49 protein-coding genes, 1 tRNA gene, 8 pseudogenes and 1 riboswitch (2 of these 59 cut by a window edge) are annotated in these 56642 nt (G+C 68.1%); of the genes and pseudogenes, 28 read left to right on the top strand and 30 right to left on the bottom strand.

Annotation, left to right across the window (positions count from 1 at the left end; all coding sequences use genetic code 11):
• A protein-coding gene (locus KVT44_RS27980) for a SpoIIE family protein phosphatase (protein ID WP_217569534.1) crosses the window boundary here: on the top strand, positions 1-2134 show its 3' portion. It extends 296 nt beyond the left edge of the window; the window shows 2134 of its 2430 coding nt (coding positions 297-2430); its start codon lies beyond the left edge, outside the window; its stop codon occupies positions 2132-2134.
• 63 nt (positions 2135-2197) lie between these two features.
• On the opposite strand, the gene KVT44_RS27975 is transcribed toward KVT44_RS27980, so the two are convergent.
• Positions 2198-3211 carry a YafY family protein gene (locus KVT44_RS27975; protein WP_217569532.1) on the bottom strand — a complete coding sequence of 338 codons (1014 nt, stop codon included), beginning with the start codon at positions 3209-3211 and terminating at the stop codon, positions 2198-2200.
• Between the two features lie 96 nt (positions 3212-3307).
• Between KVT44_RS27975 and KVT44_RS27970 the strand changes: the two genes are divergently transcribed.
• Positions 3308-3706: a VOC family protein gene (locus tag KVT44_RS27970; protein ID WP_217569530.1), complete on the top strand. Its 399-nt coding sequence runs from the start codon at positions 3308-3310 to the stop codon at positions 3704-3706.
• A gap of 61 nt (positions 3707-3767) precedes the next feature.
• Here KVT44_RS27970 and KVT44_RS27965 read toward each other — a convergent pair whose 3' ends face one another.
• From KVT44_RS27965 to KVT44_RS27950, 4 genes are all read right to left on the bottom strand, one after another.
• Positions 3768-4670 carry a hypothetical protein gene (locus tag KVT44_RS27965; protein ID WP_254650002.1) on the bottom strand — a complete coding sequence of 301 codons (903 nt, stop codon included), beginning with the start codon at positions 4668-4670 and terminating at the stop codon, positions 3768-3770.
• Positions 4671-5005: 335 nt separating this feature from the next.
• A complete protein-coding gene (locus tag KVT44_RS27960; protein ID WP_095851049.1) occupies positions 5006-5758 on the bottom strand; it encodes a CbtA family protein in 753 nt (250 codons plus the stop codon).
• Between the two features lie 23 nt (positions 5759-5781).
• Positions 5782-6003, bottom strand: a complete 222-nt coding sequence (locus KVT44_RS27955) for a CbtB-domain containing protein (RefSeq protein ID WP_054232543.1) — start codon at positions 6001-6003, stop codon at positions 5782-5784.
• A 34-nt stretch (positions 6004-6037) separates the two neighbouring features.
• Positions 6038-6186, bottom strand: a riboswitch (cobalamin riboswitch).
• A gap of 121 nt (positions 6187-6307) precedes the next feature.
• Entirely contained in the window at positions 6308-7618 is a 1311-nt protein-coding gene (locus KVT44_RS27950; RefSeq protein WP_217569526.1) for an MFS transporter, read from the bottom strand.
• Between the two features lie 123 nt (positions 7619-7741).
• Between KVT44_RS27950 and KVT44_RS27945 the strand changes: the two genes are divergently transcribed.
• Positions 7742-8674, top strand: coding sequence for a phytanoyl-CoA dioxygenase family protein (locus KVT44_RS27945; RefSeq protein ID WP_217569523.1), 933 nt, complete (start codon positions 7742-7744; stop codon positions 8672-8674).
• Here the strand turns inward: KVT44_RS27945 and KVT44_RS27940 are convergent.
• From KVT44_RS27940 to KVT44_RS27910, 7 genes are read right to left on the bottom strand one after another with little or no spacing between them, the layout of a single operon-like run.
• The gene (locus tag KVT44_RS27940) at positions 8661-9779 is read right to left on the bottom strand and encodes a GNAT family N-acetyltransferase (protein WP_217569522.1); all 1119 of its coding nucleotides are present in this window, start codon (positions 9777-9779) and stop codon (positions 8661-8663) included. The genes KVT44_RS27945 and KVT44_RS27940 overlap by 14 nt on opposite strands.
• A gap of 18 nt (positions 9780-9797) precedes the next feature.
• Positions 9798-10973 carry a GNAT family N-acetyltransferase gene (locus KVT44_RS27935; RefSeq protein WP_217569517.1) on the bottom strand — a complete coding sequence of 392 codons (1176 nt, stop codon included), beginning with the start codon at positions 10971-10973 and terminating at the stop codon, positions 9798-9800.
• Positions 10974-11030: 57 nt separating this feature from the next.
• Positions 11031-11567: an adenylate kinase gene (locus tag KVT44_RS27930; protein ID WP_143138227.1), complete on the bottom strand. Its 537-nt coding sequence runs from the start codon at positions 11565-11567 to the stop codon at positions 11031-11033.
• On the bottom strand, positions 11555-12370 hold the full coding sequence (locus KVT44_RS60625) for an HAD family hydrolase (RefSeq protein WP_217569516.1): 816 nt from the start codon (positions 12368-12370) through the stop codon (positions 11555-11557). The genes KVT44_RS27930 and KVT44_RS60625 overlap by 13 nt, the downstream gene beginning before the upstream one ends.
• Positions 12371-12375: 5 nt before the next feature.
• Positions 12376-13059: a cyclopropane-fatty-acyl-phospholipid synthase family protein gene (locus KVT44_RS27920; RefSeq protein WP_099919203.1), complete on the bottom strand. Its 684-nt coding sequence runs from the start codon at positions 13057-13059 to the stop codon at positions 12376-12378.
• A 33-nt stretch (positions 13060-13092) separates the two neighbouring features.
• Complete coding sequence (locus KVT44_RS60620) at positions 13093-14943, bottom strand: radical SAM protein (protein ID WP_217569515.1); 1851 nt, start codon at positions 14941-14943, stop codon at positions 13093-13095.
• Positions 14944-14962: 19 nt separating this feature from the next.
• On the bottom strand, positions 14963-15955 hold the full coding sequence (locus KVT44_RS27910) for a thymidylate synthase (RefSeq protein ID WP_217569514.1): 993 nt from the start codon (positions 15953-15955) through the stop codon (positions 14963-14965).
• A 378-nt stretch (positions 15956-16333) separates the two neighbouring features.
• Between KVT44_RS27910 and KVT44_RS27905 the strand changes: the two genes are divergently transcribed.
• The 4 genes from KVT44_RS27905 to KVT44_RS27890 are packed head-to-tail and all read left to right on the top strand — an operon-like array spanning position 16334 to position 19489.
• The gene (locus KVT44_RS27905; RefSeq protein WP_217569512.1) at positions 16334-17029 is read left to right on the top strand and encodes a hypothetical protein; all 696 of its coding nucleotides are present in this window, start codon (positions 16334-16336) and stop codon (positions 17027-17029) included.
• Positions 17030-17034: 5 nt separating this feature from the next.
• Positions 17035-17811 carry an energy-coupling factor transporter transmembrane protein EcfT gene (locus tag KVT44_RS27900; RefSeq protein ID WP_217569510.1) on the top strand — a complete coding sequence of 259 codons (777 nt, stop codon included), beginning with the start codon at positions 17035-17037 and terminating at the stop codon, positions 17809-17811.
• Entirely contained in the window at positions 17808-18677 is an 870-nt protein-coding gene (locus tag KVT44_RS27895; protein WP_217569509.1) for an energy-coupling factor ABC transporter ATP-binding protein, read from the top strand. Before KVT44_RS27900 ends, KVT44_RS27895 begins: the two co-directional genes overlap by 4 nt.
• Positions 18677-19489, top strand: coding sequence for an energy-coupling factor ABC transporter ATP-binding protein (locus tag KVT44_RS27890; RefSeq protein ID WP_217569507.1), 813 nt, complete (start codon positions 18677-18679; stop codon positions 19487-19489). Before KVT44_RS27895 ends, KVT44_RS27890 begins: the two co-directional genes overlap by 1 nt.
• A 262-nt stretch (positions 19490-19751) precedes the next feature.
• Here the strand turns inward: KVT44_RS27890 and KVT44_RS27885 are convergent.
• A pseudogene (locus KVT44_RS27885) lies at positions 19752-20012 on the bottom strand (FAD-binding protein); the annotation flags it as partial.
• Here KVT44_RS27885 and KVT44_RS27880 point away from each other — a divergent pair.
• Together KVT44_RS27880 and KVT44_RS27875 are read left to right on the top strand one after the other, a co-directional pair.
• Positions 20011-20364: pseudogene (locus tag KVT44_RS27880) on the top strand (PadR family transcriptional regulator); the annotation flags it as partial. The pseudogenes KVT44_RS27885 and KVT44_RS27880 overlap by 2 nt on opposite strands.
• A 110-nt stretch (positions 20365-20474) precedes the next feature.
• Positions 20475-21455 (top strand): NADPH:quinone reductase, encoded by a 981-nt coding sequence (locus tag KVT44_RS27875; RefSeq protein ID WP_217569503.1) that lies wholly within the window; start codon positions 20475-20477, stop codon positions 21453-21455.
• Between the two features lie 75 nt (positions 21456-21530).
• On the opposite strand, the gene KVT44_RS27870 is transcribed toward KVT44_RS27875, so the two are convergent.
• The gene (locus KVT44_RS27870; protein WP_099919210.1) at positions 21531-21968 is read right to left on the bottom strand and encodes an Lrp/AsnC family transcriptional regulator; all 438 of its coding nucleotides are present in this window, start codon (positions 21966-21968) and stop codon (positions 21531-21533) included.
• Positions 21969-22047: 79 nt separating this feature from the next.
• Here KVT44_RS27870 and KVT44_RS27865 point away from each other — a divergent pair, with 79 nt between their 5' ends.
• Positions 22048-22815, top strand: a complete 768-nt coding sequence (locus tag KVT44_RS27865) for an AzlC family ABC transporter permease (RefSeq protein WP_217569501.1) — start codon at positions 22048-22050, stop codon at positions 22813-22815.
• Positions 22808-23134, top strand: coding sequence for a branched-chain amino acid transporter permease (locus tag KVT44_RS27860; RefSeq protein ID WP_067360524.1), 327 nt, complete (start codon positions 22808-22810; stop codon positions 23132-23134). The genes KVT44_RS27865 and KVT44_RS27860 overlap by 8 nt, the downstream gene beginning before the upstream one ends.
• Here the strand turns inward: KVT44_RS27860 and KVT44_RS60615 are convergent.
• Positions 23121-23330, bottom strand: coding sequence for a hypothetical protein (locus KVT44_RS60615; protein WP_308314135.1), 210 nt, complete (start codon positions 23328-23330; stop codon positions 23121-23123). The two genes, KVT44_RS27860 and KVT44_RS60615, sit on opposite strands and share 14 nt — an antisense overlap.
• Here KVT44_RS60615 and KVT44_RS27855 point away from each other — a divergent pair.
• Positions 23235-23998 (top strand): annotated as a pseudogene (locus tag KVT44_RS27855) (thioesterase family protein). The gene KVT44_RS60615 and the pseudogene KVT44_RS27855 overlap by 96 nt on opposite strands.
• A 25-nt stretch (positions 23999-24023) precedes the next feature.
• Here KVT44_RS27855 and KVT44_RS27850 read toward each other — a convergent pair.
• The 3 genes from KVT44_RS27850 to KVT44_RS27840 all read right to left on the bottom strand — a co-directional run bounded on the left by KVT44_RS27850 (position 24024) and on the right by KVT44_RS27840 (position 27612).
• On the bottom strand, positions 24024-25403 hold the full coding sequence (locus tag KVT44_RS27850) for a multicopper oxidase family protein (protein ID WP_217569498.1): 1380 nt from the start codon (positions 25401-25403) through the stop codon (positions 24024-24026).
• A 237-nt stretch (positions 25404-25640) separates the two neighbouring features.
• Entirely contained in the window at positions 25641-26399 is a 759-nt protein-coding gene (locus KVT44_RS27845; RefSeq protein ID WP_217569496.1) for a PIG-L deacetylase family protein, read from the bottom strand.
• Positions 26400-26565: 166 nt separating this feature from the next.
• Positions 26566-27612: a LacI family DNA-binding transcriptional regulator gene (locus tag KVT44_RS27840; RefSeq protein WP_217569686.1), complete on the bottom strand. Its 1047-nt coding sequence runs from the start codon at positions 27610-27612 to the stop codon at positions 26566-26568.
• Positions 27613-27720: 108 nt separating this feature from the next.
• Between KVT44_RS27840 and KVT44_RS27835 the strand changes: the two genes are divergently transcribed.
• The 4 genes and pseudogenes from KVT44_RS27835 (at position 27721) to KVT44_RS27825 (ending at position 31202) form a co-directional block, all read left to right on the top strand.
• Positions 27721-28899, top strand: a complete 1179-nt coding sequence (locus tag KVT44_RS27835) for a phytanoyl-CoA dioxygenase family protein (RefSeq protein WP_217569494.1) — start codon at positions 27721-27723, stop codon at positions 28897-28899.
• Positions 28900-28915: 16 nt separating this feature from the next.
• Positions 28916-29008: pseudogene (locus KVT44_RS58380) on the top strand (short-chain dehydrogenase); the annotation flags it as partial.
• 173 nt (positions 29009-29181) lie between these two features.
• Positions 29182-30183 (top strand): Gfo/Idh/MocA family oxidoreductase, encoded by a 1002-nt coding sequence (locus KVT44_RS27830; protein WP_217569492.1) that lies wholly within the window; start codon positions 29182-29184, stop codon positions 30181-30183.
• A complete protein-coding gene (locus tag KVT44_RS27825) occupies positions 30183-31202 on the top strand; it encodes a Gfo/Idh/MocA family protein (protein WP_217569490.1) in 1020 nt (339 codons plus the stop codon). Before KVT44_RS27830 ends, KVT44_RS27825 begins: the two co-directional genes overlap by 1 nt.
• Positions 31203-31321: 119 nt before the next feature.
• On the opposite strand, the gene KVT44_RS27820 is transcribed toward KVT44_RS27825, so the two are convergent.
• Positions 31322-31492 carry a hypothetical protein gene (locus KVT44_RS27820; protein WP_217569489.1) on the bottom strand — a complete coding sequence of 57 codons (171 nt, stop codon included), beginning with the start codon at positions 31490-31492 and terminating at the stop codon, positions 31322-31324.
• 317 nt (positions 31493-31809) lie between these two features.
• On the opposite strand from KVT44_RS27820, the gene KVT44_RS27815 reads away from it, so the two are divergent.
• The 3 genes and pseudogenes from KVT44_RS27815 (at position 31810) to KVT44_RS27800 (ending at position 34198) form a co-directional block, all read left to right on the top strand.
• A complete protein-coding gene (locus KVT44_RS27815) occupies positions 31810-32313 on the top strand; it encodes a hypothetical protein (RefSeq protein ID WP_143687722.1) in 504 nt (167 codons plus the stop codon).
• Between the two features lie 826 nt (positions 32314-33139).
• Positions 33140-33680 (top strand): annotated as a pseudogene (locus KVT44_RS58375) (winged helix-turn-helix domain-containing protein).
• A complete protein-coding gene (locus KVT44_RS27800; protein WP_254649979.1) occupies positions 33677-34198 on the top strand; it encodes a transposase in 522 nt (173 codons plus the stop codon). The pseudogene KVT44_RS58375 and the gene KVT44_RS27800 overlap by 4 nt, the downstream one beginning before the upstream one ends.
• A 16-nt stretch (positions 34199-34214) precedes the next feature.
• Here KVT44_RS27800 and KVT44_RS27795 read toward each other — a convergent pair whose 3' ends face one another.
• The gene (locus KVT44_RS27795) at positions 34215-35108 is read right to left on the bottom strand and encodes a DUF1963 domain-containing protein (protein WP_217569481.1); all 894 of its coding nucleotides are present in this window, start codon (positions 35106-35108) and stop codon (positions 34215-34217) included.
• 491 nt (positions 35109-35599) lie between these two features.
• Positions 35600-35803, bottom strand: coding sequence for a hypothetical protein (locus KVT44_RS27790; RefSeq protein WP_217569479.1), 204 nt, complete (start codon positions 35801-35803; stop codon positions 35600-35602).
• 1083 nt (positions 35804-36886) lie between these two features.
• Here KVT44_RS27790 and KVT44_RS27785 point away from each other — a divergent pair.
• A complete protein-coding gene (locus tag KVT44_RS27785) occupies positions 36887-37201 on the top strand; it encodes a CPCC family cysteine-rich protein (RefSeq protein WP_217569684.1) in 315 nt (104 codons plus the stop codon).
• Between the two features lie 898 nt (positions 37202-38099).
• A tRNA-OTHER gene (locus KVT44_RS27780) sits at positions 38100-38213 on the top strand.
• 133 nt (positions 38214-38346) lie between these two features.
• On the opposite strand, the gene KVT44_RS27775 is transcribed toward KVT44_RS27780, so the two are convergent.
• From KVT44_RS27775 to KVT44_RS27765, 3 genes and pseudogenes are all read right to left on the bottom strand, one after another.
• The gene (locus tag KVT44_RS27775; protein WP_217569477.1) at positions 38347-39219 is read right to left on the bottom strand and encodes a hypothetical protein; all 873 of its coding nucleotides are present in this window, start codon (positions 39217-39219) and stop codon (positions 38347-38349) included.
• Positions 39220-39849: 630 nt separating this feature from the next.
• Positions 39850-40644 (bottom strand): annotated as a pseudogene (locus KVT44_RS27770) (tyrosine-type recombinase/integrase); the annotation flags it as partial.
• 507 nt (positions 40645-41151) lie between these two features.
• A complete protein-coding gene (locus KVT44_RS27765; protein WP_217569473.1) occupies positions 41152-43359 on the bottom strand; it encodes a hypothetical protein in 2208 nt (735 codons plus the stop codon).
• A 441-nt stretch (positions 43360-43800) separates the two neighbouring features.
• Between KVT44_RS27765 and KVT44_RS27760 the strand changes: the two genes are divergently transcribed.
• The 3 genes and pseudogenes from KVT44_RS27760 (at position 43801) to KVT44_RS27750 (ending at position 45636) form a co-directional block, all read left to right on the top strand.
• Complete coding sequence (locus KVT44_RS27760) at positions 43801-44118, top strand: hypothetical protein (protein WP_217569471.1); 318 nt, start codon at positions 43801-43803, stop codon at positions 44116-44118.
• 345 nt (positions 44119-44463) lie between these two features.
• Positions 44464-44667 (top strand): hypothetical protein, encoded by a 204-nt coding sequence (locus KVT44_RS27755; RefSeq protein WP_217569469.1) that lies wholly within the window; start codon positions 44464-44466, stop codon positions 44665-44667.
• A 118-nt stretch (positions 44668-44785) separates the two neighbouring features.
• Positions 44786-45636, top strand: a pseudogene (locus tag KVT44_RS27750) (IS5 family transposase).
• Positions 45637-46408: 772 nt separating this feature from the next.
• Here the strand turns inward: KVT44_RS27750 and KVT44_RS27745 are convergent.
• Positions 46409-47341 (bottom strand): hypothetical protein, encoded by a 933-nt coding sequence (locus KVT44_RS27745; protein WP_217569465.1) that lies wholly within the window; start codon positions 47339-47341, stop codon positions 46409-46411.
• A gap of 511 nt (positions 47342-47852) precedes the next feature.
• Positions 47853-48992 carry a CdaR family transcriptional regulator gene (locus KVT44_RS27740; protein WP_217569463.1) on the bottom strand — a complete coding sequence of 380 codons (1140 nt, stop codon included), beginning with the start codon at positions 48990-48992 and terminating at the stop codon, positions 47853-47855.
• Between the two features lie 87 nt (positions 48993-49079).
• On the opposite strand from KVT44_RS27740, the gene KVT44_RS27735 reads away from it, so the two are divergent.
• On the top strand, positions 49080-50135 hold the full coding sequence (locus KVT44_RS27735) for a ferredoxin reductase (RefSeq protein WP_190174853.1): 1056 nt from the start codon (positions 49080-49082) through the stop codon (positions 50133-50135).
• A gap of 7 nt (positions 50136-50142) precedes the next feature.
• Positions 50143-51261 carry an acyl-CoA desaturase gene (locus KVT44_RS27730; RefSeq protein WP_217569461.1) on the top strand — a complete coding sequence of 373 codons (1119 nt, stop codon included), beginning with the start codon at positions 50143-50145 and terminating at the stop codon, positions 51259-51261.
• Positions 51262-51800: 539 nt separating this feature from the next.
• Here the strand turns inward: KVT44_RS27730 and KVT44_RS27725 are convergent.
• Positions 51801-52518: pseudogene (locus KVT44_RS27725) on the bottom strand (transcriptional regulator); the annotation flags it as partial.
• 232 nt (positions 52519-52750) lie between these two features.
• On the opposite strand from KVT44_RS27725, the gene KVT44_RS27720 reads away from it, so the two are divergent.
• A complete protein-coding gene (locus KVT44_RS27720) occupies positions 52751-53365 on the top strand; it encodes a hypothetical protein (RefSeq protein WP_217569459.1) in 615 nt (204 codons plus the stop codon).
• An 867-nt stretch (positions 53366-54232) separates the two neighbouring features.
• On the opposite strand, the gene KVT44_RS27715 is transcribed toward KVT44_RS27720, so the two are convergent.
• Positions 54233-54772 carry a hypothetical protein gene (locus tag KVT44_RS27715; protein WP_217569457.1) on the bottom strand — a complete coding sequence of 180 codons (540 nt, stop codon included), beginning with the start codon at positions 54770-54772 and terminating at the stop codon, positions 54233-54235.
• Positions 54773-54806: 34 nt separating this feature from the next.
• Entirely contained in the window at positions 54807-55922 is a 1116-nt protein-coding gene (locus KVT44_RS27710) for an integrase core domain-containing protein (protein ID WP_217569455.1), read from the bottom strand.
• 19 nt (positions 55923-55941) lie between these two features.
• Here KVT44_RS27710 and KVT44_RS27705 point away from each other — a divergent pair, with 19 nt between their 5' ends.
• Positions 55942-56247: a hypothetical protein gene (locus KVT44_RS27705; RefSeq protein ID WP_217569453.1), complete on the top strand. Its 306-nt coding sequence runs from the start codon at positions 55942-55944 to the stop codon at positions 56245-56247.
• 4 nt (positions 56248-56251) lie between these two features.
• On the opposite strand, the gene KVT44_RS27700 is transcribed toward KVT44_RS27705, so the two are convergent.
• Positions 56252-56642, bottom strand: the final stretch of a protein-coding gene (locus KVT44_RS27700; protein ID WP_217569451.1) for a CHAT domain-containing protein. 3893 nt of this gene lie beyond the right edge of the window; only the last 391 of its 4284 coding nucleotides appear in the window; its start codon lies off the right edge, out of view; it ends in the stop codon at positions 56252-56254.

Genomic DNA, 56642 nt, shown 5'->3' with positions numbered 1-56642 from the left:
GGACGCGGCGCGCCGGAGGCTCTGGCTCGTGACCGGCGCGGCGCTGACGAACCCTGCCGGACCGTCCGACCCGAACGCGGCCGCGATGTGGGGCCGCACGCTGGCGCAGCTCCCGCTGCCGGTTGCGGTCTACGACCTCGATTCGCGGCTCGTGGCCGCCAACGAGGTCATGACGCGGGTGATGGGCAGGACCGAGGAGGAGATGCGGGGCCTGACGCTGTGGGAGATCGAGCCGAGCTGGCCCTTCGACGAGTACGACCGTCTCCAGCGGGAGGTGCTGCGCACCGGAGAGACGATCTTCCATGAGCAGCACGGCCAGGCTCCCGGCGAGACGCGGGAACATGCGTGGTCGATGTTCTTGTCGCCGTTGAAGGACGAGAACGGCACGGTGGACGGGCTGTCGGCGACCGTGTTCGACACCACCGAGCAGTACTGGGCCCGACAGCGCCTGGCCGTGCTCAACGACGCGAGCCTCCGCATCGGCAGCACGCTGGATGTGACCCGAACGGCCGAAGAGCTGGCCGAGGTGGCTGTGACGGGGTTCGCGGACTTCGTCACCGTGGACCTGCTGGAGTCCGTGGCACAGGGCGAGGAGCCCCGGTCGGTGCCGCCCGGCGAGTCGGTCGCGGTCCGCCGCGCAGCGCAGCGCTCGGTGCTGATGGGATGCCCGGAGTCGGTGGTCGCCTCGGGCGGCACGAGTCTCTACCCGGCGGATTCGCTGCCGGTGCTGGCGCTGGTCAGCGGCCGGGGCACCCGGCACCGGTCGGACGATCCGGTGCTGCGGGCGTGGGTCGAATCATCCCCGGCCCGTGCCGAGACCGTGGGCAAGTACATGATCCACTCGGTGATGATGGTCCCGCTGCGGGCCCGGGGCGTGACCCTGGGCATGGTGCACTTCCTGCGGCACCGGACGCCGGAGTCCTTCGGCGAGGACGACCTGCTGCTCGCGGAGGAGATCGTCGCCAGAGCGGCGGTGAGTGTGGACAACGCCCGCCGCTACACCCATGAACGCCGCACGGCGCTGGCACTCCAACGCAGTCTGCTGCCCGAGCGGCCACCGGCTCTCACGGCGGTGGAGGTCGCCTACCGATACCTCCCGGCCGGTTCCGGAGCCGACATCGGAGGGGACTGGCTCGACGTGATCCAGCTGTCCGGCGCGCGGGTCGCCCTGGTCGTGGGCGATGTGGTGGGCCATGGCATTCAGGCCTCGGCCACGATGGGGCGCCTGCGGACCGCCGTACGGACTCTCGCGGATGTCGACCTCGCACCCGACGAGTTGCTCACCCAGCTCGACGACCTCGTCATCAGGCTCGACCGGGAAGAGGGTCCGGAGGCGCGCGGACGGGCGGAGGAGACGTCGGGTGAGGTCGGGGCCACCTGTCTGTACGCCGTGTACGACCCGGCGTCCCGCCGCTGCACCCTGGCCCGTGCCGGGCATCCGCCGCCCGCCCTGGTCACCGCGGACGGCACCGTGCGGTTTCTGGACCTGCCCGCCGGGCCGCCGCTCGGCCTCGGCGGCCTGCCGTACGAGTCCACCGAGGTGGAGCTCGGCGAGGGAAGCCTGCTCGCTCTCTACACCGACGGCCTGGTCGAGGCCGCCGACCGGGACATCGGCGTCGGGCTCGAACTGCTGCGCCGGGCGCTCAGCAGTGCGGCCGACACGCTGGAGGAGACCTGTGACCAGGTGCTGAGCACCGTACTGACCGGCCGTCCCGCCGACGACATCGTCCTGCTCCTGGCCCGTACCTCCGCGCTCGACGCCCGGCAGATGCGGACCTGGCACCTGCCGCGGGACCCCGCGGCCGTCGCCGGGGCCCGCAAGGTGGCAGTCGAACAGGTGGCCGCGTGGGGGCTGGACGAAACGGCGTTCGCCACCGAGCTGATCGTCAGCGAACTGGTCACCAACGCCATCCGCTACGGCGAGGCGCCGATCCGGCTACGCCTCATCCGCGGCTCCACGCTCATTTGCGAGGTCTCTGACGGCAGCAGCACCGCCCCGCACCTGCGCCGGGCCCGGGTCTTCGACGAGGGCGGGCGTGGGCTGCTGCTGGTTGCCCAGGTCGCCGAGCGCTGGGGCAGTCGTCAGACCCCCACCGGCAAGACCATCTGGGCCGAACAGCCACTGCCCGCCTGACACCGGCACGACCCCGCGCCGCCACCGGCGCCGACCGTGGCGGTGGTGACGGTGGTGGCGGGCTCACGGCACCGGTCGTACGTCGGGCGGGCGCCGCCGGGCGGAGTTCACGAGCCGGTCGGCGAGCGCGACGACGAGATCGCGGAGCTCGTCGGGTCGCTCGATCACGAAGGGCAGATCGAGCGACGCGAGCACCGGAGGCAACCAGTCGAGCCGTTCCGCACGCAACCGGACACGCGACCAGAGTTCGGAATCACCGTCCGCCCGGCGCGCTGCCCGCGGCTCCTCGACGATCGCGACGCTCGCCGGAAGCCGGACACGGATCTGCTCGACGGTCCCCCGGATCCACAGGATCACTTCGTGCCGGTACGGAGCCTCGGCGAACCCCGACACAACGCGCCGCGCCGGATCGAGTCCCGCGGGCGGCTCGAAGGAGCCGGGCAGGGACCTCGCGTCCGCGATGCGGTCGAGCCGGAACGTGCGGTCCTCACCGCTCTCGGGCTCCGCACCGGTTACGTACCACCGGCCCGAGTGGACGACGAGCCCGTACGGGTGCACCGTGCGGGCGCTGTGCCGGCCGTCTCCGGCGGTGTACCGGATCGAGATCGGCCGGCGATGGCGGATCGCGTCGGCGATCGAGAGCAGGACCGCGCTCTGCGGTGCGGCTGTCTCGTCGGGCGGAGCGGTGAAGGCGAGGGAGTCGAGCACGGCGTCGAGCCTTTGGGCGAGGCGCTTGGGCAGGACCCGCCGGATCTTGGCCGTGGCCGTCTCATGGGCGGTGCCCGTGGTCGTCGGCAGCCCGGCTCGGCGACCGGCGATCAGGCCGAGCAGCACGGCCAGCGCTTCGTCGTCGCCGAGCATGAGCGGAGGCATGCGCCGGCCGGGAGCGAGCCGGTACCCGCCGTAGCGGCCGCGCACCGATTCGACGGGCACGTCGAGGTCGACCAGGTGGTCCACGTACCGGCGCACGGTGCGTTCGTCGACGTCGAGTCGCTCGGCGAGTTCGGCGGCTGTCCTGATGCCGCCCGACTGCAGGAGCTCCAGCAGGGTGAGGACGCGAGCTGTGGGCCTGGGCACGCTCAGAAGTATCCCCGCAATACCGGGCGGAATGTGTCCGCTATCCCTCCTAGCCTCCGTGAGTACGCATCCCACCGAACTCACCGGGAGATCATCGTGAACCTCGTCTCGATCCGCGTCATCACGGGCGATGTCGCACGCCTCGTCGACTTCTACGAGCGCGCGACCGGCACCCGGGCGAACTGGTCCCACCAGGACTTCGCCGAACTCAGGACGGCGTCAGCCACTCTCGCGATCGCCGGCATCCGCACCGTGCCGCTGTTCGCGCCTGACGCCGCCCGTCCGTCCGACAACCGGTCCGTGATCATCGAGTTCCTCGTCGACGACGTGGACGGCGTGTACGAGAACCTGACCAGCTTCGTGGAGGACTTCGTCAACAAGCCCACCACCATGCCTTGGGGCAACCGTTCACTGCTGTTCCGCGACCCCGACGGCAACCTCGTCAACTTCTTCACCCCGGTCAGCCCCGACGCCGTCAAGAAGTTCGCTTCCTGACGGCGCCGAGGCGGGGCTGTCAGGTTGGGCTATGCCACGAAGGTGACCCCTCGCGCCGTGGTCATGAGCGGCGTGCGCGGCGGGACGCGTACACCGCCCCGGCACCGAGGGCGACCACCAGGGCCGCGCCGCCCGCGAGGGTGCCGACCGGTGCGCTCGCACCCGTCTCCGCCAGCGGCGGCCCGCTGTCGCTGGGCGACGGCTCGGGGGTGGCGGGCGGCGTCGACGCCAGCGGGGGCACGTCCGGCGTGGTGGGAGGCGTGGTGGAGGGCTTGGGGCTGGTCGGAGGCGGGGTCGTCTCCTCGGCGGGAGGCTGTCCGCCCGCGGGAGTCGTGGGCGTGACCGGGGTGGCGGGAGTGGTCGGGGTCGGCTCCGACGGCGTCGGGGTGGGCGAGTCCGACGGGCCGGGGGTGCACGGCTGTTCGCCCCCGTTCCACGCCGCTATGAGGTGGTAGGGGGTGACGACGTTGTCGGGCTCGTAGGGCACGGGGCCGTGCCCCTCCCCCGTCTTCCCGTCGTAGGTGATGTCATCGCCGTACAGGTCGATCTGGCCGTAGCAGTCCGGCGTCTTCACGGTGAGTTTCTGCCAGGTCCGCTTCGCGTCGTCCGTACCGGCGACGTCGTCGGCGGTGAGGTAGACCGTGGCCTTGTCGACCAGGCTCTGGTGTCCGGAGACGTACCAGTTCGGCCCCTCGGTGGTGTATTCGGCGAGGGACACGGGGTACTTGCAGCCCTCCCCGACCGTCTGGCCCGGAGCCAGCCGGACCTGGACGCTCCCGGGAACGGTGTCCCAGAGATGGAACCCGCCCTGCGAGGTCCAGTCGGCGCCCACGACGTTTCCGTCGGCGCCGACGATGCGGTACTGGACCGTGGCGGACTCGCACGCCCCGGTGGTCGTGGCACTGGCCACCCCCGCACCGAGCAGGGGCACGGCGGTGGTGGCGAATGCGGTTGCGGCGAGCACAGCCAGAGTTCTGGAGTGTTGCGAACGCGACAAGATGAGCCTCTGTGAAATCGAGAGTGTGGGAGGTGATGGCGCGCGAGTGACCGAAGCGGACGGCAGAACTGGATGACCCGACGCAGGAACCGGCGGCAGGCATGCCACCCAAGCCACTCGTGTCGCTTCGCTCACTTCAGACGCGGCGAAGCGAGCTGGATTCTTCCAACTTTTAACAACTCCCGTCAATCCTTCACGGGTTGGCCACTTCCTCCACGGAACACACCCCGGCGGTAGGGGACTTACGACACGAGAAGGCCCCCGGATGGTTCCGGGGGCCCTCACTCGTGTGGCGGTTCGTGTCAGCTGGGGACGGCGACCCGTCCGCTCGCGGCGGCCGTCACCGGCTTGGGATTCAGCAACCGCTCGGCCAACTCGCCGAAGACCAGGCCGAATCCGCCCCACAGGACGGTCTGGATGGCCAGTGCGGAAAGACGGAACCGCCACAGCAGGGTGGCCGGGAAGTCCTTCGGCACCTCGTTGATGACCGGCAGGAACGCGTACGCCAGACCGATCACGACGGCGAAGGCGGCCACCGCGCCAACGGTGGCGTACCAGGTGCCGATCCTGGGTGCCAGACGCTTGCCCAGGATGGTGGCGGCGATCGCGAGGAGCACGCTGAGCACCATCATCAGGAAGTACAGGGTGGTCCGCTTGCCGATGGTGTCGGCGTTGCCGACCGACGGCGGGTTGGCCGGGTACTTCAGGAACGGCACCACGTACACGGCCAGCAACGCGCAGCCGGACAGCAGCAGTGCGGTCGCCCGCGGGCTGAAGCGGCCGACGCGGCCGAGCGCGAAGGAGAAGGCGAGCGCGGCGATGCCGCCGAAGGCGACGCCGTAGACCAGGACGCCGGTGGCGAGACCGGCGGTGGACTGCAGAGAGCGGGAGACGATCTCCATCTCGTGCTCGTGGGAGTGGGCCTCCTCGAAGCTGATCGCGCTGTCGACGTTCGGCTCACCGAGGAAGTAGGCGGCAACCAGGGCGAGCAGGCCGGCACCGAGGCCGGCCAGCATGCCCCGCACGAGCAGATTTCTTACCGTTGCGGAGTTCATGGCAGTGCTGGGGTTCCCCTCGGTCAGTGGCAGGGGAAGCCCAGAAGGTGGCGGGCGTCGTGGACCCACTCGTGGACGTCCGAGCCGGAGACGACGGAGGTGGCGCCCTGTTCGGCACCGACGAAGTACAGCAGGACGAGCATCAGGATGCCGAAGAAGACCGCCCACGGAGCTATCGCCTTGAGCGGCAGCTTGGCGGGGACGACGGGGGTGGTGGTTGTCGGCTGGGCGACGGTCTGCGCCATGGCAGGGCCTCCTCGGGAGTTCGCGTCCCATCTCGGTGGTGCACTGGACGACGGCTACGGGTCTGACTCACGCGAGGCCCCAGCGTGCTGGAGCCTCTCGTTCACAGTGGCGCGACCGTGCCGGTTTCCCACCGGCTTCCGTCTTGCCGTCATCGATATCGCACCGACCGTACCGCGTGTCGGGTGCGGGGCCAAGACCGCCCCACCTGGCGTGATCTTCCTCTCGCACCAGGTGGCCGGTCCCCGGTGAACAGCGGGTCAGCAGTGGCGGAACCCAGCTGAGTTCGGAGCCCCGGCCTCGCTCTCAGACCGAGGGGGACCGGTCCGCGTCCTGGGACTCGGGCGTGTCCGTCGTACGACCGAGCTTCTGTGCCTCCTCCAGCGTGCGAGCCCCGCGGAGGGGGGAGAACGTGAGCCAGAAGGAGACGACGAGGTAGGAGACCCCGACGGCCCACAGGGCCCTGCCGGGTGACAGGACGTCGGCCAGGGCACCGCCGACGACGGCTCCCAGAGGCAGCGTCCCCAGGGCGACAAGGCGATAGCTCGCGGTCACCGCGCCGATCTGGTGCTCCGGCGGAATGGCCTGCCGCAGGCTGACGGCGAACACGTTGAACAGGGCGACACCGAAGCCGTTCACCATCATGGCGACCGACGCGAGCACGGCGACGTACCCGCCGACCTGGCTGACGGCGGGTACGAGCAGCAGACCCACCGCGGCCAGTACCGCACCCAGCGCCAGCACACCGCCGACGGCCCAGCGTCGGGTGAGCCGGGTGGCGCAGAGCGAACCGATCAGGGCCCCCACACTGCCGATGCCGGTGATCACGCCCACGGTGGTGCCGCTCATGTCGAGGTCACGGACGGCGAACACCAGGAAGACGGTCAGAAAGGCCTTCTCGTGCAGGTTCGACAGGCCCGCCTGAACGCACAGGTCCCGGATCGGGCGCAGGGACCACGTGTAGCGCAGCCCGGAGCCGATCGCCCTCAGCGCCGACTCACGAGGCTGTTCGGGGGCCTTGACGCCCCGCAGCAGCAGACCGCTCACGGCGGCACCGGCGGAGCACGCGGCGGCCACCGTCAGGGTCGGCGACACCCCCAACTGGCCGACGAGGAAGCCGGCCGCGGCCGGACCGGCGAGGGTGCTGACCGAATACGTCGCCTGGTGCAGGCCGTTGGCCGCGGCGATGGAGTTCAGCGGCAGGAGCCTGGGCAGCGTGGACTGGTAGGCGACTTCGTAGAAGACGGTGGCGACACCGATCACGGCGGCGGCGACGACAAGTTGGCCGAAGTTCAGCCCGTCGGCCGCCTGGAACGCGGCGAGCACCGCAAGCGCCGCGCCATGGGCGACACTCGCGGTGACGAGGGTGCGCCGCGGCGGATACCGGTCGACCATGACACCGGCGATCAGCGAGAGCACCACGACGGGGACGAACTGCACCGCCGAGACGAGTCCCACGCCCGTGCCGTCGGCATGGAGGTAGGTGACCGCGATCAAGGGTAGGAGAAAACTGGTCAGCTGTCCGCCGAAATGCGCCGAGGTTTCTCCGAGCCAGATGTTGCGGAAGTCTTTGTTGTCCGCGATCAGGATTCGAATATCCTTGTCGAATATGGCCACCGCAACCCCCGGTCAAGTCTTCATGAAAAAAATCACGGCAACGCTAGCATGGCGCACCATGGTCCGCTAGCGTGCGGGTGGATGTCGTTGTTGCACCCCATTCACGGTAACAGGAGTCGCGGAATGTACGACCATTCAGGACTTATCGCCGAGGAAGTCGAACTGCTCCCGTCCGAGGAAGATGTCCGGCTTTATTCGGAGCGTGGCTGGTATTTGTCCGAGAAGCTGCTCACCGACGCCGAAGTGGACGCCCTGACCGACGCGAGCGAGCGCTACTACGCTGGTCAGCACGATCGGGAACTTCCGACACGGCCGGACCGACTGGCCGACTGGACCCCCGCCGACGGAGATGTCCAACGCAACAACGACTACATCCACTACCAGGACGAAACGATGAGGAAAATCCTAAGGAAACCCATCGTCGGGGCGGTGGCCGCCCGCTTGGCACAGACGCCTTCAATACGCGTCTTCCAGGCCACCCTGATCTACAAGCCGCCCATCGCCGAGGAGAAGTCGAACATTGTCTCCTGGCACTTCGACAAGTATTTCTGGCCCACCTGCTCTTCGGACGAAATGCTCACCGCCTTCATTCCGTTCCACGACTGCACCGAGGAGTCGGGCACGATCACCATGGTGAACGGAAGCCACCGCTGGCGGCATCGGCATGGCGCCGCCCGGCCGGTCGGTGATCCTCGGGATGTGGGACGCGACTATCTCCTGAACGGTGACGCGGAGCGAAACGGCGCCGTGGTCGAGAAGGTTCCGGTGCACATTCCCAAGGGACACATGACTTTCCACCACTGCCTCCTCTACCACGGCAGCGGCGCCAACCGCAGTCCGCGGCCGCGCCGGGCCATCTCGTTCCATCTCCAGGACGGGACGAACGCCTACCGCGACCACACCTTGTCCGACGGCCGGCAGGAGCCCTACAAACACGACTTCCTGGTCCGCAGGACTCCCGCCGGTCAACCGGACTACTCCGACCCGGAGTTCTGCCCGGTGCTGTGGCCCGTCCGCGAACCCGACGGCCCGGAGGCCTCCCTCACAGGGGAGTGACGCGGGTCAGGTCCCATTCCTCCTCGCTCATGCCGGCGCCCGCCTCCGCACGGACCGCGTCGGCGAGAGCCTGGTCCGCCACCGTGTCCCGTCGCAGTCCGGCGGGCGCGGTGGCCGGCAGGGGAACGACGGCCGCCCACAGGGGGTGCAGCGAGGCCCCCCGGTGAACCTTCGCCTTCAGGGCGGAGGGCCCGAGGTGGAGCGTGGTCATCGCGTTGCGCTCCATGTGGTGGAGCGGTTCGTAGTACACGGCGTTGAAGTACTCGTAGGCGTTGCGCGTCCGCTCGTAGTCGAAGCCGGCCACCCGGGCGTAGAAGGTGTCCCGCCAGGCGAAGCACAGGCTGGCGCCGACCAGTTCCCCCTTCTCGTCGACGCAGCGGAACACGGTGCTCAGGTCGTCCAGGCAGTTCGCCTGGACCGTGAGGAACGTGTGGATCTCCGCGAGGTCGAGGGAGGCGTTGTACCGGTCCATGGTCTGGCCGACCAGTGGCGCGAACTCGTCGACGCACGCGGACAGCGGGGCCGTCTCCACATGCAGCCCGGAGTCCGTGAAGCGCCGGATCTCGTACTCGCGCTTGCGGACGTTGCGGCCGAGCAGCTCACGGTAGGACTCGAAGGTGCCGCCGTCGTTGTGCACCACGGCCTCGGCGGCTCGCAGCTGCGCCCGCACCCCGAACCGGCCCGCGAGCAGCCGCAGACTGTCGGTGGTGAGGAAGTCGAAGAGCAGCGCGTCGCAGCCCAGCGCCGCGGCCCTCTCGGCGGCACCGGCGACCAGAGCGTCGAGTGCCTCCTCTGCCGTTCCGGGGTCCTTCGGCAGCAGAAACTCGTTGTGGTAGCCGGTACGGGTACCGAGTCTGAGCACGGCGTGGCCCTCGGACACGTCCGGCAGGGGCGGTGCGTTCTCCGACGGGAAGTCGTAGTACGGCGTCCCGGCGAGGAGTTGGCCGTCGGCCTCGACCGTGAGGTAACCCGGGGTGGCGAACTCGGGCCGCTCCTGACCCCGCAGCCAGGTATGGCTCTGGTAGAAGCAACTGCCCGGCGCGAGCGCGTCCCAGGCCTCCCGGTCGATGTCGTCGATCGTCTCGAAGTGCCTCACATCAGGCATGTGCCTTCCTCCCCTTGCTCACAGCAGCCAGTCGTCGGTGTTCAACCCACCCACCACGTACTGGCCGTACTCGGCGCCGAACGCCTCCGCCTCGGCCCGGTTGCGTTCGCGGACCTCTCTCTCGTCCGCCGCCAACGGCCGGTCCACTCCCACGAACACGCTGTACAGGGGATGCGGCTGGGCGCCGCGCGCCAGCTTTGCCTGGAAGGTGCCCAGACCGAGGTGGATCGCCCGCACGGTGCGGCCGGCGCCCGACTCGATGGGGTGGTAGAAGACCAGGTTGAAATAGTCGGCCACGTTGGGCACCGAGTAGTCGAAACCAGCCACGCGCGCGTACAGCGTGTCGCCGTGCCGGTATCGCAGGGCGAAACCGATGGGCTGCCCGGCGTCCTCGTCCAGGAGGAGCGTGCTGCGGTCACCGAGGTGGCGGCCCTGGCGGTCGTACACCGCTGCCGCGCGCTCCTCGCCGTACGCGTGTCCGTGCTTGCGCATCAGCGCGCTGTTGAGCGGGGCGATCTCCTTGACGACTTCGGGGAGGGAGACCTCCCGGATGGTCCGCCCGCTGCGGCCGAAGTCCCTTCTCTCCCGCCGGGCCCGGGGCCGTCGGCCGGAGGGCAGCCAGGCGAAGTAGTCGTCCAGGTTCTGCCACAGACCGACGGGCAGGACCGTCTCCACGTCGTGATAGAGGACCACCGCCCCGTCCTCGGCATGGGCCTCGGCGACCTCCAGCGCCTCCGCCCGCGGCAGGTAGTAGTACCCGAGCACGTCCGCTCCGGCGGTTCGGGCGAAGTCGAGGGTCCGCGCGGTGAGCGCCCGCACCGCCTGCGCGCGCTCCTGTGCCGTCACTCCCTCGCGGCCCGGCAGTTGGCCGCGGAACTCCGACCAGCCCGCGCCGAACACCATGGGCCGGGCGGCGAGTTGGGCGTGCCGCTCGTCGTCGATCAGACCGGCGAGCAGGTCGGCGGGGGTGTAGAGCAGGTGCGGCGGACGGGTGAACGCGTACGCCTCGGCTCCCGCGACCGGCGTTCCCTGCGCGTCGCGCGCCAGCAGATAGCGGGTGGCGGCTCCGGGCGGCAACTCCTCGGCGCGTACGCCGGCGAAGCCACTGCTGGAGTAGATCGTTCCGCCGATCACCAGAGCATCCCATTCCGCCGCCGGCAGCTGGTCAACGGAGTCGTACGAGGAGACGTGCATGGGGGAAACTCCAGAAAAGGTGGATCGGATGAGTGTAGGGGGAAACGGTGCCGGGGTTCATTCCAGCAGAGATCGCACATCGCTGTCGCGCGTGTGCAGGAGCAGGATGCCGGTGCCGCTGAGCTCGTCGAACAGCCTCTGGTTGGCGAGCCGTTGGGAGTTGCGGACCTGCACGGCGTACCAGAGGATGGACCGGGGGCCGACGACGGTCCAGAACGTTTCCCGGACACCGCCCCAGAGTTCCTCACGGCGTATCCAGCGCCGTACGGTACGGCGCAGCAGCCGTGGCCAGGTGACACGCAGCGGTGGATCCGTCCACACCACGCAGTCGGCGCGGTGGGCGAAGGCCTCGACGCTCGCGGCGAACTGACCGTCGACGACCCAGGTGTCGGCCGTCAGTTCCCGTTCGACGCCGGCGAGGAAGACCTCCGTGGGCACCGGTGTCCAGGCCGGTCCCCAGAAGAGGGCGTCGAGTGTGACGGGCGGAATGCCACGCCGTTCGGCGAGGGCGCGGGCGAGGGTCGACTTGCCGCAGCCGGGACCACCCACGATCCACACCCGGCGGGCCTCCGCAAGGGTCTTCACACGTGGCACAGACACATTCCCTCCAACCAGGCGGCCACACCGTCGTCGTCATTGCACGCGGTAAGGGCGTCGGCGGCCTCGCGTACGTCCGCGCTCGCGTTCGCGACGGCCACGCCGAGGCCCGCGGCGGCGAGCAGCCCCGTGTCGTTGGGCGCGTCGCCGAAGGCGACGACCCGCTCCCAGCCGATGCCGAGGCCGGCGAGGACCGACGCGACCGCGGACACCTTGTCCGCCTCCGGGGCCGACACCTCCAGCAGTCCCGGCCCCGAGGAAGTCCACCGCACCGTCCCGCGCACCCCGAGCGCCGGGGGCGGAGCGGCGGAATCGATGTGCACCATCAGGCACAGCACCGGCGAGCCGTCCGGCACGTCACCGACGCGCAGGGCCGTCCCGGCACCGCTCGCCAGGATGTCGGGCCAGCCGGGGCCGATCAGTCGGTCGTGCTCCCGGTCCACGGCCCAGGGGCGCTGCCCGAGCGCCGCGATCTCGGCGCGGACGGTGGCGGGTGTCATCGCCCGGATCCGTCGTACGCCCCCGCCGTCCAGGTCGCTGACGACGGCGCCGTTCGACGACACCAGGAAGGCGCCCAGACCGGACGCGGCGGACAGCAGCCCGCGGGCGGACCAGGCCGGGCGGGCCGTCGCGAAGACGACGCGGGTCCCCTGTGCGGCGACCGCGCGCAGCGCCGCCACCGCGCGCTCGCTCACGCTGCCGTCGGACAGCAGCAGTGTGCCGTCGAGATCGGTGACCACGACAGCCGGGCGGCTGTCCCCCCGGACGCGGGGACAGCCGCTGAGATGCGTTCCGGTCACGAAGGTCACTTCTTCCGAGCGGGCTCACGCGGCGGCGGCATGCGGTGGGCGATGGCGGCCGCGTACCGGTGGTAGTGCCACTGCTCGTAGCCCAGGTGGCTCTCGCCGCGGATGCCCAGGTCGGCGTTCTCGAACAGCTCCCAGCCGGGCCGGGTGACGATCCGCTCCATCTCCGTGGCGGTCGGGTAGTAGCCGCAACTCCGCTCGTCGTCGTTGAGCCCGATCAGGTACTCGCCGAAGAAGAGTCCGCCCGGAGCGACCATGTCCATCGCGTGGTGGACGAGGGCTTCCATCGTGTGCGCCCGGTTGGGCGGCATCGACCACAGGCCGCTGCCCAGTACCAGTTGGAAGTCGCCCTCGGCAGGCAGGGTCATGTAGTCCTGCTCCACCACGGTGCACCGGTCCTCCAGGCCCTCGGCGGCGAGCCGTTGGCGCAGGCCCACGACGTCGTGGTGGCCGTCGACGAGGTCCAGTTCACCGCCGTTGAGGAAGAGGTCGTCGCTCTCCACGCCGACGACCTGCCAGCCCGCGCGCAGCAGCGGCAGGGCGAACTTGCCGTCGGAGACGCCCAGGACGCAGGCGCGCGGCTGGACGCGCCGGGCGTATTCGCCGAGCGGGATGTAGCGGGCCAGGGCGGGGAAGTAGGAGTAGTAGTCGCCCCAGTAACTCTTGCGATCGACGTCAAGCACGCGCCCTCCCAAGGCTGTTGTCGGTGCTGGTGGTCATCTGGCCGCCTCGGTCAGTGGCTCGGCCGCGCTGTTGCGGACGGTGCCCCAGCGCTCGGCCGCGGACTTGTGGATGTACCAGATGTCGTCCTCGGTGAGCAGTTGGGAGACGACTTCCGGATAGGCCTCCTCGAAGTACGTGTACGGGGGCCTGTTGTCCTTGCGCGAGTGATAGTCCAGTCGGTCCTGGCCGTGTGCGGCGGTGATCGCGGTACCCGGATGGTAGGTGAGGATGTTGGGGCTGGCCATGACGAGCAGTTCGTCGTCGATCAGCCGGCCGATCTGCTCGATCGTCTCCTCGATGGTCTCCCGGCTCTCGCCGTCCAGACCGAAGAGGACCGAGCTGCCGACCCGGATGCCGTGGCCCCGGATGATCGCGAGTGCCTCGCGCACCTTGCCGACCCAGGCCTCGGGGTTGCGGCGCAGCAGGTTCTTGCCCACGTGGGCCATCACGCTCTCGGCCATGCTCTCGATGCCGATGTAGATGTAGGTGCAGCCGCTGCGGCGCATCAGTTCGAGCGCGGCGTGCACCTCGTCGGCCTTGGCACGGTTGAGCACCACGTCGACGGTGAGCTGTCCGCCCCACTCCAGGCGGGTGCCCCCGGGCAGGTCCGTGCCCTGGCGCAGCAGGTCCTGGCAGAACTCGGTGATCGCCTTCCAGTTCCCGCCCCAGAACACCGGGTCGTCGAAGAACACGGCTTCCGCGCCCCAGTCCATGAGCCGGCGGACGCGCTGTGCCACGTGCTCGGTCTCGCTCACCGCGAAGCGGGTGGGCCGCTGGGAGACCTGGATGCTCTCCGAGCAGAAGGTGCATTTGAACGGGCAGGAGTCCAGCGTCATCATGTGCGCCGTACGGCTGCCGAGGGGGTGGCTGCCCGCCTCGGTGAAGACGCCGAAGCGCGCGCGGATGGAGAACGCCTCGTACGGCGACGGGAGTTCGGCCGAGCCGAGTCGCTCGCCCCGCACCGGCACCACCACCGCCTCATCGGGGCATAAGCCCACGATCGTGCCCGAACCGCGGAGTGTTTCCTCGGCGTAGGCGACCAGCGGAAGGGCGTCGAGCACCGCCGCGTTGTCGGTCGGACCGAAGCCGGGCGTGACGGTCAGCGACAGGGCGCGTAACAGCAGGTCGAGCAGAGGGGCGCCGTCACCGGCGACCACGAAGTCGACGACCTGAGCCGCGCGGCCGTCGCGGACGACCTCCACCGTGCTGCTCCAGGAGAAGTCCGCCGTGCCGTCGGCGTCGCGGTACTTCATCGTTTCGTCGGCGTGCCGGCCGCCGAGGACGACGACGCAGTGGGGCGCGTGGACCTTGGCCAGCTCGGCCATCTCCAGGGCGTACCGGTGCGCCGCCGACACCGCGCTGAGCAGGAGGACCTTGGGCTGGAGCGCGCGGAGCTCGGCGATGAAACGCTCCTGGGCCACCTCGTCCCAGATGCGGGGGTCGAAGACGTGGCCGTCGGTGGTCCGGCTGTCGGCGATCAGCGTGGTCCGCGGCCCGTTCGCCGTGCGGCGGTAGTCGTCGTCCGGGCAGTGCCCCCAGTCGGGGCAGACGTCGTCGAGGGAGGGCTCCTCGGGCAGACCCGCACTCAGGCGGGCCACCGAGCGCTGGATGGTGAGGGTCAGTGCCGAGTACAGGCACATCGGATCACCCGGATAGGCGACTTCCCCGCCTCTGCTGGTCGCCACCGGGACCAGTGCCGCCATGACCGGATAGGTGAACCGGGCCTCGCCCGGGTGCGCCGTGAACAACCGGCGCCGCCGGACGACGAGTTCCGTCACTTTCCCGCCTGCTGCCGCCGCGTCCGGACGGTGCGGCTTCAGCGGGGTACGAATCGTTGTCCTCACGTGTGATTCCCCGGCGCGATCAGATCGCGGCGATGAGGTTCGCGACGCCACCGTTGGACGCCGGGCTGGTCACGAGCGACGTCGTGTCGCCCAGCTTGCGGTAGGCGTGGGTGGCCAGGCAGGCCCGGGCCACGTCGGCGAACTCGGTGTTCGCCTTGTGCGTGGCGATCTCGTCCACGATGGAGACGTCGCCCGACTGTGCCGCGAGCCGAAGCCGCCGCTCGAAGTCGATGAGTTCGCGCGCGGCCTCCCGGCCGCCGTCCGGGGTGCCCGGGAACGCGGGCAGCGCCACGGCCTCCACGGGCGCTTCGGTGATCTTCCGGGCCACCTCCACCTCGTTCTCGTAGAAGTGGAAGGTGCCCGACTGGTGTATGTACGGGCCGCTCGGGACGTTCAGCAGCGAAGCCGCGTACTGCTGCATCCCCATGAAGAGGAAGGCGTCGTACGGCAGGACCGTCAGCGCCTGCTGGGCTCGCATGACGGTGATCCAGGTGAGCGCGCCGTCCCGGAGGAAGAGGTGGACTCCCACGGCGCACGGGTACTCCCGCGACTGGCGGAAATTGTCCTCGGGCTGCAACACCAGGGCGAAGGCACGCCGGTGGGCGGGGTCGCGCTCGATCCGGCCGACCACTTCCTCCAGCTGGTTCCCCCTGGAGGTCAGCAGCCGATGGCCGAAAGCGCCACTCAGCGTGTGCTGGTCGTCCGAGTACTCATGGGCGCCGCGGCGGTAGTACGCCGGGGTGTCGACGTCGTTGCGGCCGTCCAGGGACCAGGCGAGCAGACCGAAACAGTAGGAGAGATTGACCGGAAGGTGCGGGGTGACCGCGAGACAGGAGGTCGGGTCTGCGATACGGCTCTGGTAGGCCAGGAGTTCGCGGTACGGGCGGTCGTTCTGGCCGAAACCCGAGGCTTTGGAGAGCGGATCGCGCACCGAGTCCACGTCATTGCCGTCCGCGAGTACGTCACGCAGCCCGGCCGTGTAGGAATCCGCGAACGACTGGTAGTTGGCCATGACATCTTCCCCGTTTCTGGTGATAGACGAAAAACTCGCCACCTGCCTTCAAACCGGACATAGCGACATCCGTGGCGAGCTCGGTTTCAATCGAGTAGAGCGTTGGAGATCTTCGTTTGTCAATGACGTTTTCAATTCCCTGACGAAGGGAAATACGTCCCCGTCGGGCGAACGTGAGTCGGTGTTGACACCGACGACCCGGTCTCTGCATGATGACCGGCGGCCAATGGGGCCTGCCAACACACGGGGGTGGCAGATCAAGTGACAGGCCGGATTTTGTTAAATCCTTGGCGCCTCTCTCCACGCTGGCGTATCGGGATCGGCGCGGTAATCGTCGCCATCACCTACGGGGGGCTGATTTCAGCCAAACCCGATTCCGTGCACGGCGGCGTGGGCGGTCCGGCCGCCCTGCTCGCCCTGTGCGGTTACACCCTCGGGGCGATGCTGATCGTCTCCGGCGCGGTGGCAGGGCTGCCGACGACGAGCGTGGCCCTGCTGCCGGTGGCGATCACCATCAACATCGTGATGGGAAAGATCGTCTACTTCAGCGGCCTGCCGCTCCAGCTCGACTCGATCGGCACCGTGCTCGTCGGCGTCCTGGCCGGACCGGCCGCGGGCGCCGCCACCGGGGCTCTGGCCAGCATCGTCGTCGGGATGACCATCACTCCCGGAGCTCTGCCCTACGCGGTGACCGCAGCCCTGATCGGCTTCATCGCGGGAACCCTGGCGCGGGCCGGCTGGTTCCGGCGCCTGCCGACCGCCCTGCTCGCGGGAGGTGTGATCGGCGTGGCCGCCGGCATCGTCTCCGCCCCCATCACCGCCTTCGTCTTCGGCAACGCCGGCGGCACGGTGGGGCAGTCGGCCGTCATCGCGACGTTCCAGGCCTACGGAAACAGCATGCTGAAGGCCGCCAGTCTGCAAGGGCTGGTCGCGGACCCCCTGGACAAAGCGCTGACCGTCGCACTGGCCCTGACCCTGCTGGCAGGCCTGCCCTCCGGCTATGTGCACCGTTTCCCCTTTGTGCAGCAGCATCGGGTACTGGCGGTTCACCGCCTCATGCCGAGAAGGACGTGACCCGCATGGACATATCCCCGCACGCTACCGACGACTCCCCCGTGCACCGGCTGAATCCGCTGACCAAGCTGACCTTCGCGGTCACCGTCACCGTATCCGCATTCGCCCTCACCATGACCTGGTGGCCGCTGCTGCTCTTCTGCGCCACGGTGCTTCCCATGGTGATAATTTCAGGAACCCTTCGTAAATTCGCGCCCATGCTTCTTGCCCTGTGGGTGCCCGTCGCGCTCACGGTTTACCTGATTCAGGGCTTCTTTTATCCGGATACTCACCGGGTGGTGGCTGAAATCGGCCCCCTGGAATTGAAATATGAGGGCCTGGTTTTTGCCACGCAGACCACACTGCGTCTCCTAGCGCTCATGGGGGGATTCTTCCTGCTTCTCCTCACCACGCAACCCGGCGCGCTGATGAGCGCGATGACACAGCGCGGCATGTCGCCGAAGACTGTCTACGTCGTCTCGGCCGCCCTGCAGATCGCGCCCGCCCTCACCACCCGGGCCCAGGGCATCATGCACGCCCAGCAGGCGCGCGGCCTGCCGGTCACGGGGCTGCGCGGCCGGGTCCGGGCCCTGGTTCCGATGGCCGGGCCGCTGATCCTCGGCGCCCTCACGGAAGTGGGGGACCGTGCGGTGGCCATGGAGACCCGGGGTTTCGGCACCACCCGCCGCCCCACGTATCTGACCGAGGTGCCGGACACCGCGGCACAGCGGGTCGCCCGGACCGTCATGGGACTGTGCGCGCTCACCGCCGTCGTCACCAACGTACTCGGAGTGCTCCGGTGATCGAATTCAGGGACTTCTCCCTCACCTATCCGACCGGCTCCCGCCCCGCCCTCCAGAACATCGATCTCGTGGTGCCACGTGGCCAGTTCTGTGCCGTGGCCGGTGCCGACGGCGCGGGCAAGACCACCCTCGCGGGAGTCATCAGCGGCGTCGTCCCGCAGATGACCGGCGGCGAGACCACGGGATCGGCACGGGTGGGTGGGCGGCTGTTGGCGCAGACGCAGCCGTCCGAACTCGTCGGCGAAGTCGGCCTCGTCATGCAGAATCCGTTCAACCAGCTGTCGGGAGCACGGTTCTCGCTGCGCGAGGAGCTCGCCTTCGGTCTGGAGAACCTCGGCGTCGAGCGGGCCGAGATGATCCGCCGCGTCGATCGCGTCATGGCCGACCTGAGGCTCACCGCCCTGGCCGACCTCTCCCCGTACGAAATCTCCGGTGGGCAGCAGCAGCTTCTGGCCATCGGATCGGCGTTGGTGATGAGGCCGGCCGTCATGGTGCTCGACGAACCGACCTCACAGCTCGACGCGGTGGCGACCGGCGTGGTGTTCGAAGCGCTGGAGACCCTGCGGGCGCAGGGCGTCACCGTCATCCTGTTCGAGCACCGGCTGGAACGGCCGGCCCGGAGCGCGGACCGCGTCCTGATCCTGAACGAGGGGCGGATCGCCGCGGACGGGCCGCCGACCGATGTCCTCACCGACCCCCGGCTCGCGGAGTGGGGAGTGGCCCCGCTGCGCTACACCACGGCCGCACGCCGCGCCGCCGGGCGCGGCCTGTGGGAGTCGGACCGTCCGCTGCCGGTGACCCTGGAGGCGGCCGCGGAAGGATTCACCGCCGCGCTGAAGAGCACGAGAACCGCCGGAGGCATGTGATGGTGCTGCGCGTCGACTCCCTCTCCCATCGCTATCCGAACGGAACGACCGCGCTCGCGGACGTCTCACTGACCGTCAGGGCCGGCGAACGTGTGGCGATCGTGGGTCCCAACGGGGCGGGCAAGAGCACGCTGGCCCGGCACCTGATCGGCATCGCCCGCCCCACGTCGGGGACGGTCACGGTGGACGGTCGCGATGCCGCCGGGCTCGAGATCGCCGAGCTGGCCCGCAGCGTGGGCTTCGTGTTCCAGAACCCGGACGACCAGCTGCACGCCGCCACGGTGGCCAAGGAAGTCGGCTTCGGCCCCCGCAACCTCGGCTTCCCGGCCGACCGCCGGACCGCCCTCACGCAGTGGGCACTGCAGGTCACCGGTCTGACCGGGGAGGCGAACAGCCATCCCCGTCATCTGTCGTTCGGCGAGCGCAAACGGGTCGCCTTCGCCTCGGTCCTCGCGATGGACACCCCGATCATCGTCCTGGACGAGCCCACCACCGGCCAGGACCACCGCTCCGTCGTCCTGCTCGAAGAGCTCATCGGAGACCTGCACGAGCGGGGAAGGACGATCCTGGCCATCACCCATGACACGGACTTCTGCGCGGAGAACTTCGACCGGGTCGTCGTCCTGTCCGAAGGCCGCGTGCGGTGGGACGGTCCTGTGGAGCGCTGGCTGGAGGGAGACAGGAATCCGTCCACGTCCGCCTTCGAACAGCCCCAGATGGCCCGGCTCGGACGACGACTCGGCTGGCCGACCACCGCGGCCACGGTCGACAGCTTCCTGGACCAGCTGACCGACCACGCCGCGGCTCGGTGAAGTCGCGGGCGCCGTCCGCGTTCTTCTCCACGCTCGCGACCTCGCCGCCGAACTCGATCGCGTGTAGTGCGGATTCCGTTCCACCAGAGCCCAGGCGACCGTCTGTGCACCCGCCGTTCGTCGGGAACCGACCCGCGCGGCCACCGACCGGAACTCAACGGCCGCGCCTGGAGCGCAATGCTCCTGGCAGGGCCACCGAGTTGCCGTTGGGTGGAGAGCAGTCGCGCGCTTCGGGAGGTCGGTGTGCGGCCGACCGTACGGCTCAGATCGCCGCGGCCGCCGCACGTCCTGCCTCGCGTCCGGAGAACAGGCAGCCGCCGAGGAAGGTGCCTTCCAAGGAGCGGTATCCGTGCACTCCTCCGCCGCCGAACCCCGCGACCTCACCGGCCGCGTACAGACCGGGAACCGGGGCGCCGGAGGCGTCCAGAACGCGGCCGGAGGGATCGGTCTGCAAGCCGCCCAGGGTCTTGCGGGTGAGGATGTTGAGCCGCGCCGCGATCAGCGGTCCCGCACTGGGGTCCAGGCGCGTCGCGCAGTTGTCCGGGTACACGCGGCCGGTCAGCGACGGCAGCCTCTACCCGGCCATCAGCCGCCTGACCAAGGCGGGCCTGCTACAGCGGCGCACCGAGCCCGGCGCAGGGGCCGCGCGCTACCTACTGACCCTGACCGAGCCGGGCCGTGCCGAGATGCTGAAGCGGCTGCGCAAGCCCGCCGACCACGAGATCATCGACTTCACCCGCTTCTTCACCATCCTGGCGTTCCGCTCCCGACTGCCCGACAAGGCCGCCCAGCACGCGATGCTGCGCCGACGCCTCGCCTTCCTGGAGGAACCGGCGAGCTTCTTCTACGACGGCGACCGGCCCCTGCGTGCGGAGGCTCCGCGAGGTCCTCGGTGAGGGCGCGCCCGAGCCCGGGGCCGCGCGCACCGAGAACGCTCCCCCTACGCTCGAAGAACCCGCGGGCTGAGAGACGACGGAGGTCCCACATGCTTGCGTCCTGGTACGACGAACAAGGCTCGGCCGCGGCCGTGCTGGGGGTCGGCGAACTCCCCGACCCCGAGCCCGGCCCCGGTGAGGTTCGGGTCCGTGTCACCGTGTCGGGGGTGAATCCCGGGGACACGAAGAAGCGGCGCGGGTGGCTCGGCTCGTCGATGCCGTATCCGCGGGTGATTCCGCACAGCGATGCCGCCGGGGTGGTCGACACCGTGGGGGACGGTGTCGACGCGCGCCGGGTCGGACAGCGGGTCTGGGTCTACGGCGCCCAGTCGTACCGGCCCTTCGGCACCGCCGCCCAGTACACCGTCGTACCCGAGGACCTGGCCGTTCCCCTGCCCGACCACCTCGGTGACGAACTCGGCGCGAGCCTGGGCATTCCCGGGATCACCGCGCACCGGACCGTGTTCGGCGACGGGCCGGTGGACGGGAGGACCGTGCTGGTGCACGGAGTGCTCGGCGGGGTCGGCTCCCTGGCCGCTCAGCTCGCCCGCTGGGGCGGAGCCACCGTGCTCGCCACTGTCCGCCGCGGCGACGACCTGAACCGCGTCGACCCGGCCGTCGTGTCCCACGCCGTCGCCCTGGACTCCGCAGACCCGGCGGCGGCAATCCGCACGTACACGCCCCAGGGCGTGGACCGCATCATCGAAGTGGCACTCTCCGACAACGCCGACCTGGACACCGCCGTCGCCGCGACGGACGCGGTCATCGCCGCCTACGCCACCCGCGCCGACCGGACCGAAATCCCCTTCTGGCCAATGCTGTTCAACAACGTCACCCTGCGGCTGCTCGGCAGCGACGACTTCCCCGCCGAGGCCCGACGCCAGGCCGCCCGCGACCTCACCGCCGCGGCCGCCGTGGGCGCCCTCACCGTCGACGTCGGTGACCGCTACCCGCTGGAGGACATCGCCAAGGCCCATGACCGCGTCGACGCCGGCGGCCGGGGCAGGGTGCTGGTGACCATCCCCCACTGACCGTCCCCGACCGACCGGGCCACCGTCGCGGGGCGGCCGGTGGGACGGCCGACGGGACGGCCGGTCGTCGGGCCGTCAGGCCGTCTTCACCGCCTTCATCGTGAAGTGTGAGGTGACGTTCTTGATCCGCGGGATGGTCATCACGTGCCCACTGAGGAAGGTCTCGTAGGCGGACAGGTCCGCGACCGCCACGCGCACGAAGTAGTCCGGGCTGCCGAACAGCCTCCTCAGCTCGATGACCTCCTCGGCCTGCGCCATGGTCTGCTCGAAGCGTTCGACCGTCTCCGCGTCCTGGGCTTCGAGGCTGAGGTCGATGAGCACCTCGAAGGAGCGGCCCACGGCAACGGGGTCGATGACGGCCCGGTAACCGCGGATGACACCGTCGGCCTCCAGCCGCTGCACGCGCCGCAGGCAGGGCCCTGTCGTGAGCCCGACCCGCTGCGCCAGCTCGACGTTGGTGAGCCGCCCGTCCCGCTCCAGCTCGGCAATGATTGCCAGATCGATCGCATCCACGTCAGAAGATTGCACTCCAGACCTCCGGGCGCGCAATCTTCGCAACCACATGGCGCGTGTTTTCCGGGACGATAAACACATGCACCACGACGTTCCGTCCCGCGCGGCCACACCGGAACCCGCCCCGGTCGCGGCTCGGGCTCCCGCCGAGCGGCGCCGGCAGATCACCCTGGGAGTCCGCGACTCCTTCTCCGCAGGCCTCGGGATCTTCCCCCTGGGTATCGCTCTCGGCCTGCTGATCATGCAGGCCGGCCTGCCCTGGTGGCTCGCCCCCGCCCTGTCCCTGGCCGCGTTCGCCGGCTCCCTGGAGCTGCTGCTGGTCGGCATGATGGCCACCGTCACCCCACTGGCCGCGGTCGCGCTGACCGTCCTCGTGGTCAACTTCCGGCACGTCTTCTACGCCTTCTCCTTTCCCCTCCACCTGGTCAAGCACCCGGTCGCGAAGGCCTACGCCGTCTACGCCATGATCGACGAGGCATACGCCGTCAACGCCTCCCTGCCCGAGGCTGAACGCTCGGCGCCCCGGCTGCTGGCGATGCAGATCGCCTGCGAGACCTACTGGGTCGGCGGCGGTGTGGTCGGGGTGGCTCTCGGCGCCGCGCTGCCCGCGCCGATCAAGGGTCTGGAGTTCGCCCTGTGCGCCCTGTTCACGGTGCTCACCCTGGACGCGTTCCGCTCCCGCAGCGAACTCCCCTCCGTCCTGCTCGCCGGTGCCGGCGCCGCGCTCGCGCTCGTACTGACCCCGGGCCTCGCCCTGTTCACCGCGCTGCTGATGTTCGTCGGCCTGCTCCTGGTGCGCCACACGCTCACCACTCGCCGACCCGCCCAGGAGACCACCGATGCCTAGCACCTCGTATCTCATCACCGTCCTGGCGATCGTCTTCGCTCTCACCTTCGCCCTGCGCGCCCTGCCGTTCGCGGTACTGCGCACCCTGCGCGGCTCGGCGCTGGTGCGGCAACTGTCCGTGTGGATGCCGGTCGGCATCCTCGCGATCCTCGCGGTGACGGCCCTGCACGGCACGATCACGCGCGACCCGCACGGAACGGGGTACGCACTGCTCGCGGTCGCCGTCACCATCGGCGTCCACCTGGCCTTCGGCCGCCGCACGATCCTGAGCGTGGGCATCGGCACCGCCGTCTACGTCGTCCTGCTCAATACTCTGTGATCACCCCTGTGATCAGCCCTTTGAACAGCCCCGCGAACCGCCCGAGGAGAAACGTCCGTTGAACACCGGCACCCCGGTCCCCGACAGCTACTACGAACGCATCGACGAGCACCGCTACAAGCCGACCGCCCACGCGGGCGGAGCCTGGGACCCCGACGAACAGCACTTCAGCCCGCTCGGCGGCCTCGTCGTCCACGCCATCGACCGTCATCTGGCCGGGCGGCCGGACACCGGCCTGGTCCTGGCCCGGATCAGCTACGACATCCTGGGCCGACCCGCCCTCGACGAGTGCGAGATCCGGGTGGAGACCATCCGCCAGGGCCGCACCATCGAGTTGATCGAAGCCGTCGTGCTCATCGCCGACCGGCCCGTGGTCCGTGCCCGTGCCTGGCTCCTCGCCACCGTCGACACCTCCGCCGTCGCCGGGGGCCCCGACGACCGGCTCACCCCTCCCCAGGCGCTCACCCCGTGGCCGATGGCCTCGCTGTGCCCGGCGGATACATCGCCTCCCTGGACGTCCGCCCGCTCGCACCACCCCAGGCGGGCCGTACCACCGCCTGGATCTCCACCGCCCACGCCCTCGTCGCCGACGAGCCCAGCAGCACGCTCGCGTCCTACCTCGCCCTCGTCGACACCGCCAACGGCATCGCCGTACGACAGCCGCCCACCGCCTGGATGTACCCCAACGTCGACCTGACGGTCCACCTCCACCGCCAACCCGAAGGCCACTGGACCGGCCTGGACACCACGGTCACCTTCGGCCCCACCGGCCAAGGCCTCACCAGCACCGTCCTGCACGACCTCAACGGCCCGGTGGGACACGCACAACAGATCCTCACCGTCCGCCCCATTCCGGACCGGTGATCACGGACGAGCGAGGTCGGGGCGGCTACTTGTCGATCTGGAGTACCGCCATCATCCCCGCGTCCTCATGGTTGAGGACGTGGCAGTGCAGGACCGTCTTGCCCGGATAGTCGAGGAACCGGATACGGACGACCATGTTTCCGCGTGGAGGGACGTCGACGGTGTCCCGCAAGCCGTAGTTGACCTGCGGCTCGCCGTTGATGCTCATCACCTGGAAGTCGTTGGTGTGGATGTGGAACGAGTGGACCTCGTCGCTGTCGTTCTTGATCGTCCACTCTTGGACGGTGTTGAGCTTGGCCCGGAAGTCGATGCGGTTGTGGTCGAACTGCTTGTGGTTGATGTAGAAGAGCGTGCCCGCCTTGTTCTCCGTGAAGATGACCGTCTGGCGTGCCGCCACGGCCTCCTTCGCGAGGTCGTCCACCGGGGCGAAGGCCGTGGGCAAGACCGCGGGTCGCATCGGTTCGCCCTCGGACCGGACCGTGGCCAGTGTGGCCTCGGGGAACTGGTTTCCGGCCTTGCCGGAGTTGTACGGAAGGGTCCGCAGTTCCGACACGCCGGCCTTCGGGCCCTGTACGAGCACGTCGTAGCGGGCACCGGCCGGGATGACCATGGAGTCGACGGAGTAGACCCTGTTCACCGGGTAGCCGTCCTGGGCGACGATGTGGAACTTGGTGCCCGGCAGCCTCACTTTGTAGAAGATGTTGGCCCCGATGTTCGCGAGGCGCCACAGCTGGGTCTCGCCGGGCCTGATCCGGATCCGTGGGTTGAGCTGCCCGTTGACAGTGCGTGTCGTGGGTGCACCGATCTTGAGATGCGAGGTCTTGATCTGGTCGCCCACGAGTTGGAAGTCCTTGAGCGCGACGGCGTGTTCTGTGATCCCGCGGAGCGGCGCGGGCAGATACCTGTCGAGGCCGTCCGCCACGATCAGGCCGGACATGCCGCCGGCGGTCTGGGGGGCGGAGAGCGTGTGCGGGTGCGGGTGGTACCAGTACGTTCCCGGCTCCAGACTCTTGGGGAAGGCATACTCGTAGGTGAACGTCTTCCCTGGCTCGACCTTGAGGAAGACGTTGTCCGCATGGCCGGCGGGCGAGACGTGCATGCCATGGACGTGCAGATTCGTCTGATGGTCGAGCTTGTTCTCGAAGGAGATCTCCATCCGGTCCCCCGGCCGCAGACGCAGCGTGGGTGGCATGTACATCCCGTTGTACGTCAGGGCCCACAGATCGCGGCCCGCCAGGCGCACCTTCCTGCGTTCGACGACGATCCTGGTCCTGAGCAGTCCGTTCCTGCTCACGATCTGCGCGGGGTCGCGCAGATCCTGCGTTGCCCGCGCGGTGAGGGCCGGCGACGGGGACACGCTCTGCAGGGGACCCGTCGACAGCTCCGGATGGCTCAGTGCGCTCATCTCGGTATGCGTCGTACACCCCGCAGCCAGTGCGAGTGCGGCAACTGCGGATCCGATGACGGTCCGGGTGCGGCGGGCATGTGCGGACAAGCTGAACTCCCGTGCACTGCACATAGGGAAGACGGGCGGCCGTGAGCTGCCATCATGCATCGGGAAATCAGGCGAAATCGGTCACGACCCCAGTGAACGGGGCGGGCATCACCTTGAAGAGCGAGCCCGTTCCCCAGGGCCGCATGGTCAGGCGGTCAGTTCCGTCTGGGCCGGGGCCGCGGCAATGGGGGCGTGGCGGATGTACCACTCGGTGGCGAACAGCCGCTCCCGTGCCTCCGGCGAAAGACCGGCGATCACCCCCGGCAGAGCTCCCCGCTCGACCTCGGAGCGGTGCGCCAGTACGGCGGCGATCTTCCGCTCCATCCAGGGGCCGACATCGACAGTCGCGGTGACCTGTTCGTCCGGAACGCTGTACACCGTCTTGCGCGCACCGATCACGTCTCTCAGCGCCGGTACGGCCGAGTGCGGGTGCGTGGCCAGGTAGAGGGCACGCGGCTGCCAGGGGGCACCGGCATCCGGGTAGAGCTGCCCAAGCCCTGCCGCTTGGGCAGCGAGCACGGTCACCCGATGGGTGTGGACGTGGTCCGGGTGACCGGGCAGCCCGCCGTAGGCGTCATGGGTGACCATGATGTCCGGGCGGACTTCGCGGATGTGCGTCACCAACCGCCGCACCGCCTCGTCGAGCGGCGCCTCGCAGAGCCGCACACAGCCCGGGGCCGAGTGCGGTACCCGCGCATCGGCGTAGCCGAGCATCCGCGGTTCGCCGGCCCCGAGGATCCGCAGGGCCTCGGCCAACTCCGCGGCCCGCGGGGTGTCCGCGGCCCAGGTCGCCGTGACAACCGCGGTGCGCGCGCCCGCGGCTGCGTGACGGGCGAGCACCCCGCCGGCCGACAGTGACTCGTCGTCCGGGTGCGCGAAAACCGCGAGCAGGCTCGGCACGGGCATGGACAGACCGCCTTCCGGCGCGAAGGAAGCCCGATCGTACGTCCCCCGGGGGGCGCGCTGTTGACCTCCGGCCTGCCGGAACGCGGGCGACTCCCGAGTCGCGGCGTGTGCGGCCCGGTTGAGGTCCGGTCGCGAGAACCGCGGGGCGGCGTCGAACCTTTCGGTGTCAGTCGGCGACCGGCACGGACGGAGCACCCGGTGGCATGTTGAACGGCGTGACCACCTGGATGGCCGAGGGCAGCGACGGTCCGTCGTCGGGGAGTGCCTTGTGGGCGCGCATGATGATCTGGCAGGCGCGGCGCATGTCCTGGCGCAGGTCATGGTGGAGGACCGCGGACAGGCGACGCTCGCGCAGCAGGCGGGTGTTGTCGTGGTCGAGGTCGTGGGCGATGAACGCCTCGCACTCCCGCCCGAGCACGTCGAAGGCGTCGAGGGTGGCGAGGTTGCCCCCGCCCGCGGAGTAGACGGCGATGATGTCCTCGTCCCGCTTCAGTGCCTCCAGGACGAGATCGTGCTGGGTGGCGTCCAGGCCGTCGCTGTCGGTGACCTCCACCAGGGATCGTCTGGGGTGGGCGAGGCGCATCGCGCTGCGGAAGCCCATCTCGCGTTCCTCCTCGCCCCGGAAGGAGCCCCGGCTGATGGTGGTGAGCACGTTGCCGGGCCGCTTGCCCAGCCACTGTCCGAGGAGGTAGGCGGCAGTGGCCCCGGCCGCGCGGTTGTCGATGCCGACGTACGCCAGGCGTGCGCTGTGGGGCAGATCGGTCACCAGGGTGACGACGGGGATGCCGGCCGCGACCAGCCGACCGACCGCGACCGCGATCTCCGGCTCGTCGGGGGCCTTGAGGACCACGCCCTGCGTACCACGCTTCGCGATCTTGTCCAGGGTGCCGATCAGTTCGGCGGGAGAGCAGGTCTCGCGGAAATGGAAGCGCGAACGTACGAGAGCGGGATGCAGAGAGGGCAGTTCGGCTTCGAGTGCGTCCCGTACCGCGGTGGAGAACCGCTCCGGAGTCTGCATCACGATGTCGATCATGAAGGTGCGGCCACCGAGCCGGACCTGGCTCTGCTGGCGGTCCAGGTCCTTGATGGCTTCGTGCACCTCTCTGACGGTGCTCTCCGTCACGTTGCCCCGCTCGTTGAGGACGCGGTCGACCGTGGCCGTACTCAGTCCGGCCTGCCGGGCGATTTCCCTGATCGGGTAGCGGTGTCGCATGACTGATCCCAAGAGCCGATGATGCACTTTTGATGTACCGACAAGCATTGAATGATGGATTGAGGTTCTCAAGACTGGCAGAAACGCACGGACTGCGAAAGGACCCGGATGTCTCCCACAGCCGCAGGAGCACGGACTTGGCTGACCGAGGCGGACTGCGATCTCGACGCGTTCCGCTCGCTCGTGGAGCAGCGCACCGACCCCGCCGACCACCTTTCGGCCGAGCGGGTCGAACAGAACGTCCCGCTCTACGACAGCGATCGGCTCCGCTCTCTGGCGATCTCCCCGGAGGGCCGTCGGAACGTGCAGGACGAGTTGGTCCGGGCTCTGTCGGACGGGCCCGGCATCGTGGTCCTCAAGGGCGCTTTCCCGGACGCGGCCGTGGTGGACGCGGCGTCCGAGGCCTTCCGCGCGCTGATCGAGGAGGAGCGCGCGAGCGGCACGGCCCGCGGTGACCACTTCGCCGCGCCCGGCGCGAACGACCGCGTCTGGAACGCCCTGGACAAGGTGGCCGTACGGGCGCCCGAGGTGTTCGCCGACTACTACGCCAACGACATCCTGGAGCTGATCGCCGAGGCCTGGCTCGGCCCCGCCTACCAGGTCACCTCGCAGGTCAACGTGGTCAACCCCGGCGGCGCGGCACAGAACGTCCACCGCGACTACCACCTCGGCTTCCTCTCCCAGGAGCGCGCCGCGGCCTACCCTGCGCACGTCCACCGGCTCTCGCCGGTGCTGACCCTGCAGGGCGCTGTGGCCCACTGCGACATGCCCGTCGAGTCCGGCCCGACCCTCTACCTGCCGCACTCGCAGAAATTCGAGCCCGGCTATCTCGCCTGGCGACTCCCGCGGTTCGTCCGGTACTTCGACGCCCACCACGTCCAACTCCCCCTGGAGAAGGGCGACGCGGTCTTCTTCAACCCGGCGCTCTTCCACGCCGCCGGGCACAACCGTTCGGCCGACATCAGGCGCATGGCCAATCTGTTGCAGATCTCCTCCGCCTTCGGCCGCGCCATGGAGTCGGTGGACCGCGAGGCGATGGCGAACGCGCTGTTCCCGGTGCTGCTGCGCCGTAAGTCCGAGGGCGTCTCGGAGGACTGGCTGCGCCGCGTGATCGCGGCCACCGCCGAGGGCTACCCCTTCCCCACCAACCTCGACCTCGACCCGCCGGTGGACGGTCTCGCCCCGCCCTCCCAGGCGGACACCGTCCGGCTGGCCGTCGCCGAGGAGTGGGACCCCGAGCGGCTGCGCCAGGAACTGCAGGCGGGCGCCAAGCGCCGCCAGAGCTGAGAGCGACACGGCACTGATGCGACTTCTCGAGGACAAGGTCGTCCTCGGGAACGGCGGCAGCCAGAGCGTCGGCGCGGGCATCGTGCGGGCCGCCGCAGGGGAAGGCGCGACCGCCGGCATCGGCTCCCACCACACCCACGGCGGGCCGCCCCGCCCGGCGCCGTACTCCGCGGCCAAGGCCGCTCTCGCCGGCCGGACGCGCGAACGCCGCCCACCGCTGGGACCAGATCGTCTTCGGCGGCCAGGACCGAGCCGCCCTCGGGCAGAAGGAGCACGCATCTCATGCGCATAGGAATCATGGGGCTGGGCCGCATCGGCTCCTTCCATGCGGAGACCCTCGCCGGGCTGGACGGGGTGGACTCCCTGGTGGTCACCGACCCGGTGGCCGCGGCCGTCGCCACGGCCACCGAACGCTTCGGGGCCATCGCCACCGACTCTCCCGAGGCCCTGCTCGCCGCCGGCGTCGACGGCGTCGTGATCGCCGCCGCGACCGACGCGCACCCCGACCTCATCCTCGCCGCCGTGAAGGCGGGCATCCCCGTCTTCTGCGAGAAGCCCGTGGCCCGCGGGGTCGAGGAGAGCCTGGAGGTGCTGCGCGCGGTGGAGGGCAGCGAGGTCGAGGTGCACATCGGCTACAACAGACGCTTCGACGCGGGCTGCGCGGCCGCGCGCCGGGCCGTGCTGAGCGGTGAGCTCGGCGACCTGCACACCGTACGGTCCACCACCTTCGACCCCGCCCCGCCGCCACCCGCCTACGTGGCGGTCTCCGGCGGCATCTTCCGCGACTGCGGCGTGCACGACTTCGACATCGTGCGCTGGGTGACCGGCCGCGAGGTGGTCGAGGTCTACGCGACCGGCGGCAACCGCGGCGCGGAGTACATCCGTGAGGCGGGCGACGTCGACACGGCGTCCGCCCTGCTCACCCTGGATGACGGCACCCTCGCCGTCATCTCCAACTCCCGCCACAACGCCCGCGGTCACGACGTGCGCCTGGAGCTGCACGGCATGAAGGACAGCATCGCGGTGGGCCTGGAGGACAGGCTGCCGCTGCGCTCCGTCGAACCGGGCACCACCTTCCCGGCCGGAACGCCGCACACCTTCTTCATGGACCGGTTCGCCGACGCCTACCGCGCCGAACTCACCGCGTTCACCGAAGTCGTCGCCGGCATCCGTACCTCCCCCTGCACGGTCGCGGACGCCGTCGAGGCGAGCTTGATCGCCGAGGCGTGCACCCTGTCCCTGCGTGAACACCGGCCCGTACGACTCGACGAGGTGGGCAAGTGATGACGGACGAACCCCTGCGGATCGGAGTCCTGGGCGCGGCCCGGATCGCCGAGCTGTCGATCGTGGGACCGGCCCGGGCGACCGGCCACCGCCTGGTCGCGGTGGCCGCCCGCGACCGCGACCGGGCCGAGGCCTTCGCCGCCAGGCACGGCGTGGAGCGGGTGGCGGACTCCTACGCCTCGCTCGTCACCGACCCGGAGATCGAGGTCGTCTACAACCCGTTGGCCAACAGTCTGCACGGGCCGTGGAACCTGGCCGCCCTCCAGGCCGGCAAGCACGTCCTCACCGAGAAGCCGTCCGCGAGCAACACGGCGGAGGCGGCCGAGGTCCACGAGGCCGTCGCCAAGGCGGGCACGGTGTTCATGGAGGGCTTCCACTACCTGTTCCACCCGGTCACCCGGCGCCTGCACGAGCTGCTGGACAGCGGGGAGTTGGGCGACCTCCGGCACGTCGAGACGACGGTCGCCATGCCCGCACCACCGGACGACGACGTACGGTGGCAACTCCCGTTGGCGGGTGGCGCGTTGATGGACCTCGGGTGCTACAGCCTGCACGCCCAGCGCATGCTCGCGCCGTGGGCAGGTGGGGCGCCCCGGCTGGTCGCCGCGCGCGGCGGTGAGAAGGCTCAGGCGGCGGGAGTCGACGAGTGGCTGGACGTCGATCTGGAGTTCCCGGGCGGCGCCACGGGCAGCGCCCGCTGCCACATGGCCCACCACACATGGCAGATGAGCTGCCGCGTCGTGGGCTCGCGCGGCGAAGCCACGGCGGTGAACTTCGTACAGCCGCATCTGGACGACCGGGTCGTCGTCCGTACGGCCGCCGGTGAGCGCACCGAGGAACTCGGCCGCCGGTCCTCGTACACCTACCAACTCGAGGCCTTCGCCGCCCACCTGCGGCGCGGGACGCCGCTGACACTCGACGCCGACGACGCGCTGACCACGATGCGGCTCATCGACGACTCCTACCGGGCGGCCGGGTTCCCGGTACGGCCACGTACGGTCCTGCCGGCCACGGCATGACGAAGAGCGAACGGGAGAGGGCGGTACCGGTCCGGCACCGCCCTCTCCCGTTCCGGGCCCGTCGTTCGCCGGCGGCCTACCATGCCGCCGATTCTGTGGTGCCTCGCGCGCCGATGCGCTCAGTTCACGGCGAGGACGGCGGAGTCGTTGCGGCTGTTCGGATCGAAAGCGGGCCGGTGGAAGTCGGCCGGGTCCAGGCCCCAGACCAGTTGGACGCCGCCCTTGGCGTGCGTGACCACGTCGTCGACCCGGACGGTCAAGGAGAAGTCGGTGACTTGCCCCTTGGGCACGATGATGCCCCCGGCAGGGTCCAGACGTACGGTCCCTTCGCCTCGGCGGTCGGGTTGTTCTCCTGCCACGGGGCGCAGTTGGCCGAATGACCGACGACGGTGGTGCCGGGCGGGAGCGTCACCCAGGCTGTGGGCACCCCGTGATGTATCGGGCGGCTCGCCGGTTCAGCGGACCACCGACGGAATTCGGTGACCTGCGGGTTTGTAACTTCCCGGAAGAGGGATCCCGCGTACTTGATGGCCGCTGTCCCGGCGGCTGGGAGGCCCCGGAAGGCGTAGGGGGCGCTGTCCCAGCGGTGGGTTCGTACAATCGCACGGTGACCAAGCAGACTACGGTGCGCATGGGGTGGAAGCAGGTCTTCGGGACTGTCCTCTGCGGTGTGATCGCCCTTTCCCTCTTCGGTGTCGCCGTCTACATGACCGTCTCGGCCGTCGGGCGCTTGGGGCTGGTCAGGCATCAGCTGACCATGCGGGTCACGGACTGCGAAGCGTCCGCGCCGGCCACGACATCCCGGGGCGGCGGTCATCCCGACCTCGATTGCAGGGGCTTCGTGGATCCGGCGCAGACCTCTGGCGGCGTGAAACGCTGGATCACGGCGACCGGTTTCTCCTCCGAGCCCGTCTTCGGCGCGCCCCTGGAAGTGGCCAAGGAGCCGTGGGGGTCTTGGGTGCCAGTGGATCAGGGCGGCTGGAACCGGCTGGGCCGCGCGCTCTCCCCGCTGATCCCGCTCGCCTTCGCGGGCTTGTTCGCCAAGGTGACCTTGACCGCTTACCGCGGCTGGAGGAACTCCAGGCGGTTGCCTGCGGGGGCCTCGGCGTAGAAGGGGCTGCGCGCCCGAAGCTGGCGCAGGGCCCATCGGGCAGGGGCGACGTCCAGCGACGTATTCCGCCACCTGGGGAGCCCCAATTCGTCGGTTGCCCTCAGCGGGCGGCAGGTGCGACGACGGCCTCAGGCCTCCTTCGGGGGTAGCTCGCGTTCACGCGGTGGATCGGCGAGCACGGCGCCGTGTCGTCCCCGGGCCCGCAGGGGTATTTCGGAGGTACCCCATCCTGCCCACCGAACTCACCGCGTAGCCTCAAGATGAGATCACCGAGTGGCCGTCGATACACCATTCGAGCGGACGCGACCCGAGGGCAGCATCGCCTGCCCGGCCCTCGCGCGCGGCCCCGCCGTCGCGCGTGAGAAGACAGAACGGGGCCCGATCCCCTCGCCCGCCGCCCGAGCTCCCGCCCCACCTCCCTTTCCCTTCCTCCTGGTGTTCGTGGCGGTCGTGGGTGGCGTAGAGGTGATGTCAGCAGGCCGACCACATGGGACTAGGCTTCTGAGCTGCGGTTTCATGGAGGCCGGCCGTGTGACCACGCAACCTCAAACGCAACGTCAGAACGCAGCCCTGTACGCAACATCGGGTGCAACAGGGGTTCCACTCCCCCCATCTTCCATTATTTATTGAAGTCCTGGGGGAGGCGACCCCCGGAACCGCAAGGATCCAACGAAGGGGAAAACGTGGAAATCAAGATCTCTGACGGCATTGTCCGGCGCGTACGCGGAGCGGACGCGCCAATGAATGGCCTTGCTACTGAACTTGATTGGGTGATGTCGGTGCCGTTCGGCTGACAGCTGGTTGTCTGCACCGGTAGCCCTGGGGTGTGAGGTACGCGCAGGGCGGCGGGCTGACCGACACAGAGAGAACCACGCGGGAGCGGTTACCGCTCCAGGCCGTGGAACGTTTCGAGGGCGGGCGGAAGAACGCGGAGATTGCCACTGCCCTGCGTGTCAGCGTGCGATCGGTGGAGCGGTGGCGCCGGGCCTGGCGCGAGCTTGGCGAGGCAGGAGTCCTATCGAAGGCGTCGCTGGGAAGACCTCGGCTCAGTGAAGTTCAGATCGCCAGGCTGGAGCGTGAGTTGGAGCGCGGTCCGCTGGCTCACGGCTGGGCGGACCAGCGGTGGACGCTGGCACGGATCAAGACGCTGATCGGCCGACTGTTCCATGTCTCCTAACACGGTCGAGGGCACCTGGCGGCTGCTGAAGCGGCGCCGCTGGAGCTGGCAGCAGCCCGCCCGGCGGGCGATCGAGCGCGATGACGACGCGGTCGAGGTGTGGAGGAAGGAGACCTGGCCGCGGGTAAGAGCACCGCGGCGGAGCGCGGGGCCTGGATCGTCTTCGAGGACGAGGCCGGGCAGTCGATGACTCCGCCGCGTGCCAGGACCTGGGGCCGGATCAGCCAGACCCCGGTCGTGAGGGTGAGGGGCCGGGGCTCCGGGCGGGTGTCGATGGCGGGCATGGCCTGCTACAAGCCGGGCGAGCGGTCCCGGCTGATCTACGCGATTCGCGAGTACCGGGGCCGCAGGGACGAGCCGAAGGGCTTCGGCTGGCGCGAGTTCCGCGACCTGATCGTCCGTGCCCGTATCCAACTCGGCGGCCCGATCGTGCTGGTCTGGGACAACGTCCGCCTGCACCTGACGGCTGGCATGCGGGAGTTCATCGCCGCGAACGCCGCGTGGCTCACCGTGTTCCAGCTGCCCACCTATGTCCCGGACCTCAACCCGCAGGATGGCGTGTGGTCGCTGGTCAAGCGCGACATCGGCAATCTCGCCGCGGCCGACCTCGGTCAGATCACCCGGGCCGTGAAGCGCAAGCTCAAGATGCTGCAGTACCGCCCCGAAGTGATCGACGGCTGCCTCGCGGGCACCGGTATGGCCCATTGATCGAAGCAGCGCGCAGTCAAGAACAATCTGAGCGGTAGGCGAAGGGCCTGTCGGAGCAGCTGGTGCATTCGAACAGGTAGATGCCGCCCATGTCGCCGAGCATGAGCCCAGGGGGGCATTGGATCTCGGTGCGTTGTTCGTATGGAAGGTCCCAGATGGTTCCCATGGCCGGGGTGTCCTCGATGGGCAGCCACGTGCGCCAACTCTCGCCATCGAACTCGTTGCTGCTGATCGTCAGGAGATGCTCCATGCGCACACGGCATGTCGGGCACGTCGGCCAGTTGGGCTCCTGCGTCCACGTCGGATACCCGCCGACCTTGACGCCGTCCGACACGGAGAGGTGGGACCAGTAAGACCAGCCGGTTTCCTCCTCCAGCTGTTCGAACCTGGCTTCGAGCGCGTCGGCGACCTCGTCCGGGAGGTCCCAGTTGGGGTAGTCGGTGACACGCTCAGGGTGCAGGACGCACGGGTCCGGAAGGTAGTCGTTGTCAGCGCCGGTCGGGCGGGGTCGGTTGGCCGGCTGCAGGTCGCTCAGGGAGCCGTCTCGCCAATAGATCTCGGGGCGGGGAACGTAACCGTCCTCGTGATCGAAGGGGCACCACAGCACCTGCAGCAGATCGGTGGCGCTGGGGAAGGCCAGGCCAGGCACGTCGGCCGCGAAGAGCTGGAGGACCGGGACGAGCGGGATCGGTCCCTGGGCGGGAGGGGAGAACGCCGTGCGCGGGTGGTCGTCCTCGCAGTGGGGCCAGGGCTCCGAGAGCGGCCAGAGCACCGGTCCGCCGAGCGAGCTTTCCCGCGCGCTCGGATCGCCGAGGCGCGGATGCAGGCGAACGGCCGTCTTCCGATAGCTGGCCACCTCAGGGAACAGCGTCTCGACATCGAGCGGACGTGGCGGGGTGGTGCGAGCCATCGGAGTGCTCCTCACAGACCAAAGCGTTGGCTTGGCCACGGCCGAGGCCGCGGTGGGCTGAGAGTAGCCGCACGGTCCGTCGGATCCAGCAGCAGGCCCCGTTCTCGGTCACGGGGCAGCGCGCGGTCGGCCCTGACAACACCCGACATCACGAGTTCAAGTTCAGTAGCGTGCTTCGGCTCAGCCATCACTCGATCAGTGGCCACTCTGAAAAGCTCAATGACCCGCCAAGAGGTCTTGATGATGTGGCGGCACCGCTTCCTCGTTGGCGGCACTCAACGCTGGTCCACCTCCGCGAGGCCGACGCGAGCCTGAGCGCCCTCGCTGGATCGCACACGGCCCGTCTCACGAGATAGGCCGAGGTCTGGAGAGGGACGGATGGCGCTGCCAGGTCCTCGCTGGAGCGGGCCGGTTGCGGAGCTGGCACGGTACCGACTTGACCACCCCGTTCGCGGAAAGCGCCGAGGCTTCGCGCACGGGACTGTCCGCGGTCAACGACCTCGGGTGGCTCCGCGCCGCTTTTGTGCGAGCCGGGGCGAGGGCGGGGAGAAGGTGTCTTCCTCCTCGTCCAGCGGCGGCAGGTCGACGGTGTAGCGCGGCTGGAGAAAGAGATCGCTGTGCTGCGGCGCAGCTCGCGAGCCCGCCGTGTCCTGTGCGGGCAGGGCAGGATCGAGATGAGGGGAGGCAGAAGTCATGCAGAACCATCCGGGGTTGAGGGCCGCTCGAATCCAAGGCGGAGTTTCGACCAGTGAGGATAAGTATTCGTCTACTCCGCGTGCGCCTGCCCATTAGATCCTATTGGCGGCGGCGCGTGGTGAGCGCGCAGTGCGAGGAGCGATGCAGTGGGATCGGATTGTCCGCGCCGATCCGGACGCACCCAGTCGCCGGAGTGAGCGCCGGCGCATGGGCCGCTGGGCTGCGCGGGTCTGCCATCTTCCCGGTTGTGTCGATCACCGCATGATGCGGGCCACGGTCAAGGCAATGCCTCCGGCGCGGGATCGGCCAGCACCGGGATGGAGGGGGGCGCCGTTTCCGCCCTCGGGTCCGTAGTGGCGTGCGCGGGGTGCTCCCATCCCGTCCGCCGTCGACCCAGGCAGAGCCGAGCAGTCGCAGCCCAGGGCGTCAAGGTCGTTCGTACAGTGGCGCGCTCCACCTTGACGCCCTGAACCACGCCCGCTCCACGGTGTGTGGGTCGACGGCGGACGGGCTTGGGTGGCTGGGGGCGAGGGGGATCATCGCGTATGAGGCTGGGGGAGGACATGACGAACACCAAGGAAGATCGATGGTGGTTGCAGGGTCTCGGGCTTACGGCTGGAGCGGTCTGGGCCGGCGCCCGCGCGTTGGGTGGTGGCCGGCCGCCACTGCTGCGGTTGGGCCTGGCCATAGGGGCGATCTGTTTCCTGGCTGGACTTGCGGGACTCATCGTCGACGGAATTCGAGCAACCAGCCGAGGCCGCAGGTGTCCGTCTGGATCAGGACTCCGGGCAAGTTGCATCCCGGGAGGCGCACCACGTCGTTGCCACCATCGGTGAACAGCTCAGCCTCTACTCGTTCCATCGGAGCCCCCGTCTCAGTTTCCGTCTCATTCAGCGCCGTTCACGAGGGTTCAGGGCGGGACCGGAGCCAGCACCGGCTGTGCCGCTGACCCGGCGCGAACGCAGGTGAACAGCGTCGTACACAGCCCTCCGCGGCAACAACAGACTTGGAAAGCGTGCACACCGGAGTCAAGAGCCCTTGATCGTGCGGTGTCAGCGGATCAGGATGCAGACGTGACCTTCATGGTGGTTCGCGGAAGCGCCGAGCGCGGGCCGTACCGCTGTCCCTGCTGCGGCTTCATCACCCTGGCCGAGCGTGGAGTCTTCGAGATCTGCACCGTCTGCCGCTGGGAGGACGACGGCCAGGACGAGCACGACGCCAGCGAGGTGCACGGCGGCCCCAATCGCGGCCTCAGCCTGCGCCAAGCTCGTCGGAACTTCCACGTGTTCGGCGCGTGCGACGAGCGCAGTGCCCAGTTCGCTCGCGCTCCGCTGCCAGAAGAGCACCCTGACAGCGGCACACCCTACGGAATCGGCACCCTCTACTCGGGGTCCTGAACTCCCCGAGCTTGAGCCGCACCACACGCGCACCAGATCGAGCGGGGAACAGCGGGGAACTGGGAACATCCCCGCGGGCGCGGGGAGCAGGTTCTGTGGCCGGACCACACCATGACTGGCGCGGGAACATCCCCGCGGGCGCGGGGAGCAGACTGTTTGACCTGGGTGTTTACCTCTGAGGCGACGGATTCCAGAGCACTTCCTCCGAACCCGACAATCAACCCAAACTCATCTCAATGCCCTTCAGGCTCTTACGAATGATCACCTGTGCGGGCTAACGGACTGGCGCTCTAGTCCCGGCTGCTTCGACGCTTGGCTGAGTCATTGAGCTGAGCCTAGACTCCGCACCGTGCCCGCCCTCCAGGACAATCTCAAGCGCGCCTTCTGGTCCATAGACCGGATGCTGGGCGGACAGCAGCCACCGACTCGATCCCAGCGCTTCTCCGCTCGCCATCCAATCGGCATCGGTGTATGCACCGGGGTACCGATCGCGATCCTCGGCGCGGCGGTCACACTCGGGGATCATGGATCGTGGGGTGAAGTGTTGATCGCGGGAGGCTTCGGCGCAGCTATAGGGACTGTCTTCGGGATGACGGCCTTGGGAGAGCGCTACAGGCAGCGCCGTCTCCAACGTCTGGGCCTCTGGAGCGCTCCCCGCCATCGATCGTCAGGCGGCGGCTAGACGACTGCCTCCGGAGGCGTTGCAGTACAGCAGCGAAGTACAGCAACCGTGGCGACCGCAGGCGAACATCCCGAACCCCTGCAACCCCCGTGATCAGGTCCGGAGACCTCAGCGACCCATCGTGCCCGTAGTTCGCATCGAGGAGCTGTGGCACGGTCCCCGGGTCGTGCCACTCTCGTGCCAGAACGCACAGGGACTCACGGGGAACCGGGGTTCGCCAGGGAGGTACCGCCAGCCTCTACCCAAGGCAGGGAATCCGCAGGTCACGCCTGCAATCGCCCAACCTCGCTCCTAAAGCGGGTGCCGCAGGTTCGAATCCTGCCGGGGGCACCCAGCAAAAAGGCCCCGGCCCGATCCCAGTCCGGGGCCTCTGACATCTACCTACCAGCGCGGACGACACCGTATCGAGGCGGACCTCAGCCACCAGATGAGGCCGGGCCCCCAACTCTGTTCTCTGCCGAGCCTACTCAGAAGCGGGCCCCGGAGTGCGTGAGGTTGGCGACACATACTCCAATATTCCCCAGAGGCTTTCAAACCATTCAGAGTAGTGCTCGAAAATCTTACGAATACTTTTCGATCTCGAGCGACGCCCCCAGCCCAATAGATACAAGCCACCGCCGGCGGGGCGAAACGCATAAGGATCCAACATCCGCAACTGCCCTCCACCATGGAAGACTTCCACGTCATCGATGCCATATAGGCCAAGTAGTGCAATTTCATCGTTGATTACAAAGAGTTTGAACGCCGGACCCACTGGAGATTCGCGTATCTCGCACTGTATCCTCAGCTGCGGGTTCGTTTGCTGTGCGCGGTCAATCAACTGCCGCAGCCATCGCGCATTCCCCTCTTTTATCCCCTTCACCCTCTCTCGCACGACCGGAGAATCCTCAAAGCGCTGGGACTGTGCCGGTGAGCCATTCGTGTTTGTTCCCGGGACCAAACGACTCGGAAGATTCATTGGCGCATCCAAATGAGCCACTGCCACCCTGATCCTAAGAACTCGGTTCTTGGCCCTATTTTCTCCGAGGCCCGTCAAGGCTGGCCGTAGGGCCATTAGAAGCGTTTCCATGGTGAAGCCTGAGAAATCGATTCGCACTTCTTTCGACTCGAAGGCATGCTGTATATAGTCTCGCAATTCCTCCACTTCAGATAGGAGATATACTCCGTCATCGTCAAGGGTAGCTCCCGGGTCACTCACGGCATCAAAAATTATGAGGGCAACAAGCGCAACGAAAGAACCCCCAAGGAAATTACTTCGTTTCAGGAAATCTCCCAAAGGGTCTACCACCTCTGCTGCAACTCCCAAAGCAGCCGCGACAGCGAGGGAAGATTTCACGAGGACTGGCTTGACCCTGGTGAGAACACGCCTGAATTCTACGAGCAGTGTTCGATCTCTACCTGAACCTGGCCTGGGCGCAGACATCATCATGGCCCCCGCTATTTCAGCTGATGATTGGCTCCCGTGCGCGCCTTGCCCCGGCAGTTTCGCAGTATTGGGCACCCCCCGCTAGAGGGCATCGCCCCGACGCCCAGTCGGCGGTGAGTAGGGAGCGCAGGTGTGAGGCACCGAGCGCCGCCCGTGCGCTGAGCGCTGTGGTACCGCAGCGAAGTACAGCAACCACCACGACCCCAGCCGACCGCCGATGGCCCCCAACGGCCATCTGGCCAGCCCACGAGATCTCAATGACCACCCAGCCGAGAGTTCGGGACCAAGAGGTCGCATGCCACAACCGTGCCAGACGGGGCGGTCAACCACGGTCAACAGCGGTTCGCCTCAGCTGAGATGTGTCGGTGACCTGCGGACCCTCCAAAGCCGAAGTGACCTGCGCGCCAGGGCCGTCCCTCACACCCGCCCTTACAAGGCGGATGTCGGCGGTTCGAAACCGTCCGCGCCCACCAGGCAAAAGACCCGCAGCCGATCATGGCTGGGGGTCTTTGACATCCGGATCTGACATCAGCGCCGGGACTACTCGCGCTGTAGGCGCCTCGTGAGCAGCCGGTCCATGTGGCTGACCGCCTCGCGCTGCGTGTCCTGGACCACGTGGGTGTAGACGTTCATCGTGACGGCGATCTGGCTGTGCCCGAGGATCTCCATGACGACGCGTGGCGCCACCCCGGCCGCGGTGAGCAGGGTCGCGCAGCCGTGCCGAGCGTCATGCAGTCGGATGACCCGTAGGTCCGCGTTCTTGGCGACCCGAGTGAAGGAGCGGTAGACGTTACGCGGCTCGATGGGCCGTCCCGTTCGCGTGGTGAAGACGTGGCCACTCTCTTCCCAGCGATCACCCGCACGCTCCCGCATCGCCGTTTGCCGCATGCGCTGATACCTCAGAGGCGCCACGCAGATGGCTGGCAGCGGCAGCACCTGCCTACGACGTCGGCCCTTGGGATCGTCCTCGTATGCCTCCCCTCCGACCCGTTGCCGCTGCTTGCGGATCCTGATCTCGCGCTTGTCGAGGTCGACGTCCTGCCACCGGAGTCCGATGACCTCCCCACGACGGAGGCCGAGCGCGATGGAGAGCACGAACGCCGGGTAGAGCGGATCAGTCCGAGCCGCGGTGAGGAAGGCGAGCGTCTCGTCCAGGCTCCAGGGATCGAGGCTGCGGGACTCGACCCGAGGCGCGTCGACGAGGGTGACGACGTTCCTGGCGATCAGCTCCTCGCGGCAGGCGGCCGACAGAGCCGTACGCAGGACCTTGTGGGTCTCCTTCGCCGTAGCCGACGTGGTCTGCTGCTCCAGCTTGGCAAGGAAGCGCCGGACATCGACCACGCTCAACTCCACCAGCACGGCCCCGGCCCTCCCGCACGCGCCGAATCAGACGCACACAGCCAAGCCGAGGCAAGCGGTGTCAAGCATCAGGTGAAGCCACAACGTCAACCATCAACCGAGACAAGACACTGCTGATCGCCAAGGGCGCGGTAGAACTTTCCCTACTTCATCAAGTGCCCGCGCAAGCGCGGGCGCGCGCCGCCTCTGCGGCGCGGCCTGCCTCCTGTCTTCGCCCCGGCTGGCCGCGCCCGGCGGCGCGCTAGCGGCAGCGGGCACGACGTAGGGAGAAACCCTCTGTGGCTGGGGCGGTCGGCTCCACGGCTTTAGGCAGCCACTTTGGGGCGAGCCTCTAAGATCATGGCCCCAACGTCGTGCTTTAACGGGCAGGTCCACAGACTGCCCGACTCGCCGGAAGCTTACGGGGCCATGATCACTCGCCCCAAAGCAGCTCCAGCCCAAAGCCGCTCTGCCGACCTATCGTAACCGTTTTGCACTCAACTTCTATTCTTGACCATTGGACGAGACGATACTTTCCAGGACTTCCTGTTCAACCAGAGCGACTCCGCCGCCTGCAATTCTCCCCCTAGCAGACTTGAGCCGATTGACCGTGTCTCTGATTTTCCTCCGAAGAACACGTCCAGGTAGATTGCCGTGTTCCTCTCGCACCTGCTCCACCACTTGCATTATGTGGGGAGACACGCCTTCCAGAAATGAGACGTCCAGCATAACCGGTAGCTCGCTGCGCATATCCTTGGAGATCTGAGCCCGTGCAGGGCCGATCTCCAAGTATCGCAACAAGAAGTCCGGGCTCATTACGGGCGACAGCGGTGGATCGCCAGAAAGTCTCCCCCTCAACAGTTCATTGACTTTGAAGGCCGTACCATCAAGAGTGAGCCACCACGAATTGAATCCCAGTGGGCTCTTATTCTCTTTCTTCCTTCTTTGCACGATGCCTAGATAGCATTCGACATCGTGATTTACGAGAATCTGGATTGTCGCAGGAGCGAACTTGTTCAATCTTCGCTCCCGAGCTTCATACCAGATCTCTTGAACGGCACCGCGGAGCTCAATATCGGCCGTAGCAGCCTCATCATTTAGCTCCTGGACTCGAATCCCGTGAACCTCGCTCAAGTAATCGGCTACGTCTTCCAACGGCTGTTCACCGCCGCGAAAGTTCTCTAGCCAGCTACCTAGCGCTGCCGTTTCCCTACCACCCGCGGCGTGAGCTGCAGCCAGGAAAGGAACGTCTCCGTCCCAGCGCTTACCCTGCCCTGCGACACGCGCATACGCCAGCGATCGGCGCATATGCGAAGCGACCTCCTCCACAATTCCACTGGTCACACGCAGGGAAATACCACAGTCACGTGCGGCCTCCAGCAGGCGCGTGAATGCCCTATTCTCGTCGTCGGCCAATTCTTCTGCCAACACTGGAAGAATTAGGTTGGCGTCAAGCCAGATTACCCCTCCGCTGAACAGCTTTATCACAGTCTTCTGCACATCAGGGGTGGCCTGCAAGAGAGAGAAGAGAGTATAGGACTCAAGTCGGCCCCGCATGTAATCGCGAGTCACGCCGAAGGAGTTATTTACTATCGAAGAGATCACATAGGAAACTATTTGCCTAGCCTTCTTCGACGGCGATTTTTCTGTGTCACGCATCGCGCGATCGATAAGCGGCTCAAGACTCTCAGATTGATAGTCAGAAATCCTTGAAGCAACGAGCGCATCTGCGAATGATTTTCCTCGCTCGAGGAGGATCCTATCCAAAGCCGCTTCCACGAGACCGCAGGCCGCAACCGTTTCGGCAGTCGACAGAGTTTCATTCTCCGCAGTCGCCATTTCGACCACTCGATCCTGAACCTCATCCCTGAATTTCTGTTGAATCAAGGTGTAAGAGGTCATTCGGTCCTTGAGGAGCAAAGATGCGTCATGAGAAAGGCAGAATTCGTCAGACCGTGACCAGTGTCGGACGGCCCCCTTCGTCAAACGCCTGAGGGCGCCGTCGACAAGATCGCCGTACTCGCGCCCGCGAGGCAGCATATTGGAGACGCGTTCGTGAACAACTTCCCGCGTGACCCGGTTGTCCGAGTCAGTATCTCGCAATGCTGCTCTAACCAGGGATTCAAAACCAACCTTCGTGAGACCCTTGTGCCGGTCTTCGTCGCCGAAAGTAAGCTCCAGAAACAGAGCCGCTTCCTGCTCTTCAGCGGAGGAAAGCGATGGCAAAGTGGAACTCACGCCGAGCGCTGAAGCGGCTAGCGGGTCCACCTTTATCCTAGCTAGCGATTCGGCAGCCTCTTCGGTCTGCGGGTGCATGTTCACCCGGTCCAGGAACCACGCCCTATCCCAGACATCCAGAGATAGTTTGTACTCTTTCCTCAATCTTCTTTTTACTTCGTCAACCTTTGTCCCGACCTCTTGGTTGGTCACGTAGACCAATTCCCTCGCGTCAGGCGCAGTTTTCTTCAGCCTTTCCGCCGTCCTGAGGATCTTTCCAGCAAAATCTACAGTCACTGAGTACTGAAAAATGACCGTATCGTCATCCACTGGAGAAAAGAGACGCGCGTCCCTGCCTCCGTCTCCCCCAACTGAAGCGACGGTGCGGAGTTCACCGAATTCCAGAACGGCGAAAGCTGAAGCGAGTTGTTCGAACAGTGCGCCGTCGTGAGCACTCAGTTGCTTAAGGGCAAGCTCGAAGCGGTCGCGGTGCATTGGCCCCCTCCAGAGGTCGTGTGGCCGTCGCGTCAGCCCACCATTCCTGTGCATAGAGTAGTGGCACCACTACGGTCCTCTACGTCAAAACGTCCTCCCGGGCCGCCCTGCCCCGCGAGTCGGCGAGTTTTTAACTGCGTGACAACGTCCGCGCACGACAGCGAAACAAGGGCGGACGCCTGTCGACCATCGCAGCAGGTGAGAGAGGCACCAGCCCCAGGTCGACCGCCCACCCAAGTTGCTTCGGGACGAAGAGGTCACGTGCCACAGGCGTGCCACGTCAGACGGTCAGTCACGGTCAACGACGGGCTGCCCCGGATTCGATGTGCCGAGGACCTGGGTAGCCCCCGTTGCCCGGTTGACCTGCCCGCTTTCGGGATCGACCACGTCCGCCCTTACAAGGCAGCGGTCGCGGGTCTCCGGCGTGGCCATGATCTGTTCATGGACGAGTACGCGTGGCCTGCGGGCCCCAAAGTGCCGGCGGCAGATGCGGTTCTGCGGAGTTGGGCGGCAACTGTCGCAGCTCTGCCTGTCGGGACCCGAGTCGCTGGCGAGGTCATCGGGCGTCAGCGCTTCGGGGTCTTCATCGTCCTCGACGGTGTCCCGAACACCGTGGCGCTAGCCGAGGTCACGGCGATGCCGCACGGAATGGAGCTGCCTGCCCTCGGGGCCTGCGTCGAGGGTGAGGTCCTCTGGCATGCCGATCACAACCACCAGGTGAAGGTCAGGTTCGACGACTGGAAGACGGCTGCCGAGTGATCGTCTCTGGGCCGTCCCTGGGCCGTGCGAAGGCGCTCGGCAGTGACCGGCGACGACAACCAGTGACAGGTCGTCCGGCGCGGTTGGCGAACGGCCAGGTCACGGGCCCCTGACCGAACGGGTTTCCCCCCAGGGGTAGCCGTTAGGCAAGATGGGGTGTTTCTCTCCGTCAGGGTGGATCAGGGTGCTTATTGTCGAGAAGGTCCACGAGGGTAACCACCTTCAGTAGGGTCCCCACATGGAGCAGCATCGCGAACTCATCAATGGCCAGTGGATCCGTACCCAACGGATCATCTACGGCACTGATGCCGACCTCGCTACGGCCGGCATCAGGACACTCGCGACGTGACCTCTATGGACTGGTACCGCATCCCGGACGCGGACCATGCGCCCTCTTGCGGCGTGAAGGGCTGCACTGAACTACCTGACTACCGGGTGACCAAGAGCGTGGGGCAGTTCAAGCGGCCCAAGGAGTACTTCGGTTGCCCAGAGCATCTCGACACCTGCCGCGCGGCCATGGCCTACGGCCACAGTGGCGATCCCGCCTAGCGAACCGAGGCGTGTGTCTAACTGCGGGCGCGATATCACTCGCGGCCAGGGCTGGACGCCGCAAAGCGCACCATACTGGGCGCAACTGTAACTGGCTCTAACAAAAGCTGTTGATCATGTGACCGTTGGCTTGTCTGTTCATTGGTCTGGTTGTGGGAAGCGTCAGTCGCGGCCTTGGATCGTTTCCGATGAACTGTGGTCGCTCATCGAGCCGTTGCTGCCCAAGCCTGCGCCGAAGCTGGTCGAGGGCAGACCTCGAGTGCCTGACCGGCAGGCGCTGTGCGGGATCCTCTTCGTCCTGCACACGGGGATCCAGTGGGAGTACCTGCCCCAGGAGCTGGGCTTCGGTTCGGGTATGACCTGTTGGCGGCGCCTGGCGGCCTGGAACGAGGCCGGCGTCTGGGACCAGTTGCATGTGCTGCTGCTGGAGAAACTGCGGTCGAAGGACAAGCTGGACTGGTCCCGGGCGGTGATCGACTCCTCCCACGTCAGGGCTGCCCGGCGGGGCCCAAAAGCGGACCCAGCCCGGTCGACCGAGCACGTCCGGGCAGCAAGCACCACGTCATCACCGACGGCCAGGGCATCCCGCTCGCGGTGTCGCTGACCGGCGGAAACCGCAACGACGTCACCCAACTTCTGCCCCTGCTCGACAAGATCCCGGCCATCGCGGGCCGGGTCGGCAGACCTCGCCGACGCCCCGATGCGCTGCTGGCCGACCGCGGCTACGACCACGACAAATACCGCCGCCTTCTCTGGGCCCGCGGGATCCGCCCCGTGATCGCGAAGCGAGGCGAGCCTCACGGCACCGGCCTGGGCATCTTCCGCTACGTCGTCGAGCGCACGATCGCCTGGCTCCACGGCTTCCGACGCCTTCGCGTCCGCTGGGAACGACGCGACGACATCCACGAGGCCTTCCTCGGACTCGCCGTCTGTCTGATCACCCACCGCCATGTCCAACGCCTTTGTTAGGACCTCTAAGCCAAAGAGGCCGTTCTCCGAGAGGAGGACGGCCTCTTCGTATCGCCTACGGTTGGCGACCCCTCAACAGATCGTCGAGCACCGCAACTGGCGATCGCGGATGCAGTGCGAGTCTCGCGTCGGGCAAGGACCGCCTGCGGCGGCTGCGCTTGCGACAGGACCGTAAGCGCCAGGCTATTGACCCGGTGCCAGTCACCGGAGTGATACCAGCGGCAAGTCCGTCCGTCGTGCCGTGGGACAGCCCGGTACATCCAGCGCCGCCACCAAGCCGTGCCGCCGCGCATGCATCCCTCACGGAACGGGCTGGGCTGTGCCAGGCGCCACAGCGCCATCGCCTCGAACCGCAACTCCGGTTCCGGCCCCGGCTCGGGCGGCATGTATCCCTCACCGCGGTCTTCGGCGACCGGGCCGCCGACCAGGTGCGCGACCTGCTCCGTGGTGAGCGGGTGCCAGCGCGGGTCGCGCTGATGGCGCTCTTTGGAAACGGCCACCCCCTACTCAGGGGTGACCCCACACCTGCTCAGTGGATCTCCCCAGGCATCTAGCGCCTGACCTACGGACGAGCGCCACAAAAGGTGGCCCCCAATAGCCAGCCGGGTCCTGGGGCGGGTCGGACCAACTCAGGCGCGGACGCCTACCGAGGGCAGCCTGCGTACGCGTGATAGTTCGAGCCTGGGAAGGTTGGCCCTCTTCGCGGCGCGCGCCCCCTGACGGTGCGGCGGTACGCCCGGATGTCATGGTTGGCGGGAGGGGTCGGCAGGAGTCAGGTACAGGGCCAGTTCTGGCTGTCTGTCACCTCGCGCGCGATGCGACGCCACTGCCTTTCCCCGCCGGGCAGGGGCCAGGCCCAGGTCGGCTGTTCCGCGGTGTTCAGGTCGTGAAGGACGCGGACGAGTTGTGGGCCGGCGGTGGCAGCGCCGTCCGGGACGGCGGGGCCGTGGATGGCGCGGAGTCCGGCGAAGCGTGCCAGTTCGTCCTCGTAGAAGCCCACGGCTTCCTCGGTGCGCATGGCCAGGTCATCGCGCGGGACCGTGCGGTGCAGCTGCAGCAGCGGAGGCTCGACGGATTCGGCGACTGCCGCGGCGAACCGCGCGTGACCGTCCAGGATCAGATGGCAGTCCAGGCCACTGACCCACCACAACAGGACGGGTGGGAGCGTCCCTTCACGGGCTTGCTTGCGGTACGCCTTGACCCGGCTGTCGTCGGCATCGGGCATCGGCCGCAGCGGCAGGACCTCCCACGAATGAGCATGGAGGAACCAGTCGATGTAGCTGTTTGGATGGCCGTCGACGAGCATCGAGCTCCAGTATTCGGCGTGCGAGGCATCGGCGTGGCGCCAGCGCCGGAGCGGGCTCTCGCACGAGAGCAGCCACCGGCCCTCGTGCAACGGGCTGTCCGGCGAGTCGATGAGGTACTGCGCAAAGCGGTGGGCCCACCGTTCCGGGCTGCCCGCCAGGGCGCGGCCCGCATCGGCACGCAAGGGCGGGACGAAGGAGCGGTACCCGTCGGTGCGCCAGAAGTCCACGCCCTCGTGTTGCTCATCGACGACGGCGAGCAGCACAGGCTGCGACATCTGGGAGACCAGCAGTTGCGCACCGGCAGTGAACACGCACAGCCCCGGCTGGTGGCGGTCCTGTACGTCCAAGGACAGACCCACCCACGTGCCGTCGTCCCGCGTGACATCGCTGCGCTGCATGCCGAGAGCGTAGACGGCTGCTGCGGGGACCCCGATGGCATTTTGCCCGTCCGACATGACCCGCACACTCCACAAGCCGGTGGTCCTGGCCGAAGACAGGCGCGGTGCTCGTCGAAGCTCCTCACTCCGTTGAGCATCGGACCGGCTGAGGCGACGAGCGGCCCTGGTCGATTCCAGAGAGCCTCATCAAGGACAGCGCACGACGACATGAAAGCCGTTTTCCAGGGCATAGCGGCCCAGATCACCGACCAGATGCTCGATGAGCGCGTCGACGAGCGGGCCGGTGCGCATCGTCCACCGGATCCAGTCGAGCCGTATCCGCCACCGCGCTTCTCAGAGACAGCGCCCCCGACGGGCTTCCCGAGGCCTTGTCTGGTCTTCACATCAACCCCCGGTCTCAGCTGGCTAATACCGCTCTTCCCCGGGCCGCATGAGCCAGCTGATGGCACCGAGAACGAGGCACGATTCCTGGACCGCTCGCGGACGCGGTCGTGGACGTTCGAAGTACGCGTCAGCTGACCCGAAGACCGACCGCCAGCGTCAGTTCAAGGACCCGGTGTGGCGATGCGAGATCCGGAAACAGCTCCCGCAGCTGCGACATCCGGTACCGGACTGTCTGGGGATGGACGAACAACGCCGCCGCCACCTCGTCCCGCCTGCCCTGGTGCAGCAGCCACGCCCGCAACGTCTCCTCCAGCCGCCGTGCGGTCGCGACAGGCAAGGTCCGCAACGGTGCGAGGGCTCGGGCACGGAGGTCTGCGAACGCGTCCACGTCGGCGCTCAGCACCAGCTCGGGCAGGTGGTCCTCGGTGTCGCGGATATCAGGGGAGAGGGAGCGCGCGCGTAGGGCTCGTGCGTACGAGGCGGACGCACGGGTCCATGGCCGGGCCGGGCCGACCACGGCGGTGCGGTCGGTTAGCTGCCGCACGAGATGTGATCGGTCGGCATCGGGGACTAGCAGCACACCGGTGGCGTCCGGCAGATCGTCGAGGACGAGGGTGCTCGGGTCGAGAGTGCGGTAGGCAGGCCGGGCCTGGGCGGCGGGCAGCAGGACCGCGGTCAGTGAAACCGGAGGCTGCCACCCGGCCCGTTGAGCAGAGGCCAGCAGCACGTCCGGGCTCGCGCCGGCGAGGAGGTCGCGGGCCAGGTGTTCCAGGTGGCGCTCGTGGGCCCTGCCCCGGGCGGCCAGTTCGTCGGCGTGGCCCGCGGCGCTCGCGGCGGAGAGCTCGTCGATGTAGGCGAAGGTCAGCTCGGCGAACTTGGCGACCTCGGCGGCGGGCAGACCTGCGGGTACGGCACCCGCTGCCAGGCATCGCCAGGCCACGCGGGCGCCGACGCGGTAGGCGCTGAGTAGGGCGTCCATCGAACGGCCGTCGCGCACCTCGCCGCGGCCCAGCTCGTAGGCCGCGTCACCGGCGTCGCCGCCTGTGGCGTTCCCGCTCGCGAGGTCCAGGTAGTGCCCCAGGGCGGTGCGGACGGCTCGGCGGATGGTGCCGCCCATGCGGCCCGAAAGGGCGTTGGCGTAGGGAGGGACCTCGTCGATGATCGCCTGGACGACCTCGTCGGCGGTGGTCTTCAGCGCGGCCCGAAGTGCGGTGACCGTCGTCTCATCGAGGGCCAGTTCGCTGGCCCTCCGGATTGCATGGCTCACGTTTTTGTTCCCTGCGAACAATTCAGCCGACCAGATTTACGTCCTGCGGTCAGGACTTTACGCCTTGAGGCGCAGCAAGCTGGAGTCATGACGAGTGCAGCCCTCCGCAGCAGGGCGTGGAAACTGCTGGAGATGGTCACGACGCCGCTGTTGCCGTCGGACTACCTCGACCTGGTCAGCCCGCTGCGTGCGGGCGCTGACCTGCGTGGGCGCATCGAGGCCGTGCACCCCGAGACGGGTGACGCCGCGACTATCGTGATCAGGCCGGGACGGGGCTGGCGCGGCCACACAGCCGGTCAGTACGTGCGGATCGGGGTCGACGTCGACGGGGTGCGCCTGTGGCGTGCCTACTCCATCACCTCGCCGACAAACCGCCAGGACGGCCGCGTCACGATCACCGTGAAGGCGATCCCGGACGGCAAGGTCAGCAACCACCTGGTCCGCAGGGCGAAACCGGGCACGCTGATCCAGCTCGACCAGCCGACCGGTGACTTCGTGCTGCCGCAGGCCAAGCCCGCCAAGGTGCTCTACCTGACGGCCGGCAGCGGCATCACGCCCGTGATGGGCATGCTGCGCGACATCGAGTTCGACGACGTCGTCATGGTCCACTGCGCGCCACAGCCGCAAGACGTGATCTTCCGCAACGAACTGCACGACCTGGTCGCGGACAAGAAGCTGCGGCTCACCGAGGTGCACACCGACACAGACGGCATGCTCGACATCGCCCGTCTCGACGAACTCGTGCCCGACTGGGCCGAGCGCGAGACCTGGGCCTGCGGGCCCGCGGGCCTGCTCGACGCCGCCGAAGAGCACTGGACCGAGCACGGCGTACAAGAGCGCCTGCACACCGAACGCTTCCGCCCCAGCATCGTCGTCGCCGGCGACGGCGGCGAGGTCACGTTCAGCGCCACCGGCAAGACCGTCGACGCGGACGGCGCCACGCCGTTGCTGGACATCGGCGAGGAGGCCGGCGTGCTCATGCCCTCCGGGTGCCGCATGGGCATCTGCTTCGGCTGCATCACGCCGCTCAAGGCGGGCGCCGTCCGCGACCTGCGCACCGGCGAGATCACCGAGGCCGAGCCGGGCGTCCTCATCCAGACCTGCGTGTCCGCCGCGGCGGGCCCCTGCGACATCGAACGGTAGGAGCACCTTGACCGCCATCGACCCCACCGCCCACCTGACCGCGGAGCAGATCGAGGAGCTAGGCCGCGAGCTGGACGCGATCCGCGACGAGGTGATCGCCGGCCGCGGCGAGAAAGACGCCGCCTACATCCGTAAGGTCATCTCGGCGCAGCGCAAGCTCGAGCTGGTCAGCAGGGGCGTGCTGCTGTTCTCGATCTTCCCGCCCGCGTGGCTGATCGGCACCGCCGGTCTGTCCGTGGCGAAGATCATGGACAACATGGAGATCGGCCACAACGTCCTGCACGGCCAGTGGGACTGGATGCGAGACCCGAAGATTCACTCCACCACCTGGGAGTGGGATCACGTCTCGCCGTCCGAGCAGTGGAAGCACTCGCACAACGAGCTGCACCACACGTACACCAACGTGATCGGCAAGGACAACGACCTCGGCTACGGCATCATGCGCGTCGACGAGGACCAGAAGTGGCACCCGTTCCACCTCGGCCAGCCGCTGTGGAACTTCATCAACGCCTGCTTCTTCGAGTACGGCATCGCAGCGTACGACCTGGAGCTCGGCAAGAACCTGCACAAGCGCCGCCGCAACAACCCGGAGTTCCGCGCGCGGGCCAGGGCCGTGGGCCGCAAGATCCGCAAGCAGGTGCTCAAGGACTACGTGATCCACCCGCTGCTGTCGGGCCCGTCGTTCCTCACCACGCTCGGCGCCACGTTCACCGCGAACCTGGTCCGCAACATCTGGTCCCACTCGGTGATCATGTGCGGGCACTTCCCCGAGGGCGTGCAGGTCTTCGAGCGCCGGTCGATCAAGGGCGAGACGCGCGGCCAGTGGTACCTGCGCCAGATGATGGGCTCGGCGAACATCAGCGGCAGCAGGGCCATGCACTTCATGACCGGCAACCTGTCGCACCAGATCGAGCACCACCTGTTCCCGGACCTGCCGAGCAACCGGTACGCCGAGGTCGCGGTGAAGGTGCGCGCGTTGTTCGAAAAGTACGAGCTGGAGTACGTCACCGGGCCGCTGCCCAAGCAGGTGTTCTCCGCGTGGCGCAAGGTCTTCCGGCTCTCGCTGCCGAACAAGAAGCCCAAGGTCAAGACGCCGGACCGCGAGCAGGAGCTCGTCGCGGCCTGATTCCCGGTACTGGTTCAGATCTTTCGGCCGTACCGGCGGCACCGCCGGGTTCGGTGAGATCCGTTGCGGACGGTGGGCGGCCGCGACATCAGACCGTACGACACGGGATCCGGGCAGCCCGGTGTCCGGCTGCGCTGCCTGGACGTGCGCCAGGAGCTCAGCACACAGCCCCCGGCGAGGTGTCGTAGTGCGCTGACCTGCCGTGGTCGGGCCGGTCGCCGGGTGCGTACGCGCACTCGGTTTGCCGACGGGCGGGCTGGGTGGAAGGCATGGGCTGTGACGTGGACACTGCCGGAACCGATGCTCGCCGCCCCTGTGTCCGACCCTGCGCTGCTGCCGGGGTGGGCGGGTGAGCCGAAGTAAGACAGGTGGCAGGCCCTGGTCTCTATCGACGCGGGGCGGATGGTACTGCGCTCGAGGCGCGGCACGGAGATGGGGCCGGCCTTCCCCTGCCACTTGTCTTCGGGCCGGGGCCGGCGGCGGCGCAGTCCGTTCGCGTAGGCCTGGCCGAACTTGGCGCACCAGCGGCGCACAGCGTGGGTCGGCGGGTGCAACGCGGTCATCAGCTCCAGGCCTGTCACGGCGGTGGAACCGCGCGGCGTCATCACCCGGGACGCGAACACACCCAGGAGCCGGGCGAGTTCCGCCGGCGGGGAGCTGCCCGGCCTCGCCCCAATGGCGGGTGTCAAGCGCGTGCCACGACGGGATGCACAGCTGCACGCACAGTCACTCGGAGCCCTGCGCCGGGCGGTAGATCCGCGCCCACGGCCCGAACCCGCGCTTCGTCAGCTTCCACTCCGCGCGGACCAACTGCTTGATGACCTTGTGGCCCTCCGGGATCCGCCCGGCGAGCCGCTCTTCCTCCGTAAGAACGATCGGCAGGCCATAGCGCTCCAGCGCGGACTCGGTGAGCACGAGCAGTGGGTCGGCGTCCTTGCCCGGCCCGAACAGCTTCGGCTGCCCGAGCTTGGCCTCCTTGAGGGTCCAGTCGACCAGGGACGGGATGGACTTGGCGGGCACGTCCAGGACCAGGCCGCCGACGCAGTACGCGAGGACCTGGCCGTCGTCGTCAACGTCGACGACCGCGAGCGGACCGTTCTCGAAGCGCGGGTCGACGCCTGCCGGAGTGTTCGCCGGGGCCGCCTTCTTCACGCCAGGGCGGCGCGATGTCGCCGACGGCCTGACGGCGCGCACCGGAGGGGACACAGCAGCCGCGGTCTTGGCGGGGCGGGGCCGCGCGTTGTCTTCAGCCGGCAGGGCCGCAGTCTCGGGTCGTTCTATGCCTTCCACCCGGAGGAGGGCACGGGCCCCTTTGTACCAGACCGGCCAGCCACGCTACGGACCCACCACAAACCGGAAAGATCGCGACCAGCCATTGTTTGGCCGCCTGACCAGCGCTGCCAAACAATGCGCCAGCCGCTGAACTCGGTCATGCAAGGCCTCAGGAGCGGATCCGGGGCATCAATTTGAGTGGCATCGAGGAGGCATCATGTTCTTGCGTTCTACTGCACAAAGATCCGCCGTTGCGGCGGCATGCGTGGTCGGGACTGTCCTCGGGTTCACCGGCCAGTCCTATGGCAGCACCGGTGGCCGCTGGATCTCCGCGCAGGCGAGCCCTTCGGATCAGCCCTTCGCAGAGCAGGTCAGAGCAGCAAATCTCTCCTCCGAGCAGGCTACCTTGCTGCAGTCGGAGGTCGACGGTCACCTGCGGAAGCTAGGCGGAAGGCAAGTGTCCCCCAATGAGATCAGATTCGACAGGGGGCGCATTCTCGTGGCCATACCCGGAGAGAATCACCCTCGTGATTTTGCGACAGGGCGGGGAACACAGTTCTTCTATGATCAGTGCCTAGACGGCGACATCCCTTCGGGATGGTTCTGCGAGTACAACGCCGAGTACTTCCAGGGCAGCCAGGTGCAGTGGTACAAGTGCGACACTTACACCGATCCCTTCAATGGGCTAGGCTCCTGGGTCAATAACCAGAGCCCTGGGACACGGGCAAGGATGTACAACGTCTTCGGGACGCCGATCTACACCACTCCAGGCGCTTACAGCGTCGACGCCACGGGGAACTGGTATGACGTGCAGTCCGTGAAAATCTGCTGACGGGGCCGCCCGCGGTTCGAACGCGCGCCGCTTAACCCGGGCCGCCGCATTCCTGCCTGCGAGTGCCCCTCCAGTCCGCCGAGCGCCGACAGATGACGTCCGGCAACTCGCGCGAGAACGCGGCCGGGAGTGACACCGATCATCCCCAGGCCCGTCACAACGGCGCTGAGCAGCCCGACCAACACGGTGGGGTTGTCTACCGCCGCGACGCCGTAGAACACCGACAGCACGGCTCCGAACACCCGCTTCGAACAATTCACGGCTCCCGCAGCGGGGAGCGGTCCCGCACCACCACGCTCATCCACCGCACCGTCCCGGTCGCCACGCAGATCACCACGGCGGCCGATGGCAGCAGGATGGCAAGCACCAGCGGGCGAAGTCGCTATCGGACAGCCGCTTCCCGGTCAGGTAGCCGACGGGCACGGCCACGGGAAACGTAGTGACCCCGTGGCCGTGCCCACCAGGGCGCCGTTACCCGCAAGGGTGGAGATCAGCCGCTGACAGCAGCGGCACCGCGGACAAGTCCCGGACAGGCCAGGCCACCTCGTCCCCGTCGAACCGCCATGTCGCTGACCACCGCCTGGGCCACGGTTCATCGAGCACCAGCCGGTCTCGTACGGCGTCGCCGACCGCGTACTGGACAACCAGATCACCCACGCGGCATACGGCGGAGTCAATCCGCACGTTCGCCCTGTGTCTCCACTGCATCAGAACAGCATCCGCGTGTACGCGACGTGCACGTATATCCGTATGTGATCACAACTGTCCTGTCGCACTCGTGTTGTCTGTGGATCTTGTGGACATGGTCGGGCAGCCGAGGTCCGAAGCTGGCCGAAGGAGCTGATGGCTGTGCTGTGGTGGACGAGATCAGGGCCCGTCTGGGTCGTCCGCGTTCCGATCGACGTTCCATCGCCGGGGTAGGTCTGCGTCGCAGAAGACGCAGACGAAGTGGCCTTCTCGCACGATGTTGTGCTCCTGGCAGGTGGGACACCGGCGGAAGACCACTGCGTGTGTGAAGCAGTCCGGGTGGTCGAGGTCGGCTTGGTCCAGTGCCTGTGCGACAGCCGGCCATGAGGCAACGTCCGGGCAGTAGCCGGTCGACTGGTTGCTGACCTCGTTCACCACCCAGCGTCCGGCGTCGCGGTAGAAGCTGATTTCGCCAGCGCCCATCACCCGATCGTTGCTCGCGCAGGCGACGTGTTCGCTGCGGCGTGGGGCTAGCCGCAGAGCGCCGTCCGTGCCGACGACGAAGGTGAAGGGCTCTTCCAGTTCCTCGGCGGACCTGGCTGCCACCCAGTCCGCGAAGTCGGCGGCTGTGCGGATCGTGGCACCACCGTCCGCTGCCTTGACGGCAGCGATCACATGGTGCGGCCCGACATAGCGGTAGCCCCGTCCCGACGCGCTCATGTCGGTCAACGTAGAACACGTGGTCTTGGTGTGCTCAGAGTTTCGGAGCGTGGATCTTTGCTCTGAACCGGGTGACCGGGTGCTGGTTCTTGCGCGGGTGAAGTGAGAGGTCAGCGCCGTTCAAGGTGATGCGGAAGTAGGTGTCCTCGACATGGACGGTGACGATCTCCCCGGCGTAGGTGCGGCCGACGCGAAGCCTTTGGCGGGCGACCATGATGACGCCGTCGGCGGGGACCTTGCGCTCGACATGAACTGCCCCGGCTGCGGGTGCGGGCAGTTCACTGGTGACGGCTCTGGCGCCGCGAAGCCCGGTTCGTTGTTCGGCGTCGATCGGTGCGGGCAGGGTCTTGGCGAGGACGCCGTCGTGGACGACGTGCATCAGGTGCCCGTTCAGACGCAACGTGACGCGCTGGCCGGCGAGTTCGTATCCGACTGTCACCTTGGCACTGCCGAGGCTGGTAACACCGCTCAGGTCGACCTTCCGGTCAACCTCGATCACCGTGCCGGGTTCCAGACGTCCCAGCCGGCCCGCGGCGCGGGCCGCCGGTGGAGGCCCTGCCCGGACGGCCCCGCGCATCGAGAGTTCGTGCAGGTTGTCGGCGTCGAGATACGACGCGACGCTCCTGATCAGCTCGCCGTCGATGACGATGTGGACCGTGTGCTCGTCGGCCCACACCCGTGCGCGGCGCCCCGCGTACTCCTTGCCGAGCCTGACCCGCTGAACGCGGGGCAGCACGGCGACCAGGCCGCCGGCTGCGACGACGGTCTCGAACTCCATCGCCGGTGCCGAGACCGGAATCAGCATGGTGACCGGCGCTGCGGGCCCGGGCGCGTGGGACGGTTCCTCAGGGGAGGCCGGAGCGGCTGGAGCAGTGACAAGCGTCGGTTCCGGTGGCGGGTTCGGCCGGAACCGGCTGGCGGGGGTGGCCATGTCGAGGGCCTGGTGGGGCCTGGCCGTGTTGTAGGTGTGTACCCAGGCATCGACCGTGGCCTGGGCTGCGGGCAGGTCAGCGAACGGACCGGAGACGTCGAGCAGTTCACGGCGCAGGGTCTGGTGCCACCTCTCGATCTTGCCCGTTGTGGTCGGGGAGTACGGTTTGATCAGTTTGGCGGTGACGCCGTTCTCCCGGCAGACACGTTCGAACAGCACCTCGGCGGGCCTGGGCTTGGTGAAGCCCGGTGAGCTGCTTGCCGTTGTCGGTGAGGACCTCGGCCGGCACCCCGTAGGTCCGCATCGCGCGCACGAATCCGTCTGCGACGGCCTGGCCGGACGGCACTGCCAGGACGGTGGCGGTGACGACGAACCGGGAGTGATCGTCGATCCCGGTGAGCATCTGGCACTCGCGGCCGTCGGCCAGGAAGATCCCGCCGACCAGGTCCATCAGCCGCTCCGGCGGCAAGCCCACCTGAGGCCCACCCTCACACGTCGCACTGCGACGCCTCACCGCAACGGCCCGCTGAACGAACTCGCCTGACTGGCTATCGGCCCACGTGGATGTGCGCGGCCCACAGCCGTGGCTGGTCGAAAAACGACGCCCGCATCTGGCATACGGCGTGGTGCAGCGCGTAGGGCGCCCGCCGCAGGTCCCGCGGCAGTGCCGAGTAGAAGGCCCCTGTGAGCTGCACCGCGCCGAAGTCAATGATTGGCCACAGCGTGCCGATCACTTGGCGGTAGCCAGCCAGCACGAACGCCGATGTGATGTGCACCGACTCGTCGAGCAGCGGAATACCAGCCTCCATCGTGCTGCACGCCGACAGGAACGCCAGCTCTGCATCGGCCAGGTGCAGCCGGGAGATGTCTGCGACGGTCAAAGGCCGCTTGTCGCGGTCGTGCAGCACGAGCCCGCTGTCGGCCGGTGTCTCGTTGTCC

Origin of the sequence: Streptomyces sp. GbtcB7 (genome assembly GCF_019091445.1) — a bacterium.
In the GTDB taxonomy this organism is placed as follows: Bacteria; Actinomycetota; Actinomycetes; order Streptomycetales; family Streptomycetaceae; genus Streptomyces; species Streptomyces mirabilis.
This window is presented reverse-complemented; position numbering and strand designations above follow the sequence as displayed.

Bases quoted from the DNA above. Each gene is read 5' to 3' on its own strand.
- KVT44_RS27960 (WP_095851049.1), bottom strand. From the start codon at position 5,758: ATGAACTCCGCAACGGTAAGAAATCTGCTCGTGCGGGGCATGCTGGCC.
- KVT44_RS27955 (WP_054232543.1), bottom strand. From the start codon at position 6,003: ATGGCGCAGACCGTCGCCCAGCCGACAACCACCACCCCCGTCGTCCCC.
- KVT44_RS27945 (WP_217569523.1), top strand. From the start codon at position 7,742: ATGTACGACCATTCAGGACTTATCGCCGAGGAAGTCGAACTGCTCCCG.
- KVT44_RS27940 (WP_217569522.1), bottom strand. From the start codon at position 9,779: ATGCCTGATGTGAGGCACTTCGAGACGATCGACGACATCGACCGGGAG.
- KVT44_RS27935 (WP_217569517.1), bottom strand. From the start codon at position 10,973: ATGCACGTCTCCTCGTACGACTCCGTTGACCAGCTGCCGGCGGCGGAA.
- KVT44_RS27910 (WP_217569514.1), bottom strand. From the start codon at position 15,955: ATGGCCAACTACCAGTCGTTCGCGGATTCCTACACGGCCGGGCTGCGT.
- KVT44_RS27900 (WP_217569510.1), top strand. From the start codon at position 17,035: ATGGACATATCCCCGCACGCTACCGACGACTCCCCCGTGCACCGGCTG.
- KVT44_RS27890 (WP_217569507.1), top strand. From the start codon at position 18,677: ATGGTGCTGCGCGTCGACTCCCTCTCCCATCGCTATCCGAACGGAACG.
- KVT44_RS27875 (WP_217569503.1), top strand. From the start codon at position 20,475: ATGCTTGCGTCCTGGTACGACGAACAAGGCTCGGCCGCGGCCGTGCTG.
- KVT44_RS27865 (WP_217569501.1), top strand. From the start codon at position 22,048: ATGCACCACGACGTTCCGTCCCGCGCGGCCACACCGGAACCCGCCCCG.
- KVT44_RS27860 (WP_067360524.1), top strand. From the start codon at position 22,808: ATGCCTAGCACCTCGTATCTCATCACCGTCCTGGCGATCGTCTTCGCT.
- KVT44_RS27850 (WP_217569498.1), bottom strand. From the start codon at position 25,403: ATGAGCGCACTGAGCCATCCGGAGCTGTCGACGGGTCCCCTGCAGAGC.
- KVT44_RS27845 (WP_217569496.1), bottom strand. From the start codon at position 26,399: ATGCCCGTGCCGAGCCTGCTCGCGGTTTTCGCGCACCCGGACGACGAG.
- KVT44_RS27840 (WP_217569686.1), bottom strand. From the start codon at position 27,612: ATGCGACACCGCTACCCGATCAGGGAAATCGCCCGGCAGGCCGGACTG.
- KVT44_RS27835 (WP_217569494.1), top strand. From the start codon at position 27,721: ATGTCTCCCACAGCCGCAGGAGCACGGACTTGGCTGACCGAGGCGGAC.
- KVT44_RS27830 (WP_217569492.1), top strand. From the start codon at position 29,182: ATGCGCATAGGAATCATGGGGCTGGGCCGCATCGGCTCCTTCCATGCG.
- KVT44_RS27825 (WP_217569490.1), top strand. From the start codon at position 30,183: ATGACGGACGAACCCCTGCGGATCGGAGTCCTGGGCGCGGCCCGGATC.
- KVT44_RS27800 (WP_254649979.1), top strand. From the start codon at position 33,677: ATGACTCCGCCGCGTGCCAGGACCTGGGGCCGGATCAGCCAGACCCCG.
- KVT44_RS27795 (WP_217569481.1), bottom strand. From the start codon at position 35,108: ATGGCTCGCACCACCCCGCCACGTCCGCTCGATGTCGAGACGCTGTTC.
- KVT44_RS27790 (WP_217569479.1), bottom strand. From the start codon at position 35,803: ATGACTTCTGCCTCCCCTCATCTCGATCCTGCCCTGCCCGCACAGGAC.
- KVT44_RS27785 (WP_217569684.1), top strand. From the start codon at position 36,887: ATGGTGGTTCGCGGAAGCGCCGAGCGCGGGCCGTACCGCTGTCCCTGC.
- KVT44_RS27765 (WP_217569473.1), bottom strand. From the start codon at position 43,359: ATGCACCGCGACCGCTTCGAGCTTGCCCTTAAGCAACTGAGTGCTCAC.
- KVT44_RS27760 (WP_217569471.1), top strand. From the start codon at position 43,801: ATGGACGAGTACGCGTGGCCTGCGGGCCCCAAAGTGCCGGCGGCAGAT.
- KVT44_RS27745 (WP_217569465.1), bottom strand. From the start codon at position 47,341: ATGCAGCGCAGCGATGTCACGCGGGACGACGGCACGTGGGTGGGTCTG.
- KVT44_RS27735 (WP_190174853.1), top strand. From the start codon at position 49,080: ATGACGAGTGCAGCCCTCCGCAGCAGGGCGTGGAAACTGCTGGAGATG.
- KVT44_RS27720 (WP_217569459.1), top strand. From the start codon at position 52,751: ATGTTCTTGCGTTCTACTGCACAAAGATCCGCCGTTGCGGCGGCATGC.
- KVT44_RS27715 (WP_217569457.1), bottom strand. From the start codon at position 54,772: ATGAGCGCGTCGGGACGGGGCTACCGCTATGTCGGGCCGCACCATGTG.